This window comes from Nonomuraea candida (genome assembly GCF_000725485.1).
Classification (GTDB): Bacteria; Actinomycetota; Actinomycetes; order Streptosporangiales; family Streptosporangiaceae; genus Nonomuraea; species Nonomuraea candida.
Genome location: NZ_KL647031.1, coordinates 1 through 55,666, shown reverse-complemented (window position 1 = coordinate 55,666; position 55,666 = coordinate 1). Strand labels below are relative to the sequence as shown.

General features: G+C 73.2%; 55 protein-coding genes (1 of these 55 cut by a window edge). 33 read left to right on the top strand and 22 right to left on the bottom strand.

Features of this window, described 5'->3' with window-relative positions; genetic code table 11:
- A protein-coding gene (locus IO39_RS44165) for a type 1 glutamine amidotransferase (RefSeq protein ID WP_043638251.1) crosses the window boundary here: on the bottom strand, positions 1–536 show its 5' portion. It extends 145 nt beyond the left edge of the window; 536 of the gene's 681 nt are visible here — the first part of the coding sequence; it begins with the start codon at positions 534–536; its stop codon lies beyond the left edge, outside the window.
- A 55-nt stretch (positions 537–591) separates the two neighbouring features.
- Between IO39_RS44165 and IO39_RS44160 the strand changes: the two genes are divergently transcribed.
- Complete coding sequence (locus IO39_RS44160) at positions 592–1,452, top strand: alpha/beta fold hydrolase (RefSeq protein ID WP_043638249.1); 861 nt, start codon at positions 592–594, stop codon at positions 1,450–1,452.
- 164 nt (positions 1,453–1,616) lie between these two features.
- Here IO39_RS44160 and IO39_RS44155 read toward each other — a convergent pair whose 3' ends face one another.
- Positions 1,617–2,330, bottom strand: coding sequence for a hotdog fold domain-containing protein (locus tag IO39_RS44155; RefSeq protein ID WP_043638248.1), 714 nt, complete (start codon positions 2,328–2,330; stop codon positions 1,617–1,619).
- A 554-nt stretch (positions 2,331–2,884) separates the two neighbouring features.
- Between IO39_RS44155 and IO39_RS44150 the strand changes: the two genes are divergently transcribed.
- Entirely contained in the window at positions 2,885–3,484 is a 600-nt protein-coding gene (locus IO39_RS44150) for an AAA family ATPase (protein WP_245642613.1), read from the top strand.
- A 23-nt stretch (positions 3,485–3,507) separates the two neighbouring features.
- Positions 3,508–3,852 carry a YciI family protein gene (locus IO39_RS44145; RefSeq protein WP_043638243.1) on the top strand — a complete coding sequence of 115 codons (345 nt, stop codon included), beginning with the start codon at positions 3,508–3,510 and terminating at the stop codon, positions 3,850–3,852.
- A gap of 117 nt (positions 3,853–3,969) precedes the next feature.
- Here IO39_RS44145 and IO39_RS44140 read toward each other — a convergent pair whose 3' ends face one another.
- Complete coding sequence (locus IO39_RS44140) at positions 3,970–5,331, bottom strand: glutamine synthetase family protein (protein ID WP_043638242.1); 1,362 nt, start codon at positions 5,329–5,331, stop codon at positions 3,970–3,972.
- 195 nt (positions 5,332–5,526) lie between these two features.
- On the opposite strand from IO39_RS44140, the gene IO39_RS44135 reads away from it, so the two are divergent.
- Positions 5,527–6,072, top strand: coding sequence for an EF-hand domain-containing protein (locus tag IO39_RS44135; protein WP_043638241.1), 546 nt, complete (start codon positions 5,527–5,529; stop codon positions 6,070–6,072).
- Between the two features lie 80 nt (positions 6,073–6,152).
- The gene (locus tag IO39_RS44130) at positions 6,153–7,184 is read left to right on the top strand and encodes a terpene synthase family protein (protein ID WP_043638240.1); all 1,032 of its coding nucleotides are present in this window, start codon (positions 6,153–6,155) and stop codon (positions 7,182–7,184) included.
- A gap of 48 nt (positions 7,185–7,232) precedes the next feature.
- Here IO39_RS44130 and IO39_RS44125 read toward each other — a convergent pair whose 3' ends face one another.
- Positions 7,233–8,201: a DUF5937 family protein gene (locus IO39_RS44125; protein WP_052424164.1), complete on the bottom strand. Its 969-nt coding sequence runs from the start codon at positions 8,199–8,201 to the stop codon at positions 7,233–7,235.
- A gap of 60 nt (positions 8,202–8,261) precedes the next feature.
- Here IO39_RS44125 and IO39_RS44120 point away from each other — a divergent pair, with 60 nt between their 5' ends.
- The 4 genes from IO39_RS44120 to IO39_RS44105 all read left to right on the top strand — a co-directional run bounded on the left by IO39_RS44120 (position 8,262) and on the right by IO39_RS44105 (position 15,020).
- A complete protein-coding gene (locus IO39_RS44120) occupies positions 8,262–9,455 on the top strand; it encodes an MDR family MFS transporter (protein ID WP_043638239.1) in 1,194 nt (397 codons plus the stop codon).
- 116 nt (positions 9,456–9,571) lie between these two features.
- On the top strand, positions 9,572–11,425 hold the full coding sequence (locus IO39_RS44115) for a sensor histidine kinase (RefSeq protein WP_043638236.1): 1,854 nt from the start codon (positions 9,572–9,574) through the stop codon (positions 11,423–11,425).
- Between the two features lie 230 nt (positions 11,426–11,655).
- Positions 11,656–13,191, top strand: coding sequence for a BTAD domain-containing putative transcriptional regulator (locus tag IO39_RS59535; RefSeq protein WP_043638232.1), 1,536 nt, complete (start codon positions 11,656–11,658; stop codon positions 13,189–13,191).
- Between the two features lie 53 nt (positions 13,192–13,244).
- Positions 13,245–15,020: an NAD+ synthase gene (locus IO39_RS44105; RefSeq protein WP_043639575.1), complete on the top strand. Its 1,776-nt coding sequence runs from the start codon at positions 13,245–13,247 to the stop codon at positions 15,018–15,020.
- A gap of 88 nt (positions 15,021–15,108) precedes the next feature.
- Here the strand turns inward: IO39_RS44105 and IO39_RS44100 are convergent, their stop codons facing one another.
- A complete protein-coding gene (locus tag IO39_RS44100) occupies positions 15,109–15,834 on the bottom strand; it encodes an HAD family hydrolase (RefSeq protein WP_211267402.1) in 726 nt (241 codons plus the stop codon).
- Positions 15,835–15,905: 71 nt separating this feature from the next.
- Here IO39_RS44100 and IO39_RS44095 point away from each other — a divergent pair, with 71 nt between their 5' ends.
- The 4 genes from IO39_RS44095 (at position 15,906) to IO39_RS44080 (ending at position 17,948) form a co-directional block, all read left to right on the top strand.
- Positions 15,906–16,376: an RrF2 family transcriptional regulator gene (locus IO39_RS44095; protein ID WP_211267401.1), complete on the top strand. Its 471-nt coding sequence runs from the start codon at positions 15,906–15,908 to the stop codon at positions 16,374–16,376.
- Positions 16,377–16,548: 172 nt separating this feature from the next.
- On the top strand, positions 16,549–17,004 hold the full coding sequence (locus IO39_RS44090) for a carboxymuconolactone decarboxylase family protein (RefSeq protein WP_043638229.1): 456 nt from the start codon (positions 16,549–16,551) through the stop codon (positions 17,002–17,004).
- A gap of 69 nt (positions 17,005–17,073) precedes the next feature.
- Positions 17,074–17,448, top strand: coding sequence for a metalloregulator ArsR/SmtB family transcription factor (locus IO39_RS44085; RefSeq protein ID WP_043638226.1), 375 nt, complete (start codon positions 17,074–17,076; stop codon positions 17,446–17,448).
- Positions 17,445–17,948 carry an SRPBCC family protein gene (locus tag IO39_RS44080; RefSeq protein WP_043638223.1) on the top strand — a complete coding sequence of 168 codons (504 nt, stop codon included), beginning with the start codon at positions 17,445–17,447 and terminating at the stop codon, positions 17,946–17,948. Before IO39_RS44085 ends, IO39_RS44080 begins: the two co-directional genes overlap by 4 nt.
- A gap of 71 nt (positions 17,949–18,019) precedes the next feature.
- Here IO39_RS44080 and IO39_RS44075 read toward each other — a convergent pair whose 3' ends face one another.
- Complete coding sequence (locus IO39_RS44075; protein WP_043638217.1) at positions 18,020–18,700, bottom strand: TetR/AcrR family transcriptional regulator; 681 nt, start codon at positions 18,698–18,700, stop codon at positions 18,020–18,022.
- An 84-nt stretch (positions 18,701–18,784) separates the two neighbouring features.
- Between IO39_RS44075 and IO39_RS44070 the strand changes: the two genes are divergently transcribed.
- On the top strand, positions 18,785–19,957 hold the full coding sequence (locus IO39_RS44070) for a hypothetical protein (protein WP_043638214.1): 1,173 nt from the start codon (positions 18,785–18,787) through the stop codon (positions 19,955–19,957).
- Positions 19,958–20,038: 81 nt separating this feature from the next.
- Here the strand turns inward: IO39_RS44070 and IO39_RS44065 are convergent, their stop codons facing one another.
- Positions 20,039–20,803 carry a TetR/AcrR family transcriptional regulator gene (locus tag IO39_RS44065; protein WP_043638211.1) on the bottom strand — a complete coding sequence of 255 codons (765 nt, stop codon included), beginning with the start codon at positions 20,801–20,803 and terminating at the stop codon, positions 20,039–20,041.
- A gap of 49 nt (positions 20,804–20,852) precedes the next feature.
- On the opposite strand from IO39_RS44065, the gene IO39_RS44060 reads away from it, so the two are divergent.
- Positions 20,853–21,797 (top strand): daunorubicin resistance protein DrrA family ABC transporter ATP-binding protein, encoded by a 945-nt coding sequence (locus tag IO39_RS44060; protein WP_043638208.1) that lies wholly within the window; start codon positions 20,853–20,855, stop codon positions 21,795–21,797.
- 32 nt (positions 21,798–21,829) lie between these two features.
- Positions 21,830–22,630, top strand: a complete 801-nt coding sequence (locus IO39_RS44055; protein ID WP_245642612.1) for an ABC transporter permease — start codon at positions 21,830–21,832, stop codon at positions 22,628–22,630.
- 3 nt (positions 22,631–22,633) lie between these two features.
- Here IO39_RS44055 and IO39_RS44050 read toward each other — a convergent pair whose 3' ends face one another.
- The 3 genes from IO39_RS44050 to IO39_RS44040 all read right to left on the bottom strand — a co-directional run bounded on the left by IO39_RS44050 (position 22,634) and on the right by IO39_RS44040 (position 25,299).
- Positions 22,634–22,903, bottom strand: a complete 270-nt coding sequence (locus tag IO39_RS44050; RefSeq protein WP_157549845.1) for a hypothetical protein — start codon at positions 22,901–22,903, stop codon at positions 22,634–22,636.
- A gap of 209 nt (positions 22,904–23,112) precedes the next feature.
- Entirely contained in the window at positions 23,113–23,715 is a 603-nt protein-coding gene (locus tag IO39_RS44045) for a TetR/AcrR family transcriptional regulator (RefSeq protein ID WP_043638203.1), read from the bottom strand.
- A 21-nt stretch (positions 23,716–23,736) separates the two neighbouring features.
- Positions 23,737–25,299 (bottom strand): MFS transporter, encoded by a 1,563-nt coding sequence (locus tag IO39_RS44040; protein ID WP_043638200.1) that lies wholly within the window; start codon positions 25,297–25,299, stop codon positions 23,737–23,739.
- Between the two features lie 139 nt (positions 25,300–25,438).
- Between IO39_RS44040 and IO39_RS44035 the strand changes: the two genes are divergently transcribed.
- Complete coding sequence (locus tag IO39_RS44035; protein WP_052424163.1) at positions 25,439–25,798, top strand: ArsR/SmtB family transcription factor; 360 nt, start codon at positions 25,439–25,441, stop codon at positions 25,796–25,798.
- A gap of 112 nt (positions 25,799–25,910) precedes the next feature.
- The gene (locus IO39_RS44030) at positions 25,911–26,375 is read left to right on the top strand and encodes a hypothetical protein (protein ID WP_043638197.1); all 465 of its coding nucleotides are present in this window, start codon (positions 25,911–25,913) and stop codon (positions 26,373–26,375) included.
- Positions 26,376–26,427: 52 nt separating this feature from the next.
- On the opposite strand, the gene IO39_RS44025 is transcribed toward IO39_RS44030, so the two are convergent.
- On the bottom strand, positions 26,428–27,672 hold the full coding sequence (locus IO39_RS44025) for an MFS transporter (RefSeq protein ID WP_245642657.1): 1,245 nt from the start codon (positions 27,670–27,672) through the stop codon (positions 26,428–26,430).
- A 215-nt stretch (positions 27,673–27,887) separates the two neighbouring features.
- On the opposite strand from IO39_RS44025, the gene panB reads away from it, so the two are divergent.
- On the top strand, positions 27,888–28,718 hold the full coding sequence (gene panB, locus IO39_RS44020) for a 3-methyl-2-oxobutanoate hydroxymethyltransferase (protein ID WP_043638195.1): 831 nt from the start codon (positions 27,888–27,890) through the stop codon (positions 28,716–28,718).
- A 66-nt stretch (positions 28,719–28,784) separates the two neighbouring features.
- On the opposite strand, the gene IO39_RS44015 is transcribed toward panB, so the two are convergent.
- Positions 28,785–29,729 (bottom strand): serine/threonine dehydratase, encoded by a 945-nt coding sequence (locus IO39_RS44015; protein ID WP_043638192.1) that lies wholly within the window; start codon positions 29,727–29,729, stop codon positions 28,785–28,787.
- A gap of 25 nt (positions 29,730–29,754) precedes the next feature.
- Positions 29,755–30,939 carry a trans-sulfuration enzyme family protein gene (locus IO39_RS44010; protein WP_043638188.1) on the bottom strand — a complete coding sequence of 395 codons (1,185 nt, stop codon included), beginning with the start codon at positions 30,937–30,939 and terminating at the stop codon, positions 29,755–29,757.
- A 59-nt stretch (positions 30,940–30,998) separates the two neighbouring features.
- Between IO39_RS44010 and IO39_RS44005 the strand changes: the two genes are divergently transcribed.
- From IO39_RS44005 to IO39_RS43980, 6 genes are read left to right on the top strand one after another with little or no spacing between them, the layout of a single operon-like run.
- Positions 30,999–32,423: an aminotransferase-like domain-containing protein gene (locus IO39_RS44005; protein ID WP_043638186.1), complete on the top strand. Its 1,425-nt coding sequence runs from the start codon at positions 30,999–31,001 to the stop codon at positions 32,421–32,423.
- 26 nt (positions 32,424–32,449) lie between these two features.
- Entirely contained in the window at positions 32,450–33,145 is a 696-nt protein-coding gene (locus tag IO39_RS44000) for an alpha/beta fold hydrolase (RefSeq protein ID WP_043638183.1), read from the top strand.
- Between the two features lie 45 nt (positions 33,146–33,190).
- A complete protein-coding gene (locus IO39_RS43995) occupies positions 33,191–34,081 on the top strand; it encodes an ABC transporter ATP-binding protein (RefSeq protein ID WP_043638180.1) in 891 nt (296 codons plus the stop codon).
- Positions 34,078–34,797: an ABC transporter permease gene (locus tag IO39_RS43990; protein ID WP_043638177.1), complete on the top strand. Its 720-nt coding sequence runs from the start codon at positions 34,078–34,080 to the stop codon at positions 34,795–34,797. The genes IO39_RS43995 and IO39_RS43990 overlap by 4 nt, the downstream gene beginning before the upstream one ends.
- A 7-nt stretch (positions 34,798–34,804) precedes the next feature.
- A complete protein-coding gene (locus IO39_RS59320) occupies positions 34,805–35,890 on the top strand; it encodes a sensor histidine kinase (protein WP_052424162.1) in 1,086 nt (361 codons plus the stop codon).
- A complete protein-coding gene (locus IO39_RS43980) occupies positions 35,887–36,492 on the top strand; it encodes a response regulator transcription factor (protein WP_043638174.1) in 606 nt (201 codons plus the stop codon). Before IO39_RS59320 ends, IO39_RS43980 begins: the two co-directional genes overlap by 4 nt.
- A gap of 66 nt (positions 36,493–36,558) precedes the next feature.
- Here IO39_RS43980 and npdG read toward each other — a convergent pair whose 3' ends face one another.
- Positions 36,559–37,212 carry an NADPH-dependent F420 reductase gene (gene npdG / locus IO39_RS43975; protein ID WP_043638171.1) on the bottom strand — a complete coding sequence of 218 codons (654 nt, stop codon included), beginning with the start codon at positions 37,210–37,212 and terminating at the stop codon, positions 36,559–36,561.
- 55 nt (positions 37,213–37,267) lie between these two features.
- Complete coding sequence (locus IO39_RS43970; RefSeq protein ID WP_043638168.1) at positions 37,268–38,410, bottom strand: lipase family protein; 1,143 nt, start codon at positions 38,408–38,410, stop codon at positions 37,268–37,270.
- A 171-nt stretch (positions 38,411–38,581) separates the two neighbouring features.
- On the opposite strand from IO39_RS43970, the gene IO39_RS43965 reads away from it, so the two are divergent.
- Positions 38,582–39,160, top strand: a complete 579-nt coding sequence (locus IO39_RS43965) for a hypothetical protein (RefSeq protein WP_043638165.1) — start codon at positions 38,582–38,584, stop codon at positions 39,158–39,160.
- Between the two features lie 18 nt (positions 39,161–39,178).
- Here IO39_RS43965 and IO39_RS43960 read toward each other — a convergent pair whose 3' ends face one another.
- Positions 39,179–40,126, bottom strand: coding sequence for a LysR family transcriptional regulator (locus IO39_RS43960; RefSeq protein WP_043638162.1), 948 nt, complete (start codon positions 40,124–40,126; stop codon positions 39,179–39,181).
- A gap of 74 nt (positions 40,127–40,200) precedes the next feature.
- Here IO39_RS43960 and IO39_RS43955 point away from each other — a divergent pair, with 74 nt between their 5' ends.
- Positions 40,201–40,455 carry a CBU_0592 family membrane protein gene (locus IO39_RS43955; protein WP_052424267.1) on the top strand — a complete coding sequence of 85 codons (255 nt, stop codon included), beginning with the start codon at positions 40,201–40,203 and terminating at the stop codon, positions 40,453–40,455.
- A 64-nt stretch (positions 40,456–40,519) separates the two neighbouring features.
- Here the strand turns inward: IO39_RS43955 and IO39_RS43950 are convergent, their stop codons facing one another.
- The gene (locus tag IO39_RS43950) at positions 40,520–40,723 is read right to left on the bottom strand and encodes a hypothetical protein (RefSeq protein ID WP_043638157.1); all 204 of its coding nucleotides are present in this window, start codon (positions 40,721–40,723) and stop codon (positions 40,520–40,522) included.
- A 5-nt stretch (positions 40,724–40,728) separates the two neighbouring features.
- Here IO39_RS43950 and map point away from each other — a divergent pair, with 5 nt between their 5' ends.
- Positions 40,729–41,577: a type I methionyl aminopeptidase gene (gene map / locus IO39_RS43945; RefSeq protein WP_043638153.1), complete on the top strand. Its 849-nt coding sequence runs from the start codon at positions 40,729–40,731 to the stop codon at positions 41,575–41,577.
- 158 nt (positions 41,578–41,735) lie between these two features.
- Here map and IO39_RS43940 read toward each other — a convergent pair whose 3' ends face one another.
- The 4 genes from IO39_RS43940 to IO39_RS43925 all read right to left on the bottom strand — a co-directional run bounded on the left by IO39_RS43940 (position 41,736) and on the right by IO39_RS43925 (position 46,667).
- Positions 41,736–42,125 carry a sensor histidine kinase gene (locus IO39_RS43940; protein WP_052424161.1) on the bottom strand — a complete coding sequence of 130 codons (390 nt, stop codon included), beginning with the start codon at positions 42,123–42,125 and terminating at the stop codon, positions 41,736–41,738.
- 239 nt (positions 42,126–42,364) lie between these two features.
- A complete protein-coding gene (locus IO39_RS43935) occupies positions 42,365–44,341 on the bottom strand; it encodes a bifunctional copper resistance protein CopD/cytochrome c oxidase assembly protein (protein WP_043638150.1) in 1,977 nt (658 codons plus the stop codon).
- Entirely contained in the window at positions 44,338–45,009 is a 672-nt protein-coding gene (locus IO39_RS43930) for a copper resistance CopC family protein (protein ID WP_052424160.1), read from the bottom strand. Before IO39_RS43930 ends, IO39_RS43935 begins: the two co-directional genes overlap by 4 nt.
- Before the next feature lie 374 nt (positions 45,010–45,383).
- On the bottom strand, positions 45,384–46,667 hold the full coding sequence (locus tag IO39_RS43925) for a tetratricopeptide repeat protein (protein WP_043638146.1): 1,284 nt from the start codon (positions 46,665–46,667) through the stop codon (positions 45,384–45,386).
- A 63-nt stretch (positions 46,668–46,730) separates the two neighbouring features.
- On the opposite strand from IO39_RS43925, the gene IO39_RS59315 reads away from it, so the two are divergent.
- The gene (locus IO39_RS59315) at positions 46,731–46,865 is read left to right on the top strand and encodes a hypothetical protein (protein ID WP_281200374.1); all 135 of its coding nucleotides are present in this window, start codon (positions 46,731–46,733) and stop codon (positions 46,863–46,865) included.
- 298 nt (positions 46,866–47,163) lie between these two features.
- Complete coding sequence (locus IO39_RS43920) at positions 47,164–50,031, top strand: AfsR/SARP family transcriptional regulator (protein WP_169789235.1); 2,868 nt, start codon at positions 47,164–47,166, stop codon at positions 50,029–50,031.
- A gap of 66 nt (positions 50,032–50,097) precedes the next feature.
- On the opposite strand, the gene IO39_RS43915 is transcribed toward IO39_RS43920, so the two are convergent.
- Positions 50,098–51,591 carry a PucR family transcriptional regulator gene (locus tag IO39_RS43915; protein ID WP_043638143.1) on the bottom strand — a complete coding sequence of 498 codons (1,494 nt, stop codon included), beginning with the start codon at positions 51,589–51,591 and terminating at the stop codon, positions 50,098–50,100.
- Between the two features lie 95 nt (positions 51,592–51,686).
- On the opposite strand from IO39_RS43915, the gene IO39_RS43910 reads away from it, so the two are divergent.
- The 3 genes from IO39_RS43910 to IO39_RS43900 are packed head-to-tail and all read left to right on the top strand — an operon-like array spanning position 51,687 to position 55,575.
- Positions 51,687–53,885, top strand: coding sequence for a xanthine dehydrogenase family protein molybdopterin-binding subunit (locus IO39_RS43910; RefSeq protein WP_052424158.1), 2,199 nt, complete (start codon positions 51,687–51,689; stop codon positions 53,883–53,885).
- A gap of 16 nt (positions 53,886–53,901) precedes the next feature.
- Complete coding sequence (locus IO39_RS43905) at positions 53,902–54,135, top strand: EF-hand domain-containing protein (RefSeq protein WP_043638140.1); 234 nt, start codon at positions 53,902–53,904, stop codon at positions 54,133–54,135.
- A gap of 54 nt (positions 54,136–54,189) precedes the next feature.
- The gene (locus tag IO39_RS43900; protein WP_043638137.1) at positions 54,190–55,575 is read left to right on the top strand and encodes an NCS2 family permease; all 1,386 of its coding nucleotides are present in this window, start codon (positions 54,190–54,192) and stop codon (positions 55,573–55,575) included.
- Positions 55,576–55,666 lie beyond the last annotated feature (91 nt).

The following is a 55,666-nucleotide window of genomic DNA, read 5'->3' as shown; positions in this document are numbered from 1 at the left end:
ATCTCGGGCGTGGCCTCCGGGTGGAACTGGACCGCCCAGGCGGCCTCCCCCAGGCGGTAGGCCTGGTTCGGGTACTGGGCGCCGGTCATCAGCGGCACCGCCCCGTCGGGCAGGCGCGTCATGGCGTCCTGGTGGTACTGCACGGCCACGGACGTGCCGACGCCGGACAGCAGCGGGTCGGAGGCGGCGGCGGGCAGCGCGACCACCGCGCGGGCGCCCACTTCCAGGCCGTTCGCGCCGCGCTCGACCGTGCCGCCGCACGCCATGGTCAGCAGTTGCGCGCCCAGGCAGATCGCCAGCGTGGGCGTGGCCTCGTCGACGGCCCTGCGCAGCAGGTCGCGGGTGGCGGGCTGCCAGGGGCTGCGCTCGTCCTCCCAGGCGGCCGCCGCGCCGCCGAGCACGATGAGCCCGTCCGCCGCCCGCCGGGGGATCTCCTCCCCCAGGTACGGTCGCACGACCTCGCAGGCCAGCCCCAGCCACCCGGCGAGATAGCCGAGACCGGCCTCGGCCTCGTGTTCGATGACGGTGATCCGCATATGGTCAAGTATCCGGCATAAGGACATAAAGGTTGTTTGTCCCTATGCTCCCGCCATGAAGGTCGAATTCGATGAGGTCGGCGGTCAGCGGATCGCCACGTTCGGGACCGGGCCCCGCAAGATCATCGCCGTGCACGGGATCACGGCCTCCCTGATGGCGTGGGGCGCGGTGGGGCGGCGGCTGCCGGACGGCTGGTCGCTGGTCGCGATGGACCTGCGCGGGCGCGGGCACAGCGCCGGCCTGCCGGGCCCGTACGGGCTGCCGAGGCATGCCGAGGACGTGCTGCGCGTGGCCGGCCACGTCGGCGCGGACGGGGAGGCGGTGCTGACGGGGCATTCGATGGGCGCGTACGTGGCGGTGCTGGCGGCGGCGCGCCGCGACTTCGCCCGGGTCGTGCTGGTGGACGGCGGGCTGCCGCTGGCGCCGATCCCCGAGGGCGCGGACCCGGACGCGGCGCTGGAGGCCCTGCTCGGCCCCGCGCTGGCACGGCTGCGGCAGACGTACCCCTCGGCGGAGGCGTACGTGGACTTCTTCAAGGCGCACCCCGCCTTCGCGGGCCGCTGGAACGCCGACGTGGAGGCGTACGTGCGCTACGACCTGACCGGGCCCGAGGGCGCGCTGCGGTCGCGGGCCATGGGCGCGGCGGTGCTGGAGGACGGGCGGTGGCTGCACCTGGAGCACGAGCCCCTCACCCGCGCGCTGACCGCGATCACCGCGCCGCTGCGCCTGCTGCGGGCCCCGCGCGGCCTGCTCGACCAGGAGACCGGGCTGCTGCCCGACGAGCTGACCCGGCCCTGGAAGGAGCGGCTGCCGGGGCTGCGCGACGAGGTGGTGCCGGACTGCAACCACTACACGATCCTGTTCGACGAGCGCTGCGTGGCCACCGTGGTGGACCGCCTCACCTCCCCGGACTGACCGGCGAAGGCTTCCGGCCGGGCCGGAGGGCGCCGGACGAACGCCTCCGGTCACCCGCCAGGCGCACGTCTCCGGTCACCCGTCAGACGCAGATCTCCGGCCGGGCCCGGGAAGGCGAAGGCCCCCGGCTCGATCAGGAGCTCGGGGGCCTTGTCACGCGGGTCTCAGCGTGGAGCGATCCACGTGGCGCGGGCGGCGGCGACCAGGGTGCCGTCGACCTCGTAGATGCCGCTCTGGCCGTACATCTTGCGGCCGTCGCGGCCGGTCGGGCGGGCCACCACCGAGTAGCGGCCGCCGGGCAGCACCGGGCGGTTGATCTGCAGGACCAGGCGGCCGAGCAGCGCGCTCTCCCCCGGGCCGAAGTGCGCCCAGCCGGTGATGCAGTCGAGCACGGCGCCCACGATCGAGGCCGGCACGCCGTCCTCGCCGCTCACCGTGAACGGCACCCGCCAGCCGGCCGCCACCAGCTCCGTGCCCTCCACCGGGCCGGGGAAGATGCGCAGGCCGTCACCGGGCTCGCGCAGGCCGCAGGCGAAGCACTCGGCGAACGGGTGCGCCTTCAGCCCGGCGAACCCGGCCTCGGCGCGGGCCGCGTCGTTGAACGGCACGAACCCGGGGCCGTCGAGCTCCTCGGCCACCGGGATGGCCTCGACCAGCGGCTTGTCGCCGTGGGAGAGGGAGACCGAGTTGGCGACGTGTTCGAGGCGCAGCTCGGTCGCCAGCGGGGTCGGGGCGTGCAGCGTGACCTCGACGGCTGATCGACCGCCGTTCAGCGCCTCTGCCATGGTGCCCGCGATCCAGCCGCCGTTGGCGACGTCAACGGGACCGCGGAAGCGCTCGGGAACGGTCAACACGGTCTGCAGGGCAGCCGTCGTCATGCCACACCCTCCCTATATCGCCGCACAGGGCGATCAGTCCGGAAATATCATAAAGAGCAGGCCGATTTTACTGGACTCCCGGTTTACCTAGGATGCTGGGGGTCCGGTGGCTGCTCGGTATCACTCCATAACGCCCCGAATGAGCCGAAAACTTCCCCCACCCGGGCACGGAAACGTTACGTCTCTCACATCACGCGGACGTGGCTCGGGGGGCAGAAGCAACGAAAATCGGCCTCACTCGGAAGTGCTCCGGGAGTGAGGCCGATCAAGGCGTTGGGCAGTACCTTAACGGTGTTTCCCGCCTCCCGCGACCAATCCGCCGATTCCCGCCCGCACCACCGCCATGCCCGTACCACCGCCACGCCCGCGCACCACCACCACGCCCGCACCCCTGCCACGCCCGCCGCCCCGCGCCCGCATCCACCCCCTTCCGGCCGTGCCGATGTGCGCGCTTTCGCACAACCTCGTAGAGGCTGGTACCACGCGGCCTATGCTGGCGCAGGCAGGGAATGACGGGCGAGCTCGCGGGGGTGTTGGCTGTGGAGGGGGCGCGGTTGCGGTATCCGTCCGGGTCTCTGGTCATCCTGACCGGACTGCCCGGCGCGGGCAAGACGACGCTGCTGCGGCGCCTGTACGGCCTCGACGGCGCCGAGAGCGTGCCGGTCACGGCCGGGACCGCCGTGGTGATCGACTCGTCGCAGTCCCGGCGGCACTGGGACGGCCGGCTCACCTGGGCGCCCTATCCGGTGCGCCGGGCCGTGGTGTTCGCCACCCATGTGAGCCGCATCGGGCGGGCGCTGCACCAGGGCCACTCGGTGGTCGCGCACAACCGGGGCTGCGGCCCGTACGTGCTGCGGGGCTTCGCCTGGCTGGCGCGCAGGCACGGCGCGGACTTCCACCTGCTCCTGCTCGACGCGCCGGCCGAGGCGGCGCTGGCGGGGCAGCGCGACCGGGGCCGGGTGGTGGCGCCCCGGACGTTCGCGCGCCACCGGCGCAGGTGGGAGAGCCTGCTGACGCGCGTCAAGGGCGGCGATCCGGCGCCGGCGACCGGGGCGCGCATCGTGGACCGCGCGGAGGCGGGGCTGCTCGAAGAAATCGTGTTCGATTCCGCCCGGGGTGTCGATCCGGGCCGCCGCCGTTCGTTTCGAGGGTGAGAGCACGAACGGAAGGAACGGCTATGAAGCAGTACGTGCTGACCATGTACCAGCCCGACGGCGACCCGCCCGGGCCCGAGGTCCTCGGCCCGGTCATGCGGGACCTGAACGCCCTGGAGGAGGAGATGAAGGCCGCGGGGGCGTGGGTCTTCTCGGGCGCGCTGCGGCCGGCCGAGCGGGCGGCCGTGGTGCGGCTGCGCGACGGTGAGGTGCTGGCCACCGACGGGCCGTACACCGAGGGCAAGGAGCACATCGGCGGTTTCACCATCATCCGGGCGGCCGACATGGAGGCCGCGCTGGAGTGGGCCCGCAGGATGGCCAGGGCGGTGGCCCTGCTCCCGATCGAGGTGCGGGAGTTCCAGGGCTGAGGCGAGGGCCGCGGGCCGCGCCGCACCCGGCGGCGGGGCCCGCGCCCGGCACGTCAGAGGACGGCCGGGTCAGAGGACGGGCACGTCAGAGGACGGGCGGGTCAGAGGACGAGCGGGTCAGAGGACGGGCAGGTAACGGCCCAGCTCGAACTCGGTGACGTGGCGCCGGTATTCGCGCCACTCGCTGCGCTTGTTGCGCAGGAAGAAGTCGAAGACGTGCTCGCCCAGCGTCTCGGCCACCAGCTCGCTGCGCTCCATGACCTCGATCGCGTCGTTGAGCGAGCCGGGCAGCGGCTGGATGCCCAGGGCGCGCCGCTCGGCGCTGGTCAGGGTCCAGACGTTGTCCTCGGCGGCGGCGGGCAGCTCGTAGCTCTCCTCGATGCCCTTGAGCCCGGCGGCCAGGATCAGCGCGAAGGCCAGGTAGGGGTTGCAGGCGGAGTCGAGCGAGCGGAACTCGATGCGCGTGGAGCCGCCCTTGTGCGGTTTGTACATCGGCACCCGGACCAGGGCCGAGCGGTTGTTGTGGCCCCAGCACACGTAGGAGGGGGCCTCGCCGCCCTGCCCGGCGATGGCCTCGGCGCCGCCCCACAGCCGCTTGTAGGAGTTGACCCACTGGTTGGTGATGGCGGTGATCTCGGCGGCGTGCCTGAGCAGCCCCGCGATGAACGAGCGCCCGATCTTGGACAGCCGGTAGTCGGTGCCGGCCTCGTAGAAGGCGTTCCTGTCGCCCTCGAACAGCGACATGTGCGTGTGCATGCCGGAGCCGGGGTGCTCGGTGAACGGCTTGGGCATGAACGAGGCCCAGATGCCCTGCTCCAGCGCGACCTCCTTCATGACCAGGCGGAAGGTCATGATGTTGTCGGCCGTGGTGAGCGCGTCGGCGTAGCGCAGGTCGATCTCCTGCTGGCCGGGGGCGCCCTCGTGGTGGCTGAACTCGACCGAGATGCCCATCGACTCGAGCATCATGATCGCCTGGCGCCGGAAGTCGTGGCCCGAGCTGTGGGGCGTGTGGTCGAAGTAGCCGCCGGAGTCGATCGGCTCGGGCCGCTGGCCGGGCTCGGGCCGGTTCTTCAGCAGGAAGAACTCGATCTCGGGGTGGGTGTAGAAGGTGAAGCCCATGTCGGCGCACTTGGCGAGCGTGCGCTTGAGCACCCAGCGCGGGTCGGCGTGGGAGGGCGAGCCGTCGGGCATGAGGATGTCGCAGAAGATGCGCGCCGCGCCCGGCGTCTCGCTGCGCCAGGGCAGGATCTGGAACGTGGCGGGGTCGGGCTTGGCCAGCATGTCGGACTCGTAGACGCGGGCGAAGCCCTCGATGGCGGAGCCGTCGAACCCGATGCCCTCGGCGAAGGCCCCCTCCAGCTCGGCCGGCGCGATGGCCACGGACTTGAGGAAGCCGAGCACGTCAGTGAACCACAGCCGGATGAACCGGATGTCGCGTTCCTCGAGCGTGCGGAGCACGAACTCCTGCTGGCGGTCCACAGCATCCCCTCGTTGGTAGACGAACCCTCGTTGACGCACGGTACAGGGTTACGCACCAGCATGCCGTGTCCGTGTTTCGCACACGTTACGGGGGGTGCCGGTGCGAGCCTCGCTGACAAGCCGGTGCGAGCCTCGCTGACAAAGGGCCCGCCCCGACTTACTGTGATCACGCAGTCAGTCTCGGGGGAGGCATTGGTGGCTATCGACCTGCTCAATCACAAGCTCGATCGGGCGTTCGACCACATCGACGCGAGCGGCAACGGCGTCGTCGAGCGTGAGGACCTGCTCGGGCTGGGCGCGCGCATCCTGGTGGGCTTCGGCGAGTCCCCCACCTCGGTCACCGGGGCGAGCCTCGTGGACGGCTTCGACCGCATCTGGTCCACCCTGTCGCAGGCGCTCGACCGAGACGGCGACTCCGGCATCACGCGCCCGGACTTCCTGCGGGGCATGAGGGCGGCGTTCGTCACGGGCGAGCACTACGACCCGGTCTTCAGGCCGGCCACGATGGCGGTGGCGGAGCTGTGCGACGGGGACGGCGACGGGGAGATCGGGCCGGGCGAGTTCCGGACGATGCTGTGCGCGTTCGGGGTGGCCTACGACGACGTGGACGAGGCGTTCGACCGGCTGGACCGGTCGGGCAGGGGCGCGCTCACCGTGGACGAGCTGGTCGTGGCCGCGGCCGACTACTACCGCGGCGAAGACCCCAACGCCGCGGGCAACTGGCTTTTCGGGCCCCTGTGAAGGCTCCGGTGAAGAGCCAGATGGAGAGCCCCGTGGAAAGCCCAGTGAAGAGTTCCGCGAACAGTTCCGCGAACAGTCCCGTGAAGAGCACGGCCAAGAGCCCGGCCGGGAGCACGGCCAAGAGCCCGGCGAGCCCGGGCCCCGCCACGGTGTTCGGCACGGTGCGCACCGCCCTGCGCTCGGCGCTGACGTCCCTGCTGCCGCTGCCGCGCAGGGGCGGCTCGGCCGCGCTGGCGCTGCTGCCCCTCACCGAGCGGGTGCCGGCGATGGCGCAGCCGTGCCGGATGCACCCGGCCGTGTACGCCATCGAGGCCGCGGTCATCGACTGGGCCAGGCGGACCGGCCTGCGCGCCGATCCCGGCGTCGGTTACCACCGGATGGCGGGCCGGGCGTTCGCCGAGTTCGACGCGGCGGCGGCGGCGCTGTTCGCGCAGTGGCTGACGTGGCTGTTCCACCTGGACGACGAGCTGGACGAGCGGTCGGGCCCGCTGGAGATCTTCCACGGCATGCTCAAGGGCGCCTCGCGCCATCCGCTGGAGGCGGCCTTCGCCGACCTGTGGCGGGTGACGAGCGTGCGGATGAGCGACCGGTGGCGGGCCAGGTTCGCGGTGGGGCTGCAACGCCAGTACGACGCCTGCCGCACCGAGGCCGAGAACCGCGCGGCCGGGCGGATGCCGACGCTGGAGGAGTACCCGGCGCTGCGCAGGGGCACGGTGGGCCCCTACCTGTACGACCTGGTGGAGCCGTGCCTGCGGGTGGAGGTGCCGGCCTGGGTGCACGAGTCCGACCCGTGGCAGCAGCTCGTGAGCTCCTGCAGCGACGTGACGGCGTGGTGCAACGACGTGGCCTCGCGGCCGAAGGAGCGCGGCGACGCGCACAACTTCGTGGTGCTGGCGATGCGGCAGCTCGGGCTGGGCGACCGGGAGGCGACGGCCTGGGTGCTCGACCGGATCGCCGGGCGCTGCCAGGACATGCGCAAGGCCGCCAGGCGGCTGCCGCTGGACGACCTGGAGCCGAAGACGGCCAGAGACGTCAGCAAGGTCGCGTGCGCGTACCTGGCGGCGCCGCGCGCCCACCTGGACTGGCTGCTGGAGTCCAAGCGCTACGCGTAGCGGCGGCCCGGCCGCCGGACGCCTTCACCGGCTCCGGCGGGTGGCGGGTCAGACGTCGCGGCCGCCGGCGAGCATGTCGCCGGCGAGGGTGCGGCGGTAGACGACCTGTTTGCCGATCCGCATCCCCACGGCCAGCCCGCCGCCGCTGAGCACGCCGAGGTGCTGGCTGACCGCGCCCGGCGTGAGCGACATGCGGGCGGCCAGCGCCGAGGTGGTGGCGGGCTCGGCGAGCGCGAGCAGGATGCGCGCGCGGCTCCTGCCGATCAGCGCGGCCAGCGCGCCGGGCGCGGGCGGCGGTCCCTGCTCCCACAGCGTGCCGACGCCGTGCACGGGGTAGACGAGCATCGACTGGTACGGCGCCGTCATCACCGCCACGGCCGGCCAGTAGAACGCGCTGGGCAGGAGCACGAGCCCGTCACCGTGCAGCCCCCCGGTCGCGCACCAGGGCCGGTCGATGAGCAGCCGCTCCCCCGTCCACACCACCGACGGGCCGAGCCCGGCGAACAGCTCGCTGGCCCCGCCCTGGGCGAGCTGCCGCGACCGGCGCAGCACGTCGCGCTCCAGCAGGGCGTACACCCGGGGCCAGAACTCGGCGAAGCACGCCTCCCAGTACGCCTCCAGCGCGTCCGCCACCCTGGCCACGCCCGCCTCCGGGTCGGCCATGAACCGCTCGATCACGGCCCGGTCGGTGCCGCGCACGTTGGCGGCCTCCTCGCGGGCCCGCTCGGGGGCGGTGCGCCTGACCCGGTCGAGCTCGGCGGCGAAGTCGGGCATGGGCGTGTCGGGCGGCGGGGTGATGAAGTCGGCGAGGTATCCGCCCGGCGGCACGAGCGCGAACAGCTCGGTCAGGTCGAGCCCGGCCAGGCGGGGCCGCACGGCCTTGATCCAGGGCAGGTGGATGGACTGCCTGGCGGGCTGCTGGAGGGTGCGCAGGCTGGCCACGAGCTCCCACATCGGGGAGAAGGCGAAGCGGATGCGCGCCACGTCCTCCGGCCGCATCACCCAGGTGATGGACATCCTTTTAGTGTGGGCTAAATCGTTCGCGCCACCAATGGGGGAAATCTCACTCTTTGACGCGTGTCGAGCGCAACTGTGGAGAAACCCTCCTTCCTGAGGTCGAAGATCGGCGGGCTGCCCCGCCCGTTCTGGGCGCTGTGGGGCGGCACGCTGGTGAACCGCCTGGGCACCATGGTGATGCCCTTCACCGGCGTCTACCTGACCCAGAGCCGGGGGCTGTCGGTGGCGGCGGCGGGCCTGGTGATGGGCGTGTTCGGCGCGGGCTCGCTGCTGTCGCAGCTGCTGGCGGGCGTGCTGACCGACCGGATCGGCCGCCGGGCCACGCTGGCGGGCGGCATGCTGGCCACGGCGGTGTTCATGCTGGCGCTGGGCTACAGCACCTCGCTGCCGGCGATCCTGGCCTCGATGTTCGCCCTCGGCCTGGTGATCGACGTCTACCGGCCCGCCTCCAACGCCCTGGTCGCCGACCTGGTCTCGCCGGAGGAGCGGCCACGGGCGTACGGGCTGCTGTTCTGGGGGATCAACCTGGGCTACTCGGTCGGCATGACGGCCGGCGGGTGGCTGGCCGAGCTGGGGTTCACCTGGCTGTTCTGGATCGACGCGGTGTCGTGCGTGGTCTTCGCCGTGCTGGTGTGGCGGGCGGTGCCCGAGACCCGGCCGCGCGAGCGGCACGAGACGGGCGGCTTCGGGCTGGTGCTGCGCGACCGGGTCATGGTCGGGTTCACGCTGGTCATGCTGGGCCACGCGCTGGTCTACTCGCAGACGATGACCATGCTGCCGGTGGCGATGACCGACGTCGTGAAGCTGTCGCCCAGGGAGTTCGGGGTGGCCATGGCGCTCAACGGGGTGCTGATCGTCGTGGTGCAGCCGCTGGTGTCCGGCTGGCTGGGGCGCAGGGACCCGGCGCGCACGCTGGCGCTGGGGATCGCCGTGATGGGGGCCGGGTTCGCGCTGACCGCGTTCGTCACCAGCACGCTCGGCCTGGCGGCGACGATCGCGATCTGGACGGTGGGCGAGATCATCACGGCGGGCATCCCCGGGGCGGTCGTGGCCGCGCTGGCGCCGCCGGAGCTGCGCGGGCGGTACTCGGGGCTGTTCGGGTTCGCCTGGTCGCTGGCGGCCGTGCTGGCGCCGCTGCTCGGCGGCCCGCTGCTGGAGATCGGGCCGGGCGCGTTGTGGTTCACGATCGGCGGGGTCGGCGCGGTGGCGGCGATCGGCATGCTGCTGCTCGGCCCGGCGATCAGGCGGCGCTGACCGGGCCCCGGGCCCCTGTCCCGCGGGTCCCGGGGGCCGTTGAGAAAATTTTGATCGGACGTTGGCAGCCGCCCGATAATTTTCACCCCCGATCACGGGGTGAAAGGGCGGGTGACATGCGCCGCGCGAATCTGGCGCGAGGCGTGGCGATCGGCATGGCCACGCTCGCCGTGGTGTTCGAGCTCACCGACATCTGGGTGACGGCGCAGCTGCCGCAGCCCTCCTACACGCCGCTGCCCTTCGCGCCCGAGGACATGGCGGGCACGGCCTTCCCCGTCTTCGGCGCGATCCTCGTGCACAGCAGGCCCCGGCTGGTGATCGGCTGGCTGCTGTGCGCGGGCGGGCTGAGCGCGGCGGCCAACATCCTGTCCGCCAACCTGTTCCAGCTCCTGGCCGGCCACGCCTCGGCGGGCCGGCCGATCGTCAACCTCACCTGGCACGTCCTGCAGCTCACGCTCGGCGTGCTGCTGCCCCTGCTCTACCCGGTGGGCCGGCTGCTGTCGCGGCGCTGGCGCTGGGTGGTGGTGCTGGCCGTGGCCGGCATGGCGCTCGACTGGGCGGGCGTGCTGGGCGGGCAGAAGGCGTTCCGGGAGCCGGCGCACTGGATGGTGTCGGCGGCCATGGCGCTGGCGTTCGTCTCGCTGGTGGTGCGGTTCGCGCGCGGCGACGCGATCGAGCGCCGGCAGCTGCTCTGGCTGCTGGTGACGCTGCCCGGGCTGCTGGTGCCGTGGATGCTGGGCGACCCGTTCTGGTGGCTGGCGACGCTGTTCATCCCGCTGATCCCGGCGGCGATCGCGGTGGCGGTGCTGCGTTACCGGCTGTTCGGCATCGACACGCTGATCAGCAGGACGCTGGTCGGCACCGGCCTGATCATCGTGATCACCGGCGTGTACGTCGCGGCGAGCGCCGCCTCCAGCCTCTTCCTCGCCGAGGTGGACCGGGCGGCCGGGATCGCGGCGGCGGTGTTCGCCGGGGCCGCCTTCCAGCCGATGCGGCGCGCCATGCAGCGCGCCGTGGACCGGCTGCTGTACGGCAGCACCGGCGTGCCCGCCGCCCTGGCCAGGCGGCTGCGGCACCGGCTGCAGCACACCGACCCGGCGCACGGGCTGCTGGCGACACTGGACGTGCTGCGCGAGGGCCTGTCGGTGACCGGCGTGGCCGTCGAGCTGGACGGCACGACCACGACCTCGGGCGCCATCGGCGCCCCCGCGCGGGTGATCGCGCTGGTCTGGCACGGCGAGCCGGTCGGGCTGCTGCTGATCGGGCCGACGGACCGGCGCAGATTCCCCGCGGCGCACGACGAGCGGGTGATCGCGACGCTGACCCCGTACATCGCCGACGCGGCGCACGCGGTGCGGCTGACGGCGGCGTTGCAGCGCTCGCGCGAGCGCATCCTGACCGCGCGCGAGGAGGAGCGGCGGCGGCTGCGGCGCGACCTGCACGACGGGCTCGGCCAGTCGCTGACGGGCATGGCCATGTCGATCAACGCCGCGCGGGTGACGATGCGCAGCTCCCCGGAGCGGGCGGACCTGCTGCTGGCCGAGCTGCGGGCGGGCATGGACGCGGTGAGCGGCGACATCAGGCAGCTCGTGTACGGCCTGCGCCCGCCCGCCCTCGACGAGCTGGGCCTGGCGGGGGCCGTGGCGGAGCTGGCGGGCGCGCCGGTGGAGGTGTGCGGGGACCTGGACGGGCTGCCGGCGGCGGTGGAGGTGGCCGCGTACCGGATCGTGCAGGAGGCGCTGACCAACGCGCGCAAGCACGCCGGGGCCACCCGGATCGTGGTCGCGCTGCGGCGCGGGGACCGCCTGCGGGTGACGGTCACCGACGACGGGCGTGGGCTGCCGCCGGACGCGCGGCCGGGGGTCGGGCTGCGGTCGATGCGGGAGCGGGCGGCGGAACTGGGAGGCACCTGCGCCGTGCGCGAGGCGGAGGGAGGGGGCACCGTTGTCGAGGCCGAGCTTCCCCTGTGAACCGCGCCGTCCCCAGGTCCTCCGCGCCGGGTTTGGCGCGCACCATGGCCACGGGCCGCACCCTCCCGCGCGGCCCGCGCCCCCGGGCTTGGGCGAACCACGGCCACGGGCCGCACCCCCGCGGCGCACCCCACCGTCTCGATGGCCCGCACCACACCATGTCAGGCGGCATGTCACGTGGAATTTCGCCATATACCCGGACTCGTTCTCCCTCTACAGTTACGGCTGACATGCTGACCTTCACCGCTCTGGGACCGTTCCAGGCCTGGGCCGACGGCGCCCCTCTCGACCTCGGCGGGCAGCGGCAGCGGGCGGTGCTCGCGCGCCTGCTCGTCGCCGGCGGCCGCGCCGTGCCCGTGAACACGCTCATCGACGAGCTCTGGCCGGGCAGCCCGCCGGCGCAGGCCCTGTCCACGATCCAGGGCTACGTCTCCAGGCTGCGCCGCGCCCTCGAACCCGGCCGCGCGCCCCGCGAGGAGGCCGGGGTGCTGGTGTCCGCGCCGCCGGGGTACGCGCTGCGCGCCCGTACCGAGCAGGTGGACGCCTGGCACTTCGAGAGCCTGGTGAAGTCCGGCGTGAAGCCCGACGTGAAGTCCGACGGCGCGCCCGCGCGGGTGTGGGCGGCCATGGACACCGCGCTGGGATTGTGGCGGGGGCCGGCGCTGGCCGAGTTCGCGGAGCTGAGCTGGGCCGCGACCGAGGCGGGGCGGCTGGAGGAGCTGCGGCTCATCGCGCTGGAGCGGCGGGCCGACGCCGGGCTCGCGCTGGGCCGGGCCACGGCGCTGGTGGCCGACCTGGAGGCGCACGCGTCGGCGTACCCGCTGCGGGAGGAGGCGTGGCGGCTGCTGGCCGTGGCGCTGTACCGGATGGGGCGCCAGGGCGACGCGCTGGCGGCGCTGCGCAGGGCGCGCGCGGTGTGGCGGGAGGAGCTGGGGCTGGATCTGACGGCGGGGCTCAAGCGCCTGGAGGCCGACATGCTGGCCCAGCGGCTGGAGGAGCCGCCCGCTCCCCGGGCCGCCGCTCCCGGCCTTCCCGGCGCCGGCACCGTCCCCGGTGACGCCGCGCCCGGGGACACCGCACCCGTGTCCGGCGAGCCCGCGGCCGGCGCGCCGGTGCTGCGGGTGCTGGTGGCCGACGACCAGGCGCTGGTGCGGGCCGGACTCAAGGCGGTGCTGGACGCCGAGCCGGGGGTGGCGCCGGCGGGCGAGGCCGCCAACGGCGAGGAGGCGATCGCGGGCGTGCGCGCGACGCGGCCGGACGTGGTGCTGCTGGACATCCAGATGCCGCGCCTGGACGGCCTGGCGGCCGCGCGCCGCATCCTGGCCGGAGAGCGCCCGCCGAAGGTCGTGATGATGACCACGTTCGGCAGCGACGAGAACCTGTACGCGGCGCTGCGGGCCGGGGTGAGCGGCTTCCTGCTGAAGACCTCGCCCCCCGAGCAGATCCTGGCCGCGATCAGGGCGGCGGCGGCCGGGGACGCGCTCATCGACCCGGCGGTGACCACGCGGCTGATCTCGGCGTTCGCCGGGCGCGTGGACCCCGACTCTCCCCCGGCGCTGGCCGGGCTGCCCGACGACCGGCTCGACGTGCTCAAGCTCGTCGCCCGCGGGCTGACCAACCGGCAGATCGGGCAGACGCTGTCGCTGCCGGAGGAGGAGGTGAGCCTGTCGGTCAAGGCGCTGCTGGAGCATCTGGGGCTGTTCGACCGGGCTCAGCTGGTCATGGCGGCGTACGAGTCGGGGCTGGTCACCCCGGGGGCGAAATGAGCCGCTTATCGTCGCTTTGACGATAAAAATCGGGGCGTACTAGGCTGTTGCACGTGGCACAACTGCGCATCGCCCTGGCACAGACGAACCCGACCGTCGGCGACCTGAGCGGCAACGCCGACCGGCTGCTCGCGTGGACCCGCGACGCGGCCGAGCGCGGCGCTCACCTCGTCGTCTTCACCGAGATGTTCCTCACCGGCTACCCGGTCGAGGACCTCGTCCTGCGCACGTCCTTCGTGGACGCCAGCGTCAGGACCCTGGAGGAGGTGGCGCGCAGGCTGGACCGTGAGGGCCTGGGCGACCTGCCGGTGGTGGTCGGCTACGTGGACCGCGCCGGGCTGGCCCCCCGCGTGGGGCAGCCGAAGGGCGCCCCGCTCGACGCCGCCGCGGTGCTGCACCAGGGCCGGGTGGTCGCCCGCACGGCCAAGCACCACCTGCCCAACTACGGGGTGTTCGACGAATACCGCTACTTCGTGCGCGGCGACCGGCTGCCGATCTTCCGGCTGCACGGCGTGGACGTGGCGATCGCGGTGTGCGAGGACCTGTGGCAGGAGGGCGGCCCTGTGTCCGTGGCGGGGCAGGCGGGGGCCGGGCTGCTGGTCGCGCCGAACGCCTCGCCGTACGAGAAGGAGAAGGACGACGTACGGCTGGAGCTGTGCGCCCGCAGGGCCCGCGAGGCCGGGTGCGCGCTCGTCTACGTCAACCAGGTCGGCGGGCAGGACGAGCTGGTCTTCGACGGCGACTCCATCGTGGTGGACGGGTCGGGCGAGCTGGTCGCGCGGGCCGGGCAGTTCAAGGAGGAGCTGCTGGTCGTCGACCTGGACGGCCTGCCGGTGTCGGACGCCGAGCCGGGCAGGTATCCGTACGACGCGGGCGACGGCAGCACGATCACCGTCGAGCGGCTGGTGCTGTCACAGGAGCCCGTCGCGCCCTACGCGCCCGAGCCGGCCCGGGTCGCCGCGCGGCTGGACCCGTACGCGGAGGTCTACTCCGCGCTGGTGCTGGCGGTGCGCGACTACGTGGCCAAGAACGGCTTCCAGTCGGTCATCCTGGGCCTGTCGGGGGGCATCGACTCGGCGCTGACCGCCACCATCGCCTCCGACGCCATCGGCCCCTCGCGCGTCAACGTGGTGCTCATGCCCTCGCGCTACTCCTCCGAGCACTCGCTGGCCGACGCCGAGGACCTGGTGCGCCGGCAGGGCGTCAACGCCCAGGTGGTGCCGATCTCCGAGATCGTCAACTCCTTCGAGAAGGAGATCGAGCTGTCGGGCCTGGCCGCCGAGAACCTCCAGGCCAGGGTGCGCGGCATGATCCTGATGGGCCTGTCCAACGAGCACGGCCACCTGGTGCTCACCACGGGCAACAAGAGCGAGCTGGCCACGGGCTACTCCACCCTCTACGGCGATTCGGCGGGCGGCTTCGCGCCGATCAAGGACGTGCCGAAGACGATGGTGTGGGAGCTGGCGAAGTGGCGCAACGCCCACTCCGGGCCCGGTTTCCTGCTCGACGCCGAGCGGCCGATCCCGGAGAACTCGATCACCAAGGAGCCCAGCGCCGAGCTGCGGCCCGACCAGCGCGACACCGACTCGCTGCCGCCGTACGAGGTGCTGGACCGGCTGCTCGACGACTACGTCGAGAAGGACATGGGCTCGCAGGAGCTCATCGCGGCCGGGCACGATCCGGCGCTGGTGACGCGGGTGATCCGGCTGGTGGACCTGGCGGAGTACAAGCGGCGGCAGTATCCACCGGGGCCGAAGATCACGCCGAAGAACTTCGGCCGCGATCGGCGCCTGCCCATCACCAACCGGTGGCGGGAGACCACGGGCTGACCTCTCGGGGCGGGCTCGTCAGGGCGGGCCTGTCGGCGCGGGCCTGTCGGGGCGGACCTGTCGGGGCGGGCCTGTCGGGGCGGGCCTGTCAGTGTGGGGTCACTCCGGCACCGCCCCCGGAGGCTCCGGCCCGGCTCTCGACCGGCTCGGGGGTCGTGCCCTCCAGGCGGGCCACGGTGGTGGTCAGCTCGGGGAAGGCGTCGATGAAGGCGTCGACCCGGTGCGCCCCGAAGTCGGCGCGCCGCCGCACGCCGCTCTGCATGCAGGCGACGAAGCGCAGGCCCGCGCCGTTGGCGGCCTGCGCGTCGCCCGGGGAGTCGCCCACGTACAGGCACTGCCGGGGCTCCAGGCCGGTGGCGGCCAGCAGCTCGTCGAAGGCGCGCGCGTCGGGCTTGCGGAAGCGCATGTTGCCCGCGTGGTAGACGGCGGCGAGCCGGTCGGCGAGCGCGTGATCGGGTGCCATGAGGTGGGCCATCTCCGTCTCGGTGCGCGAGGTCAGCAGCATGAGGCTGCGGCCGGCGGCGGCGAGCTCGTCGAGCGTGCGCAGGTTCTCCGGCGCGATCACGTCGAGCAGCCCGGCCGTGACGTATTCCCGCAGCACGACCCGGTAGGCGGACTCGAAGGCGGCGAGGTCGAGGCCGGGCGAGCGCCGCGGCATCGCTTCGAGCAGGGGCTCGCCCCAGGTGGACAGGTGCACGGCGCGGGACATCGGCGCGCGGCCGATCCGCGCCAGGACCTCGTTCTCCAGCTCGAAACAGACCGCCTCGGTGAGGCAGAGCGTGTCGTCCACATCGATCACCACGGCGCGAATCACATGGCCCAAGATAGGCCCTTCACGCGCCCCGGCTTGCCGGCCGGGATTCTGGATGTGTAGTGTCCAGGAATATGCAGATGGGCGAAGGCGTCGAGTGGGCGCTGCACAGTTGCCTCAACCTGGCGTGGGCGGAGCCGGGCGAGGCGGTCACGGCGACCCGGCTGGCGGCCTTCTTCGATCTGCCCGCGGCCTACCTGAACAAGCAGTTGCAGGCGCTCGCGCGGGCCGGGATCGTCACCTCGACCTCGGGGCCGCGCGGCGGGTTCAGGCTGGCGCGGAGCCCGCGGGAGATCACGCTGCTGGACGTGGTGACCGCGATCGAGGGGCCGCAGGACGCGTTCCGGTGCCGGCAGATCCTGCGGCGCGCGCCCACCGGCTCCGAGACCGTCGACTACCGCAAGGCGTGCCTGGTCTCGCAGGCGATGCGGCGGGCCGAGCTCGCCTGGCGGCGCGAGCTGGCGGAGCAGACGCTCGCCGACATCATGGCGGCGGTGGAGAGCCGCTCTCCACGCACGCCGGAGCGCACCCGCGCGAACCTGTGACAGCGCGACTCTTGTGACGGCACGGTTCTTGTGACGGCACGGTTCTGGTGACCGCGCGCCGGCCCCCTGCTGCCGGTGACGCGTGTTCCACGCCTGTTCGGGCGTGCACGCTTCACACCCCGCCCTGATTCTGGATATTCACCATCTCGAATGACCTGAAAGAGGAGTCACAATGGAAGCACGTATGGCCGACGTCTACAAGCTCGCCTCCGGCGGCCACCGGGCCCTGGAGGCGATGGAGAGCTGGCTGGCGAGCACGGAGGTGCCGCAGCCGCTGCTGGAGCTGGTGCGGGTGCGCGCCAGCCAGATCAACGGCTGCGGCCTGTGCGTCGACTACCACTCGCACCGCGCCGACCGGGCCGGCGAGCGGGCCGAGCGGCTGTGGTCGGTGGCGGCGTGGCGGGAGGCCCCGTACTACACCGCGCAGGAGCGGGCCGCGCTCGCCCTCACCGAGGCGATGACCCGGCTGGCGGACTCCTCCGACGGCGTGCCCGACCACGTCTGGGAGGAGGTCGCCGGGCAGTTCTCGCGGGAGGCGCTGGCCGCGCTCGTGATGGCCATCGCCTCGGTCAACGCCTGGAACCGCGTGAACGTCGCCACCCGGCAGCTCGCCGGCTGGTACCGCTGAGGACGCCGCACCTCCTTCACCGGCGCCGGGCCCTTCCGTAACGCGTAACCAGTAGGTTACGCTTTACGAGTGGACGACGTGGCAGGGGCGATCGCCGACCCGGTGCGGAGAGAGATCCTCGTCCTGCTGAGGGACGGGCGGCTCTCGGCGGGCGAGGTCGCCGAGCATTTCGCGATCAGCCGGCCCGCCGTGAGCCGCCACCTCCGGGTGCTCAGGCAGAGCGGGCTGGTGCGCGCCGAGCTCGCCGGCAGGCAGCGCTTCTACACGCTCGACCCGGAGCCGTTCGGCGAGCTGGTCGGGTGGCTGGCGCAGTTCGCCCGGCCCGCCGGGTGGGAGCACCGGCTCGACGCGCTGGAGACCGAGGTCTACCGGACCCGCCGCGAACGCCGCCCGTCCCCGGACGTCAAAGCCCCGCAGGACATCGGAGAGGAGAACACGGCATGAGCCCCATCCCGACCGGCCGGCTGTTCAGGACCGGCGAGGGCAGCGACCTCGTGCTCACCCGCACCTTCCGCGCGTCCGCCGAGGACGTGTGGGCCAGCGTCACCGAGCCGGAGCGCACGGCACGCTGGTTCGGCCCGTGGGAGGGCGACGCGGCGCCCGGCAACACCGTCAAGGTGCAGCTGCGGTTCGAGGAGCAGCAGCCCTGGTACGACCTGCGCATCGACGCCTGCGAGCCGCCGCGCCGGCTGGCGGTCTCGTCGCTGGACGAGTTCGGGGCCTGGCGCCTCGAACTCCTGCTGTCGGAGTCGGCGGGGGTGACCGAGCTGCGCTTCGTCCAGCACCTCGACACCGAGGACGGGATCGGGGAGGTCGGCCCGGGCTGGGAGTACTACCTGGACCTGCTCGTGGCCTCCCGCGACGGCTCGCCGACGCCGGACTTCGGCGACTACTACCCGGCGATGAAGGCGTACTTCACCGGGCTCACCAGCGCGGCACCCTGAGAGGTCAGGGGTGGGTGTCGTCCGGCAGCGCCACCAGCGTGCGCACCCCGGCCTTGCCGAGGAAGAGCGGGTCAGGAGGTCTCGGGGGGCAGGCGGGCCGCGATGCCGTCGAGGATGAGGTCGAGGCCCAGCAGGAACTGGCCGTCGAAGTCCCCGTTGTCCACCTGGGCAAGCCGGGCGAGGTCGGCCATCCGCTCGTTCAGGTGTCCGGCCACGGCCCCGCGCAGCTCGGCGTCGGCGGCCGGGGTGCGGATGCGTGCCCACCAGATGTTCTCGGCGGCGACGAACCCGTTGACGTAGGAGGTCAGCGTGCCGACGGCGGCGGTGAGCGCGGGCCCGGCCAGCCCGGCCGACGCCAGCGCCGCATAGAACGGCCGGGAGCGGGCCAGCGCGTTCGGCCCGAGCAGGGGGCGGGTGGCGGTGAGCGCGGGCACCCAGGGGTGGCGGCGCATGACGGCCCTGCTCTGCGTGAGCTGGCGGACCAGGTAGTCCCGCCAGGGCCCGGGCTCGGGCGGCTCCTCGATCTCGCCGATCACCTCGTCGAGGGCCAGGTCGAGGACGTCCTCCTTGCTCCGGACGTACTCGTAGAGCGACATCGTCCCGGCCCGCAGCCGGGCGGCGAGGGCGCGCATGGACAAGCCCGCCGCCCCTTCGGCGTCGAGCAGGGCGACGGCGGCCTCGACGATGCGCTCGCGCGAGAGCCGGGGCCTGCGCGGGCGGTCGTCGTCACGCAACCAGATCGACTCCGGCATCCTCCGCCCTCCCGTCTTCCGTGCACTGTACGGAAAACCGTACGGCTAGCTTGGGCGACCCGCGAAACGGACGAAGGAGGAGCCATGACCGAGCGGCAGTGGCAGCGGGACTACGCGATGCTGGCGTTGCGGATCGACCGGCTGATCACCGGCACCGCGCTCATCTACCGGGGCCCGGCGCAGTGGCGCGCGGCGGTCGCCGCCGAGCCGCCCGCCGCGCCCGGCGCGCTGGCGGAGGAGGCGGAGCGGCTGCTGGAGTCCGCCCCCTCCGCCTACCTCCGCGCCCACGTACGGGCGATGCGCGCCGTGGCCCGGCGCCTGGCCGGCGAGCGGCTGCCGCTGGCCGAGTACGGGCGGCGGTGCCTGGGCCTGGAGCCGCGCCGGGTGCCGGAGGAGGTGTTCGAGCAGGCCCACGCCGAGCTGGACGCGGCCCTGCCGAGGACCCCGGGCCCGCTGGCCGACCGGCTGCGGGCGTGGCGGGCCGCGCACACGCTCCGGGACGTCGGGCGGCTGCCCGAGCTGGTCGGCCGGGCGGTGGCCGAGGCCAGGGCCAGGACGTCGAAGGCCATCGTCCCGCTGCCCGAGGGCGAGGTCGTGGGATGCGCGCTGGTGACGGGCGTGGCCTTCCACGGGGCGGGCGACTACGAGGGCGGGCTGAGGTCCACGATCCACATCAACAAGGAGATCCCGTTCAACCTGGCGGACCTGCTGTATCTGGTGACCCACGAGGGGCATCCGGGGCACATCGCCGAGTCGATGCTCAAGGAGCTGCGGCTCGGGCCGGAGCAGGGGGTGCGGTTCATGGTGTCGCCGTCGTTCGTGCTGAGCGAGGGGCTGGGGCTGCTGGCGGAGGAGCTGGTCTTCCCCGGGGACGAGGCGCAGGAGTGGCTGAACGCCAACGTCTTCCCCGAGCTGGGGATCCGGCCGGACGGGAGCGACTTCGCGGCCGTGCACCGCGCGCGGAACGTGTTGTGGGGTGTGTGGGGGAACGCGGCGTTCCTGGCCGACGAGGGGCGGGGCGAGGCGGAGCTGGGGGCGTACCTGCGGCGGTGGGCGCTCTATGACGACGGCGAGGTGGCGGCGGTGCTCGGGCTGCTCGCGCCGTCGCCGATGAGTCCGTACATCTTTGGATATTTCCATGGATGGGAGCTGGTGCGGCGCTGGGTGACCGGCCCCGACCGCGCCCGGCGGCTGCTCACCGAGCAGCTCCTGCCCGCCGACGTGACCTCACAGGACCACACCGGCGCGGGCCTTTGAGGCCCGCTCACCGCGCGGCCGCTCACCGCGCGGCCGCTCACCGCGCGACCGCTCACCGCGCGACCGCAAACCGCGGGGCCGCTATCCTCCGAACCGGCCCTTCGAGGTGCGGCGGGCGATGAGCTGTTCGACGCCGTCGAGCATCAGGTCGAGGCCGAAGCGGAAGTCCGCGTCGTCCGCCCAGCCCTCGGCGCCGCGGAAGACGCCCCCGTGCACGGCGGCCGACAGGGCCGGGTAGCGCTCCGGGTCGAGCACCTCGGCCAGCAGCTCGCCGTAGTCGGCGGCCCCTTCGAGCCCGGCCCCCGCGTGCTCCTCGAACCCCATGCCGGCCGCGTGCGCGAGCGCGGCGTCGGTCAGCGCGTAGCCCGTGAGGGTGCTGGCCACGTTGATCTTCTCGCCGTCGTCGAGGCCGGTGCCGGCGAGCGCGGCCAGCAGCCGGTCCAGCCAGAGCAGCCGCCGCGGGCCCAGCGGCGGGGCGTATTTGGTGACCTCCAGCACCCAGGGGTGCGCCAGCACGAGGTCACGCTGGGCCCGCGTCCACAGGGCGGCGTAGTCGCGCCAGGGCATGCCGCCGGGCTCGGGCGGGTCGAGGGCCACGGCGTCGGCCATGGAGGTGAGCAGGTCCTCCTTGCTGCCGACATAGCGGTAGAGCGCCGTGGCCGCCACCCCCACCCGCGAGGCCACGCCGCCCATCGAGACGCCGGCCAGCCCTTCGGCGTCGGCGATCTCGATGGCGGCGGCGGTGATGGTGGCCAGGTCGAGCCGGGGCCGCGGCCCCCGTCGCGGCGCGCGCTCACGCCCCCACATCCGCTCCAGCATGGGGGGCAGTGGTCGCTCGGGCGCCATCGACGTTCCTCCTTGACTCGCTCCTAGGATTCTGCATTACCTTAAAACTATGAACGCCATACACAGTAGGCCATTCACAGATGCCATTCGCGCCCGGGGGCTGACCAAGTCGTTCGGCGCGAACCGCGTGCTGGCCGGGGTCGACCTGACCGTGCCCACCGGTTCGCTGCTGGCGCTGCTCGGGCCCAACGGCTCGGGCAAGACGACGACCGTGCGCATCCTGACCACCCTGCTCGCCCCCGACGGCGGCACCGCCACGGTGGGCGGGCACGACGTGACGCGCGACGGCGTGGCCGTGCGCCGGATGATCGGGCTGACCTCGCAGCAGGCCACGGTGGACGACCTGCTGACCGGGCGGGAGAACCTGGAGCTGTTCGCCGGCCTCTACCATCTGGGCCGCCGCCGGGCGCGGCGGCGGGCGGACGAGCTGCTGGAGCGCTTCGGCCTGACCGCCGCCGCCGGCCGCCGGGCCGGCACCTACTCCGGCGGCATGCGCCGCCGCCTCGACCTGGCGGCCAGCATGGTCTCGGAGCCGCCGATCCTCTTCCTGGACGAGCCCACGACCGGGCTCGACCCGCGCAGCCGGGCCGAGCTGTGGTCGGTGATCCGCGAGCTGCTCGCCTCCGGCACCACCATCCTGCTCACCACGCAGTACCTGGAGGAGGCCGACCAGCTCGCCGACCGCGTCGTGGTGATCAACGGGGGCCGCGTGGTCGCCGACGACTCCCCCGCCGCGCTCAAGCGGCAGGTCGGCGCGGAACGGCTGGCGCTGCGCCCGGCCGAGCCGGCGGACCTGGCCCGCGCGGGCGCCGCGCTGCCCGGCGCCCACCCGGACGCCGAGGCCGGTGAGCTCACGCTCGCCCTCCAGGACCCCGACCACCTGCGCCGCGCGCTGGATCAGCTGCACCGGGCGGGCATCCCGGTCGGGCACGTGGAACTGCGCACGCCGACCCTGGACGACGTGTTCTTCGAGCTCACGGCGGCCGCGGCGTGAGCGCCCCCGTCACCGCCGCCGATGGCCGCGGCGTGAGCGCTCCCCTCACCGCCACGGGTGGCGGCATGAGCGCCGCCGGCGACCTGCGCCGCCTGGTCGTCCGCGACCTGCGCCGCGACATGCGCGTCCTCGACGGGCTCATCGTCAACACCGCGCTACCGGTGATGATCATGGTCCTGTTCGTGTACGTGTTCGGCGGCGCGATCTCGACCGGCTCCAGCGGGCTGGACTACGTCGACTTCGTGGTGCCCGCCGTCCTGCTCATGTCCGGCGGGTACGGCGCCGCGCTGACCGCCGTGACCATCTCCGACGACATGACCGGCGGCATGATCGACCGCTTCCGCACCCTGCCGATCAGCGGCTGGGTGGTGCCCGCCGGGCACGTCGTGGCCTCGGTGATCCGCAACCTGGCCTCCTCGGCCATCGCGCTGGCCGCCGCGCTCCTGCTCGGCTTCCGCCCCGACGCCTCGCTCACCGACTGGGCGCTGGTGCTGGCCCTGGTGACGGGGTACGTGCTGGCGATGTCGGCGCTGGCGGCCGTCTGGGGGCTGCTGGTCAGCTCCTCGCAGGCGGCCGGGGCGTTCAGCTTCGTGGTGCTCTTCCTGCCGTACGTGTCGGACGGGATCGTCCCCGCCGAGACCATGCCGGGCGTGCTGCGCGGCTTCGCCGACCACCAGCCGCTGACGCCGATCATCGACACCATGCGGGCGCTCCTGCTCGACCTGCCCATGGGCTCGTCCGGGGCGGCGGCCACGGCCTGGCTGGCGGGCATCGTGGCGATCTGCGTGCCGCTCGCGGCGCTGCTGTTCCGCCGCCGGACCTCCGCCCGCTAGCGATCAGGTAGCCGACGGCGATCGGCAGCAGCGAGTGGGCGAAGCGGCGGCGTACAGGGCGAAGAAGGCCAGCAGGGTGAGGGGCGCGGCGGGCTCGGGGGCGGCCGGCTCCATCCAGGTGAAGGCGAGCAGGCCCGCGGCGGCGGGCCGGTAGCCCAGCCCCGGCGGGTACGGGCGGCGCGGCCGGTCCGGCAGCAGCCGGAACGGGTTCAGCGTCCGCCACACCGGGCCGAACACCAGCGACGCGGGCACCAGGCCCACCCAGAAGAGCACGTACACCAGGTACGGGCCGGCGTTCTCCTCCGCCGGGCCGAGGACCAGCCAGCCGAGGGTGTAGACGGCGGCCAGGAGGGTCAGGAGCCGACGAACGCGAATTTTCGCATGGGGGGCATGGCCGCGAGACTAGAACAAGGCTCACGTTCTGCTTAGGGCATCACCCGGCCGGAACGTCCGGGACGGTCCGGCCGGGCGGAACGCAAAACTCACGGGGCCATTCCCCGCAGCACCGCGTCCACCACCCGCTCGGCGAGGTCGGGCGGGAGATCCCCGGCGGGAGCCCACTTGGAGTGCCACATCATGGTGCCGGTGATCATCGCCATGCCCATGTCGAGGTCGAGGTCGGCGCGCAGCTCGCCGGAGGCGACGCCGCGCTCGATCACGGCGCGCATCGCCTGCCTGCGGGGCTCGACGGAGCGCTTGAGGAAGCGCTCCATGAGCTGCGGATGGCGGTCGGCCTCGTTCAGCGCGATGTTCATCACACACCGGGTGCGGGCCCCGCCGGACTCCTGGCGCATGGCGTCGACCAGGCTGATCAGGTCGTCGCGCACCGAGGCGCCGGCCAGCGGCGGCAGCGGCGCCTTGAGCGTGGCCAGGGCGTCGACGACCAGGTCTTCCTTGTTGGACCAGCGCCGGTAGATCGTCGTCTTGCCCACGCCCGCTCTCGACGCGATCGCCTCGATGGTCAGCTCGGACACTCCCATGCCCTCGGCGATCAGATCGAGCGTCGCCTCGATGATCGCCTTCTCGGCCTTCTCGCTGCGCGGACGGCCCGCTGGGCGGGCAGTCCCGGTTTCCTGGATCGACATCGCGGCCTCACCTTACATCTCTCACCCGCGCGGAGAGGTCAGCGCCGGTTCCTTGTGCTCGGCGTGCCTGGCGGGGCGGGTCTTGCCCGGCATCCACAGGGCCACGACGACGATGCCCAGCAGCCCGATCGCCGCCGCGACCAGCGCCGTGACGTGCATGCCGTTCACGAACGCGGTGAACGCCGGCTTGATCAGCGCCTGCCCCTTCTCCCCCAGCTCCTGCGCGACGGTCATGGTGCCCATGATCGACTCGCCGGCGCCGTGCCGCACCTCCTCGGGCAGCCCGGCCAGCGCGGGCGCCATCTCGCCGCGGTAGCTGGACGAGAGCACCGAGCCGAGCACGGCCACGCCGAGCGCGCCGGCCACCTGGCGGACGGTGTTGCTCATGGCCGAGCCGACGCCGGCCTTCTCCCTGGGCAGCGACTCCATGATCGCGGTGGTGGCGGGCGGCATGATGTTGGCCATCGCGGCGCCCTGGATGAAGAAGACGACCTCGATCAGCAGGATCGGCGTGTTCTGGTCCATCAGCGCGTAGCTGCCCAGCGCCAGCGTCACCACCACCAGGCTGACGGTGGCCGACAGCTTGGCGCCGAAGCGCTCGTTCACCCGCTGGCTGAGCGGGGCGAAGATGAGCTGCGCGGCGGCGAACGGGATCATCAGCGCGCCCGCCTGCACCGGCGAGAACCCCAGCACGATCTGCAGGTAGAACGTGAGGAAGAACATCCCGCCCATCATCGCGAAGAAGACGATGCCCATCATGCCGATGGCCGAGCTGAAGCGCACGTTGCCGAAGCTGCGCACGTCGAAGACGGGGTGGTCGACGCGCCGCTCCCACCACACGAACACCCCCAGCACCACCGCGCCGAACAGGGTCGGGACCAGCACCTCCGCGCTGGCCACGGTGCCCAGCTCGCCGCCGCGGATGATGCCGTACACGACGGCCACCAGACCGATGATCGACAGCACCACGCCCACCGGGTCCAGCCGGGACGGCTTGGGGTCGCGCGACTCGGGCACGATGGTCGCGATGAGGATCATGCTGATCACCACGATCGGCACGTTGATCAGGAAGACCGAGCCCCACCAGAAGTGCTCGATCAGCAGCCCTCCCGTGATGGGGCCGATCGCCACCGCCAGGCCCACGCCACCGGACCACACCCCGATCGCCTTGCCGCGCTCGCCGGGCGGGAACACGTTGGAGATGATCGCCAGCGTGGCCGGCATGATCGCCGCCCCGCCGATGCCCATCGCCGCCCTGGCCAGGATGAGCTGCATCGGGTCCTGGGCGTAGGCGCTGGCGAGCGAGGCCAGGCCGAACAACGTCATTCCGATGAACAACATGCGCTTGCGACCGGTCCGGTCACCGATCACGCCGAACGTGAACAACAGTCCGGCGAACACGAGCGTGTAGGAGTTGATCGCCCACTCCAGCTCGCTCTGCGTGGCGCCGAGGCCGACCGTCTCGTCGGCGATCGTCTTCATCGCCACGTTGAGGATCGTGTTGTCGAGCACCACGGCCAGCAGACTGAACACGAGCACGCCGAGGATGCCCCAGCGGCGCGGATGTCCTGCGTTCGGGTCCATGGAGAACTTCCTTAATTTCGATACGTCTAAGTTTCGCAACGACAACGTATCGCAAGACATTCCGATACGCAACGGTCTCGTTTCGTAAACCTACGCCGGCGACCTGGATATCCGGCTCGGCGGGCGCGGCCTGCGGCTCGTGCCGTCCCACTTCTGCCAGGGCACGCCGGTGGCCATCGCCGATCCGGCGCTACCTCCGGTCCTCGTCTATCCGATCCACCGCGGCGACCACGAGACCTCCTTCGTCCCCGACCGGGAGGCCCCGCTGGCCCGCCTGCTGGGTCACAGCCGGGCGCTGATCCTGCGCGCCACCGCGACCGGCATGACCACCGGCGAGCTGGCCCGCCTGGCGGCGGTGTCGCCGGCCACCGCGAGCCACCACCTCGCCGTCCTGCGCGACAGCGGCCTGATCAGCACCGTCCGCGGCGCCGGCCGGACGCTGCACACGCTCACCCCGGCCGGCGCGGCCCTCCTCGCGTCGGCCGGACACCGAGTCTGACCTGCTCTTTTAGAGCCAGCTCTAACGGCGTCGCGACGCGACGGCGGTGGATGCGAAGGTCGGACGCGGCAGGACGGAAAGCCCCCATCACCTCTCCCGAAGGAGACTCCCCTTGCTGCCCAAGCTGTCCGAGCGCGCGCTTCCGCTGCTCCTCGCCCTCACGGGCACGCTCCTCACCACCGTGCCCGCCCACGCGACCGCCCACGCGACCGCCGCCACCGCCGCGCCCTGCTTCGCTCCCTCCGGCTATCTCGCCTACTGCTATGACGTGATCTCGCCGGTGAAGCATCGCCTGTACATGTACCGGGGAAACACCTACATCGGCTTCGCCGAGCTCACCAAGGAGGCCAACTACCACCTCATGGTGTGCCACATCCCCAACGCATTGAGCTCAATCATCACCGTGGCCGCCGGTCTCGATCTGGAGGGCACCACCAACCGCGTCCACGCCGACCCGGACGCTGGCGGCACGTGCCTGCACGCCTACGCCGGATGGCCCATCAAGCGCTGGAAAGGCTCGTCGTCCACCGCCGAGAACACGGTGGACACGCCCTGGTTCGAGCCGCCGCGCGGCTGAACCCCCGCTCAGCCGCTGACGACCGCTGAGGGCCGCCACGCGGCGGCCGCGCTCAGTCCCTGGCGACCCCCGCCGGCGCCGCGGGCGGCTCTGCGGGCGGCTCTGCGGCCGGTCCTGCGATCGGCTCCACGGCCGACTCCACGGCCGGCTGCGTGACCGGCCGGGGCGGGGTGGCGGGGCCCGAGGGGGTGGACGGCGGGCGGCGGCGCCAGAACGGCAGGGCGGCCAGCACCATGGCCACCCCCACGCCGCCGGCCAGCACGAACGCCCACGGCGGCCCCGCCCCGTCGATGACGGCGCCGGCGACGGGCGCGGCCGCGGCGCCGCCGAGCTGCAGCGCAGTGCCGTGGAAGCCCATCGCCTCGCCCCGGGCCGCGCTCGGCACCCAGCGGGACAGGACGTCGACCGTGGACGACAACGACGGCGCGCAGAGCAGGCCGGCGGGCAGGAGCGCCAGGACCAGCCAGTGCCAGCCGCCGCCGACCAGCGCCACCGGGATGGTCAGCAGGCCCATCCCGGCGATCAGCACCAGGGGCGACAGGCCGCGCGACAGCCCGCCGTACACGAAGCCGCCGATGAGCGAGAAGGCGCACCAGATGGCCACCGCGAGCCCGACCCAGGCGGTGTGGCCGGCCTGGTTCATGGTGGCGACCAGGGACAGCTCGGTCGCGGTGAGCACGAACGTGGCCGCCGCGGTCGTGCCGAGCAGCGCCACGAACGCCGGGGTGAGCCAGCGGCGCCTGGGCACCTTCACCGACTGTTCCTCGATCTCCTCGGCCGAGCGGGTGGGCGGGTTGAGCACGATCAGGCCGAGGCCGGCCAGCGTCATGCCGGCCCCGATGACCGTGAGCGTCACGACGCCGCCGAACGTGGTGATGCCCGCCACGGCGAGCGCCGGCCCCATCATGTAGGACAGCTCGACCAGCATCGAGTCGAGCGCGAACCCGGTGCGCCGCTGGGCGATCGGCACCAGCGCCGCCAGGCACTGCCTGGTCACGCTGAACACCGGCAGCCCCAGCAGCCCCGCCAGCCCCGCGGCCACGGCCAGGACGGGATAGGGCAGCGCCCACGCCGAGCCCCAGAAGAGCGCCTGCGCCACGGTGGTGACGGCGAGCACGGGACGCAGGCCGTATTTGTCGACGAACCTTCCCGACAGCGGGGATCCGACCGCCATGCCGATGGTGGTGGCCGCGGTGATCAGCCCGGCCCGGGTGTAGCCCAGGTGCATCACCTCCGCCACGTACAGCGTCAGTGCCATGACCGTGGCGGTGGACGGGACCCTGGCGAGCAGCCCCACCAGCAGCAACGTGAGGACACCCGGAAGTTTGAAGAGTTGTCGGTAAGGATCGAGAGCCATTGTGCGTGTTACCTCCGCAGTGATTCTGTCAAGCCGCACCGACGGTTTCGCCACTGGATTTCCGCGTATGACAGCGCATGAGGGGCCGTGCCATCATCGAAGTGAGTCCGGGGACGCCACTGGGGCGCCTCGAGACGGTCCTTGGAGGGTTACCTATGTCCTCTTCAACCACCCTGTACGGCGGCGCGTCCGGGCGCCGGGTCACCGTGCGTGACCTCATGGCCGCGAAGGAGCGCGGGGAGCGGTGGCCGATGGTCACCGCCTACGACGCGATGACGGCCAGAGTCTTCGACCAGGCGGGCATCCCGGTCCTGCTGGTGGGCGACTCGGCGGCGATGGTCGTCTACGGCTACGACTCCACCCTGCCGGTCACGGTCGACGACCTCCTGCCGCTGACGGCGGCCGTGGTGCGCGGCTCGTCGCGCGCCCTGGTGGTCGCCGACCTGCCGTTCGGCTCCTACCAGGCCTCCCCGGAGCAGGCGCTGGAGTCGGCGGCCAGGTTCATGAAGGAGTCGGGCGCCCACGCGGTCAAGCTGGAGGGCGGCCGGCGGGTCCTGCCGCAGGTGGAGGCGCTGGTCTCGGCCGGCGTGCCGGTCATGGCCCACCTCGGGCTGACCCCGCAGTCGGTCAACGTCATGGGCGGTTACCGGGTGCAGGGGCGGGGGCAGGCCGGTGACGAGCTCATGGCCGACGCCAAGGACCTGGAGCGGGCAGGGGCGTTCTCGGTGGTGCTGGAGTGCGTGCCGGCCGACCTGGCGCAGCGGGTGACGACCTCGCTGGCGATCCCGACGATCGGCATCGGCGCGGGGCCCGCGACGGACGCGCAGGTCCTGGTCTGGCAGGACCTCATGGGGCTGACGCCGCGTCCTGCCCGGTTCGTCAAGAGGTACGCCGACCTCGCCGACGAGATGGACCGCGCCGTGCGCGCCTTCGCGGACGAGGTGACGACGGGGGCGTTCCCGGCCCCGGAGCACACCTACAGCTGACCCGCCGCCGAGGCAGGCCGGTGGCCCCCCGTCCCGGGCGGGCCACCGGCGTGCCCGGCGGGGTGGTCAGCCGGTGGTGAGGGTGGCGGGGTCGGTGTTGGAGCCGCATACCACGACGGCCACCCGCTCCCCCGGGGCCGGCCGGTAGGCGCCCGACAGCAGCGCCGCGTAGGCCGCCGCGCCCGCGTGCTCGGCCGCCAGCCGGTGCCGCTCCCACAGCGTGCGCCGGGCCGAGACGATCGCGGCGTCGGGCACGAGCACGCTCTCCACCCGGGGCCCCGACAGGATCTCGTAGGCCAGGCCGCCCAGCCTGCTCGCGCCGAGCGCGTCGGCGCCCACGCCGCCGACCTGCACCTGCACCGGCTCCCCCGCCTTCAGCGCCGCGTTCAGCGTCGGGATGCGCTCCGGCTCGACGGCCACGATCCGCGGCCCGCCCGGCGAGCCCGGCGTGCTCGTGGCGGTGCCGAGGGTGATGCCGGCCGCGAAGCCGCCGCCCCCGACGGCCACCAGGACGGTGTCCACCCCGCCCGTCTGCTCCATCAGCTCCAGCCCCGTGGTGCCCTGCCCCGCGATCACCTCGGCCTGGTCGTAGGCGTGCACGCTCAGGGCCCCGCTCTCGGCGGCCCGCTTGGCGGCGGCGTCGGCCGCGTCGGCGTAGATGGCGCCCGTCTGCGTGACGTGCGCGCCCAGCGCCGAAAGCCCCGCCACCTTCACGGGGCTGGTCACCTCGGGCACGAAGATCTCCGCCCGCACCCCCAGCGCCCGCGCGGCGTGGGCCACCGCCAGCCCGTGGTTTCCGCCACTGGCCGCGATCACCCCGCTGCCGGGCGGCTCCCCGGCGGACAGGATGCGGTTGAACGCCCCGCGCACCTTGAACGAGCCCGAGTGCTGCAGCAGCTCCAGCTTCAGCCACAACCCGGGCGAGATCTCCAGCACGGGCGTGCGCAGCACCTGCCCGGCGATCCGGCCGGCGGCGGACAGCACGTCTTCGCGGGTAACGGTGGTCAACATCTCCCCCTCGATCGTCGCACCCAGGCTACGACAGAGCCTGGGACACGTCGGCCCAGAGGTCCTCGGGGTGCTCGATGCCGACGGCGATCCGTACCGTGCCCTCGCCGATGCCGCTGCGGCGCAGCTCGTCGGCGCTGAGCGCGCGGTGGGAGGTGGTGGCGGGGTGCAGGACGAGCGTCTCGACGCCGCCGAGCGAGGGGGCCAGCAGCGCCAGGCGTACGGCGCTCATGAACCGCTCCCCCGCCGGCCGCCCGCCGGCCAGGTCGAACGCGAGCACCCCGCCGCAGCCGGACAGCAGCTTGCCCGCCAGCTCGTGCGAGGGGTGCGAGGCCAGCCCCGGCCAGTGCACGGCGGTGACGGCGGGGTGCGCGGCGAGCCGGGTGGCCAGGTAGTGGGCGTTGGAGCAGTGGCGTTCCATGCGCAGCGCGAGCGTCTGCAGCCCGCGCAGCGTCAGCCAGGCCGCGAACGGGTCGGCCGAGGCGCCCAGCTCGATCGCGAAGTGCCACACCTTCTCGTGCAGCCCAGGGTCGGCGAAGACCGCGAGGCCGCCGACCACGTCGGTGTGCCCGGACAGGTATTTGGTGGTGGAGTGCACCACGATGTCGGCGCCGTGCTCCAGCGGGCGGCAGAGCATGGGGGTGGCGAAGGTGTTGTCCACCACGGACAGCAGGCCCAGCTCGCGGGCCGCCGCGCACATCGCGGGCAGGTCGGCGACCAGCGTCATCGGGTTGCTGATCGTCTCCAGGTAGACGAGCCTGGTCCGCGGCCGGACGGCGGCGCGCAGGGCGGCGGGGTCGTTTTCGGGCACGTACGTGACCTCGATGCCGAACCTGCCCACCAGCTCGTTGATCATGGCGGCGGTCCCGCCGTACAGGGAGCGCTGGGCCACCAGGTGGTCGCCGGGGCTCAGCAGGCCGAGCAGGACGGTGTTGATCGCGCCCATGCCCGACCCGGTGGCGATGGCGGCCGTGCCGCCCTCCAGCCCGGCCACGGCCAGCTCCAGCGAGCGCACGGTCGGGTTGGTGTAGCGCCCGTACACGAACGCCCCGTCGGGACGGGACATGGCGTCGGCCATCACGGCGGGGTCGTCGAAGACGAAGCCGGAGGTCTGGTAGATCGGCACGCTGATCGGCCGGCTGCCCTCGATGGCGGGCTGGGGCACGTGCACGGCGCGCGTCTCGGGTCGCAGATCGGGGCGGGAATCGTTCATGGGTCAAGGATCTCTCGTGGCGGGGCCCGGGGTGAGAGCCAATCCGGCAGAATTGGTCCATGAACGGGGCCAATCTCGACGATCTGGTCGATCTGCTGGGCCGGTGGGCGTCCGGCCGGGGGCCGCTGTACCTGCTGCTCGCCGCCCGCCTGCGGGGGCTGATCGACGACGGCGTGCTGGCCGCCGGCCAGCCGCTGCCGCCCGACCGGGTGCTGGCGGGCCGGCTGGCGGTGGCGCGGGGCACGGTGGTGGCGGCGTACGACCTGTTGCAGCAGGAGGGCCGGGTGGTCCGCAGGCAGGGCAGCGGCACCCGGGTGGCGCCGATGGAGCTGCCCGCCACGCGCACGGCCGACGGCGTGCCGGCCAACCCGCTGCTGCAGCACATCCTGCACCCGCCGGACGACGTCCAGCTCCTGACGTGCGCCGCGCCGCACGACCCGCCGGAGGCCCTGACGGAGGCGTACACCGAGGCCGCCAGGCGGCTGGCGGGCGGGCACGGCCTCGGCTACGAGCCCGCGGGCAATCCGGAGCTGCGGGCCGAGCTGGCCGCGTACTACACGGCGCGGGGCGTGCCGACGACGCCGGAGGAGGTCATCGTGACGACGGGCGCCCAGCAGGCGCTCACGCTGCTCACCGCGCTGCTGGTGGCGCCGGGCGACACGGTGATGACCGAGCCGACGACCTACCCGGGGGCGCTGGAGGCGTTCCGGCACGCGGCGGCGGTCGTCAGGCCCGTCACCGGCGTCGAGACCCTGCGCGAGCGCCCGGCGCTCGGCTACTTCACCCCCACGCTGCGCAACCCCGACGGCGCCGTGATGGACGTCCCGGCCCGCAGGCGGCTGGCCGCGCTGGCCGCCGGGCACGACGTGCCGCTGATCGACGACGAGGTGCGCGCCGAGCTGTGCTTCTCGGGCGAGCGCCCGCCGCCGCTGGCCGCCTTCGGGCGGCCCGGGGAGCACGTGATCACGATCGGCTCGATGAGCAAGCTGGTCTGGGGCGGGCTGCGGGTGGGCTGGGTGCGCGCCGCGGCCCCGCTGATCTCGCGGCTGGCGCGGCTGCGGGCCGTGCACGACCTCGGCGGCGAGGTCGTCAGCCAGCTCGCCGCCGCCGCGCTGCTGCGCCGCCTGGACGAGGTGCGCGCCGCCCGGCTCGGCGTCTGGCGCCGGCGCCACGACCACCTGTGCGAGCGGCTGCGCCTGCGGCTGCCGTCCTGGTCGTTCGAGCCCGCCCTCGGCGGCCACACCCTCTGGGTACGCCTGCCGCGCGGCGACGTCGACTCCTTCGCCCAGGTGGCGCTGCGGCACGGCGTCGCGGTGCCGCCGGGCAGGTCGTTCGACCCGCTGGGCGGGCACGCCGACCACATGCGGCTGCACTTCCTGTTCCCCGAGGAGGAGCTGTCGCGGGCCGTGGACAGCCTGGCCGCGGCCTGGGCCGCCTACGACGGGGGCCGCCGCCCGATCTCCCGTCACCCCCTGGTCGTCTGACAGGGCGGCCTGACAGGGTGGGGTACATGCAGACAACATTCGTACTCGTGCACAGCCCCTCCGTCGGCCCCTCGACGTGGGCGCCGGTGGCCGCGGCGCTGGAGCGCCGGGGGCACGCCGCCGTGGTGCCCGATCTGACCGGCGTGTCGGCGGGCGAGGCGCCGTACTGGCCGGAGGTGGTGCGGGCGGTGCGCGAGGCCGCCCCCGGCACCCCCGGCACCCCCGTCGTGCTGGTCGCGCACAGCAACGCCGGATTCTTCCTGCCGGTGATCAAGGAAGGGCTGGGCGGGCAGGTGGCGGCCTGCGTGTTCGCCGACGCGCACATCCCGCCGCCCGAAGGGCCGGTCAGGACGGCCGAGGAGGAGTTCCTGCCGTTCCTGCACGATCTGGCGGGCCCCGACGGTGTGCTGCCGCGCTGGACCGACTGGTGGGACGAGGAGGACGTGGTGGCCATGCTGCCCGACCCCGCCGTGCGGATCAGGGTGGCGGCCGAGCAGCCGCGGCTCCCGCTCGACTACTACACCCAGGAGATCCCGGTGCCGGCGGGCTGGGACGACGTCAGGTGCTCGTGCCTGTGGTTCAGCCCGGCGTACGAGCAGGCGGCCGAGGCGGCGGCGGGCCAGGGCTGGCCGGTGACCCGGGTGCCCGGCCTGCACCTGCACCAGCTCGTCGATCCCGAGGGCGTGACGGACGCGCTGCTGAAGTTGTCGGGCAAGTCATGAATTCTTCACTGTCCCCGGCGGGCGCGCCCGGCGACAGTGGAGCGCATGACAGCGATCGACGTACGCGGGCTGCGCAAGAGCCACCAGGAGTTCGAGGCGGTGCGGGGCATCTCGTTCGAGGTGCCCGAAGGAGAGGTCTTCGCCCTGCTGGGCAGGAACGGCGCGGGCAAGACCACCACCGTCGAGGTGCTGGCCGGCCTGCAGCGGGCCGACGGCGGCACGGTGCGGGTGCTCGGCCTCGACCCGTACGCCGACCGCGCCGCCGTACGCCGGCGCACGGGCATCATGCTCCAGGAGGCCGGTTTCTTCCCCGACCTGACCGTCGCCCAGACCGTCGACACCTGGCGTGACTTCACCGCCGCGCCCCGCCCCCGCGAGGAGGCGCTGGAGCTGGCCGGGCTGACGGGCCGGTCGGGCACGAAGGTGCGCCAGCTCTCCGGCGGCGAGAAGCGCAGGCTCGACCTGGCGCTGGCCCTGCTGGGCCGCCCCGACGTGCTGTTCCTGGACGAGCCGACCACCGGCATGGACCCGCAGGCGCGCGCCGCCACCTGGGAGGTCATCCGCGACCTGGCCGGGCGGGGCACCACGGTCCTGCTGACCACGCACTACCTGGAGGAGGCGCAGCGGCTGGCCGGCTCGATGGCGATCATGGACGAGGGCCGGATCGTCGCCGCCGGCGGGATGGCCGAGACGCTGGCGGCCCGCAGCGGGCGGGTGGCCTTCCGGCTGCCCCCGGCCACCGACCCGGCCGCGCTGCCGCTGCCGGTCACCGTGGAGAACGGGCTGGCCGTGTGCCGCGCCGAGGACCCCGACCTGGCCGCGCAGCGGCTGCTGACCTGGGCCGCCGAGCGCGGGCTGCGCCTGGAGGGCCTGGAGGTCCGCACGGCCACCCTGGAGGACCTGTTCCTGGACACCTCGCCGAAGGTGGCCCGATGAGCCTGGCCGCCACCTACCGTCTGGGCACCCGCCTGTTCTGGCGGGACAGGTCCATGGTGTTCGCCTCGGTGGTCACGCCCGTCGGCCTGGCCGTCGGGCTGCCCGCCCTCATGCGGCACGTCACCTCCGGCGGCGTCGCCGGGGCGACCGCGCTCGCCCAGAGCGCGATCGCGATCCTGCTGGCGATCACCGCGTTCATGAACATCACCGTGGCCCTGACCGGCCGCCGCGACCAGCTCGTGCTCAAGCGGCTGCGCACCACCCGGCTGACGGACGGGCAGCTCCTGCTGGGCCAGATCGCGAGCACGGCCACGCAGACCGTGGTGCTGATCGTGGCCTGCGCGGTGGCCGTGCGGTTCGCGGCCGGGGTGCCGCTCCCGGCGGACCCGCTGGTCTTCGCCGCCGCGACGATCGCGGGCTCGGTCGTGCTGTCCCTGCTCGGGGCCGCGTACACGGCCGCGGTGCCGCGGGCGGAGCTGGCCGCCGCGTACACCATGCCGGTCTTCCTGCTGTGCGGGGTGTCGGCCGGGGCGATGGGGCCGATCCCGCTGCCCGGCTGGCTCCAGACCGCCCTGGACCTGCTGCCCACCTCGGCCGTGGTGCACGCGGTCAGGACCGGGGACCTGGCCGTGCCGCTCCTCGTGCTGGCCGTCTGGGGGGCCGCCGGGCTGGTCGCGCTGAGGCTGTGGTTCCGGTGGGAACCCCGGCGTTCATAATCGTCGCGTGAACTCCTCCTCCGCCCGCCGGTTCGCCGGCGGGCTCATCACGGCCGTGTCGTGCGCGTACATGGTGATCGCGCTGTTCTACTTCGCCTGGGGCGCGTTCTACGGCCTGCTGGCCGCGCTGGCGCTGCTCGCCGTGATCGTCACCCATTGGGTGAACATGCGGGCCGGGCTGCGCGGCGTGCGCCCGGCCGGCTTCCCCGCGACGCTGGTGCTGCAGGCGGTGGCCACCTACCTGCCCGACGTGCTGCTGCCCGCCGGCATGTCGGCGCTGGCCACCCCGCTGCTGGCCGGGACGCTGCTGGTGTACCTGCCGCTGGGCCGGGCCGGGCTGCTCATCGCGGCGATGATGGCGTACGAGGGCTACATGATCGATTACGGCCTGACCTTCGCCGTGATCACCCTCTTCTACATGATCACCATACCGGCGACGGGCGGGATGATCTGGGCGCTCGTCCGGTTCGTCCGCGTGACGGCCGAGCTGGAGCAGGCCAGGGCCGAGCTGGCCGAGGCGGCGGTGCTCAAGGAGCGGCTGCGGATCTCCCGCGACCTGCACGACGGCCTGGGCCGCAGCCTCACCGCGATCGCGCTCAAGGGCGACCTGGCCGCCCGCCTCGTCGACCGCGACCCCGGCGCGGCCCGCGCCGAGGTGGGCGAGCTGGTGCAGGTGGCCAGGGAGGCGGCCCAGGACGTGCGCAAGGTGGCCAGGGGCTACCGGGAGATGTCGCTGGCGGGCGAGGTGGACCGGGCGGTGGCGCTGCTGGAGTCGTCGGGAGTGCGCGCCCAGGCGCACCTGGCGGACGTGAAGCTGCCCGAGCGTTCCGAGCAGGCGCTGGCCTGGGCCGTCCGCGAGGGGATCACCAACGTGCTGCGCCACAGCAGGGCCACGACGTGCACGATCACCACGTCCGTACGCGACGGCGCGGTGCGGCTGGAGGTGGCCAACGACGGCGCGCCCGCGACGCCGGGAGCGGCGAACGGCGGGCTCACCAGCCTGGCCGAACGGGCGGCGCAGGCGGGCGGCTCCTGCACCACGGAGCCGACCGGCCAGGGCGGCTTCCTGCTGGCGGTCGAGGTCGCCGCGTGATCCGGGTGCTGCTCGCCGAGGACATGCACATGATCCGCGCCGCGCTCACCGCCCTGCTGCGGCTGGAGTCCGACATCGAGGTGGTCGCGGAGGTCACCCGCGGCGACGAGATCGTCCCCGAGGCGCTGCGGGTGCGGCCGGACGTCGCGGTCGTGGACATCGACCTGCCGGTGATCGACGGCATCACCGCCGCCGCCACGCTGCGCGAGCGGCTGCCCTCCTGCCGGATCCTGGTGCTGACGGCCATGGGCCAGCCGGGCCACGTGCGCAGGGCGCTGGCCGCGGGCATCGAGGCGTTCCTGGTCAAGGACTCCCCCGGCGACCGGCTGGCGGAGTCGATCAGGCGTACGGCGGCCGGGCTGCGGGTGCTGGACGCCGAGCTGGTCTCCTCCGCCATGGAGTACGGCGAGAGCCCCCTGACGCCCAGGGAGGCGACCGTGCTCAAGGAGGCCGCCAGGGGCGCGTCGGCCGAGGAGACCGCCGCCCGCCTCCACCTGTCCCCCGGCACGGTGCGCAACTACCTGACCGGGGCGATCACGAAGACGGGCGCGCGCAACAAGATCGACGCCATCCGCATCGCCGAGGACGCCGGCTGGCTGTGAGCCCGGCTCGGACCCCGGCGACGCGCCACCGGGGCCGCCCGGGAGGAGGCGCGGCCCCCCGGCGGCTCAGATGTCGGTGATGCGCAGGCCGGCGTGGGCCTTGTAGCGGCGGTTCACGGAGATCAGGTTGGCGGTGAAGGCCTCGATCTGGCGGGCGTTGCGGAGCCGGCCGCCGTACACGCCGCGCACGCCCGGGATCACCTCGGCCAGCGCCTGCACGAGGTCGGTGGCCTCGCGGTCGTCGCCCAGCACCAGCACGTCCAGGTCCACCTTGTCGACCGCCGGGTCCATCAGCAGCACGGCGGAGACGTGGTGGAAGGCGGCCACCACGCGGCTGTCCGGCAGCACGGCCGCGGCCTGCTGGGCGGCGCTGCCCTCCTCGACCGGCAGCGCGTAGGCGCCCTGCTTGTCGAAGCCGAGCGGGTTGACGCAGTCCACCACGATCTTGCCGGCCAGCTCGCCCCGCAGGGACTCCAGCAGCGCCTTGTGCCCGTCGTACGGCACCGCCACGATCACGATGTCCGCCCGCGCGGCCACGGCGGCGTTCTCGTCACCGGTCACGCCGGCCCCGATCGACTCCGCCGCCTCCTGGGCGCGCTGGGCGCTGCGCGAGCCGACGAGCACCTGGTGCCCCGCCAGCGCGAACCGCCGCGCCAGCCCTTTGCCCTGGTCACCGGTGCCGCCGAGGATGGCGATGGAAAGTCCGTTCACATCTGTCATAACCAGATCATGTCAGGCCCACCCGGCCCGTCGGCAGGGTGGGCCGGTGCAGCGCCTAGCAGTTCCCGGAGGCGGGCAGGCCCAGGATGCGCAGGGCCAGCCACTCGATGGCGAGCGGGCCGCCCTCGATGGCGCCCGTCACGTGGTCGGGCGCGGGCATGACGGCCCAGCGCACGGTGCCCCCGGCGCGGCAGTACTCGGTGCGCAGCGTGGACCCTACCGCGAGCGGGATGATCTCGTCGCCGCGCCCGTGGTAGAGGAAGATCGGCACGCGCGGCGGCGTGGCGCCGAGCCGGTTCTCGGCCAGGCGGGCCAGCCACTTCGGCTGGTTGAGCAGGTCCACCGGGCTCAGGTCGGCGAAGCGCAGCCCGGCGAGCTTGCCCAGGTCGCCCACGCAGTCGTCGGCGGCGTCGGCGAGCAGCGCGCGGCCCCGGTCGTTGAGGTCGGCCTCCAGGTCCAGCTCGGGGTAGGCGGCGTCGAGGCCCACCCCGGCCGCGGCCGCCAGGCCGAAGTCCGGCCCGCCGTCCAGGTGGGAGGCGACGGCGTGCAGGTCGGCCGGCACCCCGCCGGCCGCGACGCCGCGCAGCCGCAGCTCGGGCGCGTACGAGGGCTGGAGCTGCGCGGCCCACCCGGCGGAGGCGCCGCCCTGCGAGTAGCCCATGATGCCGACGGGCGCGCCGGCCGACAGCCCGGCGCCGGGCACGCGGGTGGCGGCCCTGATCGCGTCGAGCACGGCGTGCCCCTGCGAGATCCCCGCCATGTACGTGTGCGTCCCCGGCGTGCCGAGGCCCTCGTAGTCGGTCATCGCGACCGCGTACCCCTTGAGCAGGAACAGGCTGACCAGCACCAGCTCGGCCTCGCGGCCCTGGCTCATGCTGACCGAGGGGGCGCACTGGTCGCCGAGGCCGTGGGTGCCGAAGGCGTAGCCGATGATCGGCCGCGCGCCGAGCGGGTAGCGGGCCTTGGGCACGAGCAGGGTGCCGGAGACGGTGTTCGGGGCTCCGGTGGCGGAGGTGGAGGTGTAGCGCAGGTGCCAGGCGTCGACCGGGACCTCCAGCAGCTTGCCCGGCAGCAGGTAGACCGTGGTGGGCTGGGCGGAGACGACGTCTCCGGGGGCCGCGGCGCGGGCCGGGACCGCGACGAGCGACATGATCGATAACAGGATCAAGGACATGCTGACGCGCACACGTACATTCATGTGCCGCCCCTCTCCGTGACGATCAGCTGTTGGGACGGCGGCGCCGCGAGCCGATCGTTACCCGAGGGTAACTCCATGTCAAGGCCCGAAATGACGGGGAAACACACCTCGTGTCAACACATCACTCACGAAACAGCCACCCCGGGCGGCCCCGTCGGGCACCATGGGGGTATGGACTCGGGATCGGTGGGCCTCCTGCGCGAACTCCTCGACGGGACCGGCTGGCTCGAACGGACGCGCGAGCTGGCCCTGGCCCTGCGCGCCACCCGCTCGCCCGGCGGCCTGCTGGTGGTGGGCACCCCCGACGACGAGCCCTGGCACGTGACCGCGCACCTGGCCGACGAGGCCGAGTTCGCCGGCCTGCCCCAGCTCACCCCCACCCTGGTGCGCTGGGCCCCGCCTCCGGGCGCGCCGCCCCACCTGCGCGTCGGCCTCGACCGGCTGGAGCGCACGGGCCGGGGGGAGACGCTGTTCGTGCTCTCCGAGCGACACGCGCCGGTGCCGCTGCTCGAACGCGTCGACGACGCCCGGCGTACGGGGGCGACGATCCTGGCCATCGAGGGCGGCGACCCCGAGCTGGCCGGGTTGGCCCATGACGCGATCGCGGTGCCGCGCGAGGGGCCCGTGACGTTCGACGGCGCCCAGCACCTGGTCAGCGCGGCGGCCGGCGAGACCGGGCGGCGGCCCGGCCTGCGCGACCGCCTGGCCCGCCTCCTCGACAAGGTCAGCGGCCCCCAGGTCACCGACTGAGCCCGGCCGGGCCGGCGGTCAGGCGACCTCCTGGGTCAGGCGCGTGCGCAGGGAGTCCTCCAGGGCCGCGGTGGCCTCCTCGATGGCCTCGATCACCACGGCCTGCACCGGGTCGGGCTCCCCCGACGGCGTGCCGCCCACCCGGGTGACGGCGTCCAGCCGGCGCGCCCCGACGTCGCGGATGTCGCTCACCCGCACCTCGCCCTCGGGCACGTCCAGCAGCGCCAGCTCGGGCACAATCGCCACCCCGTGCCCGGCCGCCACCAGCGCCAGCGTCGGCCCGAACTCCGTGATGACGTGCACCTTGCGCGGCTCGACGCCGTGCAGCCCGGCCAGCCGCTCCAGCGCCTGCCCGCACGCCTGGTTCGGGTCGCCCGCCACCCAGGGCCGCCGCAGCACCTCGTCCACCGTGGACGGCGGGTCGGACCAGCCGGGCGGCAGCACGATGCGGTATTCGTCCACGTACAGCAGCCGGGTGCGCAGCGACGGCTGCGACAGCACGGGCAGGCCCATGTCCTGCTCGGTGATGAGCACGTCCACCGCGCCCAGCCGCAGCTCCTGCAGCGCCGGCCGCCCGTAGATCTCGTGGATGGTCGGCGTGATGCTGGGATGGCGCACGGCCAGCTCGCGCATGGCGGGCACGAGCACGTGAGTGATCACGGTGGGGAAGGCGGCGATGCGCACCGGCCCGGCCAGCCGCTCGGTGAACCGGGTCAGCTCCCGCTTGGCCTCGGCCAGCTCCTCCTCCACCCGCTCGGCGTAGCCGGCCAGCACCCGGCCCGCCGGGGTGAGCGAGACGCTGCGCTGGGAGCGGTCGATGAGGGCCAGGCCGACCTCACGCTCCAGCTGCGCGAGCTGCTGGGAGACGGCGGAGGGCGTCAGGAACAGCGCCTCGGCGGCCCGCATCACGCCGCCGCGCCGGGCTACCTCACGTAAGACGCGCAGCCGCCGAGGATCAAGGTCCATGCAGATCAGCTTACGCCCGCCGTTAAGGTTTCTTTATTTGTGCTTCAGAGCGCGGGGTCCGGACAATGGCGGCCATGGATCTTCTGCTCGCCGTGATCGGCTGGGCCGGCGCCGCCCTGCTGCTGGCCGGTTACGCCCTCGTCTCGTCGTCCCGCCTGTCGGGGGACGGCGTGGCCTACCAGCTCATCAACCTGGCGGGCTCGATCGGCCTGATGGTCAACAGCGCCTACAGCGCCGCCTGGCCCTCGGCGGGGCTCAACCTGGTGTGGGCCGCCATCGGCGTCGTGGCGCTGGTCAAGCTCGCGCGGGTCGGCGCGCCGGCCAGGTGACCGCCGGCGTCAGCCGTTCAGCCGCCGGTCGGCGCCGGTCGGCGCCGGTCGGCGCCGGTCGCCCTCAGTCGTCGTCCTGGTCCGCCTCGTCCCACGACTTGTTGCGGTCGGCGGCGCGCTGCAGCGCTCCCGCCGCTTCCTCCTGCGTCGCGTAGGGCCCCATCCGGTCCTTGTTGGGGCAGCCCTCGTCGGGCTCGACGCGCATGTGCTTGAGACAGAACCACCATTGGCCTTCGCTCACGACGTCAATTCTGCCCCGTAGACTCATGTTTCATGACGACACTGCTCCAGCCCGGGCGAGTTTCGCCCATGCGAAAGGTTCCCGCCCACATCGAGCGGCCGGAGTACGTCGGAAAGAAGCGCCCCAGGACCGGCGAGTCCGATGTGAAGACCCCCGAGATCATCGAGCGCATGAGGGTGGCGGGCCGGATCGCCGCCCAGGCTCTGGAGGAGGTCGGCAAGCACGTCCGGCCGGGCGTCACCACCGACGAGCTCGACAGGATCGGCCACGAGTTCCTCCTCGACCACGGCGCCTACCCCAGCACCCTGGGCTACAAGGGCTATCCGAAGTCGCTCTGCACCTCGATCAACGAGGTCATCTGCCACGGCATCCCCGACGACACCGTGCTGAACGAGGGCGACATCGTCAACGTCGACATCACCGCCTACATCGGCGGCGTCCATGGTGACACCGACGCCACGTTCCTGGTGGGCGAGGTCGACGACGAGTCGCGGCTGCTGGTGGAGCGCACGCGCGAGGCGATGATGCGGGCCATCAGGGCGGTCGCGCCCGGCCGCCAGCTCAACGTGGTCGGCCGCGTCATCGAGGCGTACGCCAAGCGCTTCGGCTACGGCGTCGTGCGCGACTTCACCGGCCACGGCATCGGCACGAGCTTCCACTCCGGGCTCATGGTGCCCCACTACGACGATCCGTCGCTGCGGGTGGAGCTGGTGCCGGGCATGACGTTCACGATCGAGCCGATGCTGACGCTGGGCACGATCGAATACGAGATCTGGCCCGACAAGTGGACGGCGGTGACCAAGGACCGCAAGCGCACCGCCCAGTTCGAGCACACGATCGTGGTCACCGACTCGGGCAGCGAGATCCTCACCCTCCCCTGAGCGAGCCCCCCGGCCCCCGGAACCCGCGGGCCGGGAAGCCACGAACCAGGAGAACCCCGGCCTCGGAAAGCCGCGAACCCGGAGAACCGCGGGCCGGGGAAGCCCCGGACCCGGAGACCACCGTCCGGAACGTCGCCGCCCGGGCGGTCGCCGGCGGGTCAGCGGCGCCGGGGCAGCACCCCGGTCACCGTGGTGCCCTCGCCGGGCACGCTGTTGACCGACAGGTCGCCCCCCAGCTCCGCGAAGGCCGCCCGCATCCTGGCGATCCCCCGCCCCGCCCGCGCGGGCGGGAACCCCTGGCCGTCGTCACTGACGGTCAGGCGCAGCCCGCTCTCGCCGGCCGTCACGGCGATCGAGACAGTCCGGGCCCTGCTGTGCAGCTCGACGTTGGACAGCGCCTCGCGCATGGTGGCCATGACGCCCTCCGTGACGCGCGCCGGCACGTCGGTCGCGGGCAGGGCCCACGTCTCGACCGTGATGCCCGTGCGCTCCGACCACTCGGCCAGACAGCTCTCCAGCGCCTGGGCCAGGCTCTGCCCCCCGCGCATCCGCGTCTCTTTCGACAATTGGCTCTCGCCTTCCTCGGCACCCCGGGCGCCGCGCCGCTCCCCACTCCGGCGCTCCCTACCGCGTGGTGCGCATCCCCCCTCAAAGGACATCGCACCTGGCGGATGGGGTCATGCCCGCCTCCCCTGGGAGAAAGGCTACCTGTCGGTTGAGAGACTTGTAGACGGAAGGTATGAGGGCATGTCCGTACGGCTACGCGCCCGCGCCCGGCCGCCCGCGCCTATTCCCCTTTGTCGGCGCGGTTGAGGCGCGCGAGGTAGTCGTTGTAGGAGTCGAGCTCGGGGTCGCCGGCGCCCGTGCGCTCGGCCTTGCGGTCGGCGCGTCGTGCCTGCCGGTCGTCGTCCTTGTACCATTGCGCGGCGATGGCCAGCAGGACGATGAGCGTCGGGATCTCGCCGAAGCCCCAGGCGATGGCGCCGCCGTCGCGCTGGGTCTGGATCAGCGTGTCGCCCCAGGTGCGGCCGAGCTGCTCATACCAGCCGGAGGCGATCACCCCGCTCATCATCATCAGCGCGATCCCGAAGAAGGCGTGGAACGGCATGGTGACGAAGAGCATCAGCAGCCGCCACACGTACGGGAGCCGGTTGGGCGCCGGGTCGACCCCGATGATCACCCAGAAGAACAGGCAGCCGCTGATCAGGAAGTGCAGGGTCATCCAGATGTGGCCGAGGTGCTCGTTCATCGCCGACTCGAACAGCGGCGTGAAGTAGAGCGCGTACGTCGAGGCGACGAAGATCGCGGTGGCGACCACGGGATGCGTGACGACCTTGGTGAACCGGCTGTGCAGGATCGTGGTGATCCACTCGCGCGGCCCCCTGTCACCCCTCCTGGCGGCGGGCTTGAGCGCGCGCAGGGCCAGGGTGACGGGCCCGCCGAGGACGAGGAAGATCGGCACCACCATAGACAGCGTCATGTGCTCGATCATGTGGATGTCGAACATGACCTGGGCGTATCTGGCCAGGCCGCTCTGCGTGGCGAAGACCAGCAGCGCGACGCCGATGTACCACGAGGCCGTGCGGCCCCACGACCAGCGGTCGCCCCGGCTGAGCAGGCGGCGCACGCCGAGGCCGTACAGGCCGGCCAGCACGGCCGCCACCACGGCGAAGAACAGGTCGAACCACCACATCGAAAAGATGTTGCCCAGGGTGATCGGGGGCGGCACCGGGAAGCCGAGCAGCTCGAACGCCCGGTCGGCGGGCAGGACGAACTCGGGAGGCTCCGTGCGCGACAGGGCCACGCCCACGCCCATGGTGGCGGACATGAGCAGCAGCTCGCCGCCGGCCAGCCGGACGAACGCCTTCGGCCGGCCCGCCTCCAGGTCGACGAGCGTGCGCTGCCGGTGCCAGTAGCCCACGTAGCCGAGCAGCACGAACGCCACGAGCTTGGCCACGGCGAGCAGGCCGTACTCGGTGGTCCACAGGTCGGAGATCGAGCCCAGCCGCGCGACCAGGGCGAACACCCCGGACAGGCCCACCCCGACGAAGCACCACAGGGCCATCCGGGAGAAGCGCGCCGCCGCGACCTCGAGCTGCGGCTGCTTGCGCAGCGCGTGCAGGGCCAGCACGCCGAGCCCGCCCACCCACAGGGCCAGCGCGAGCACGTGCAGCGAGACCGACGACGTGGCCAGGTCGTGGTTGGGCGATGAGGAGGAGTGTCCGGTGAGCGGCGCGGGCAGCAGCGTCACCATCGCGAACACCAGCAGCCCGGCCGCCGCGCCCGCCGTGATGGCGCCGCGCGAGAACAGGGCGATGGCCACCCCGAACAGCACCACGAGCGTCAGCGCGACGCCCTGCGTGGTCTGGGTGGCGTAGCTGGTCAGGATGGTGCGGTCGAGGACCTGGGGCACGGTCCTGCCGATGGACTCGGCGACGCCGAACACGATGGACAGGAACGCCGCGCCGGCCCACGCCAGCGCGGCCCACGAGGCGGCCTTGACGTAGTCGAGCGCGCTCTTGCCGAGCACGCCCTTGTCGTTGGGCAGCAACGTGGCGGCCATCAGCAGCAGGCCCACGGTGACCACGCCGGCGGCGTCCATGAGCAGCTTGGACAGCGGCAGGCCCCAGCGGACGACCACGCCGGCGTCGGGCAGGCCGGGGATGATCCTGGGGAACGCCGTGCCACCGGCGATCATGCCGACGACCAGGGCGGCGATCGCCGCCGCGGCGGCCGCGAGCGCGAGGCGCGCCGCCCTGCTCACGGCTGCTTCTTCCGTGCGCTGAGCAGGAACCCGATGCCGATGCCGACGAGCGCGCCGACGACGATGATCAGCCAGACGGGGAACGTCCCGCCCTCCTCGGCGGCCGACGCCTGATCGGTCTCCAGCGCGGCCGAGCCGGGCTGGCCGGCCGGGGCGGAGGCCGCGGGAGAGCCGGATGCGGCCGCGCTCGGCGCCGCGGTGCCGCTCGCGCCCTCGCTCGGCGCGGCGGCCGGGCTCTCCCCGACGGCGGCGCTGCTCTCGCTGGGGGCGGCGCTGCCGCTCGGGCTGGGTGACGGCGTCTCCGCCCCCTCCACCCGGAACGGGATCTCCCCCTCGATCGGGTGCCCGTCGGAGGACACGACGCGGTAGGCGATCGTGTATTTCCCGTCGGGCAGCGGCCCGCCGACGGCCTGGGTCACCACCGCGCCGTCCAGCTCCGGCTTGCCGCTCTCGTAGCGCGTGTCTCCTTCGCCGCGCACGATGACGAACGGCATGCGGACCTTGGCGCTGAACTCGAGCCTGATCTCGTCGAGGGACTCGACCTTGGCGTTCTTGGCCGGGGAGCTGCTCTTGAGCGTGTCGTGCGCCAGGGCGGGGGCGGCGGGGCCGAACACGAGCAGGGCGGCGGCGAGGATCGCGGTGAGGGCCGCGAACGGGGTTGTCTTCATGGCAATCCCAAGGCTACCGATGCCACTGCCCGGTTCGGACTTCACTCCACAAACCAGCCTCTACAATCCGGCCCGCACAGCCCGGCCCGCGGAAATCCGACCCCTGAACGCGGAATCCGGCCCCCGAAAATCCGGAGCCCTGCCCCACGGCCCACCCCGAAAAACGGAACCCGACCCCCGAAACGCGGAGCCCGGGCCCACGGCCCACCCCCAGAAATCGGAGCCCGGCCCCCGAAACCCGGAGTCCGTGGCCACGGCCGGACCCTTGAATCAGGAGTGCGACCCCCTAAGACCGGAGCCCGACCCCAGAAATCCGGAGCCCGACCCCAGAAATCCGGAGTGCGACCCCTGAAGTTCGGAGTCCGGTCCGGTTCCTACAGGCCGGCGCAGGCCAGAGCCCGCTGGTAGGCCTCCACCGCCTCGTCGTCGTCGCCGAGGCTCTCCATGGTCTCGGCGGCGGCGTACCACGTGGAGGCCGAGCGGCGGGAGTCGGACAGCGGGGTGAGCCAGTCGCGCACCTCGCCGACGTGCTCGGCGGCCTCGTCGGAGCGGCCGACCGCGCCGTAGACCCGGCCGAGCAGCAGGCTCGCCTCGGCCCCGAGCACGTGCCCGGACTCGGGGATCAGCTCCCTGCCGGTCCGCGCGTGGTGCACGGCCTTGTCGTAGTCGCCCGACATGTATTCGGCGTAGGCCAGCTCGATGTGCACCCGGGCTCGGTCGACGGCGCTGGTCGAGGTCTGCTCGAACTCGGCCACCGCGGCGCGCAGCGCATCGCGCACCGCCAGCGCCTCAGCGGGGCGCACCCGCAGGCGCTTCTGCAGCAGCGCCAGGCGCATCCGGGCGACGCTGCGCGGGTTGCCGTTCTCGATCTGCACGGCCATGGCGCGCTCGGCGAAGGCCAGGGACTCCTCGTCGTGGCCGGTGATGTTGGCGACGCTGGAGGCGTTCCAGTTGGCCGCCACGATCGCGCGCGGCGTGCCGAGCACGTCGGCGGCGTTGAGCAGCTCGGCCGCGAACTGGCGGGCGCGCAGCAGGTCGCCGCGCTGCATGTAGGCCGACAGCAGGGTGGCGGCCAGCTCGACGAGCTGGTCGGTCCAGGGCTGGCGGTCGCTCTTGACCAGGATCTGCTCGCCCACCTCGACGGCCTCGGTCAGCCGCTCGCTCTCGCGGTAGACGCGGCAGAGCACCATGGCGACCTCGGTGCGGCGCTCGCTGGACAGCTCCTCCTCGCGCAGCCGCAGCAGGATGGAGATCGCCTCGTCGAGGTCGCCGCACGCCTCACAGGCCAGCGCCAGGCCGAACTCGGTGTCTTGACGAAGGGCCGTCAGTCCTGTCAGGTTGTTGTTCGCCACCAGCTCGGCGAAGCGGGTGCGGGCCTCCTGAACCTCACCGTTCTCGAGTGCCAGCCGCGCGTAGCCGAGGGCGAGCTCGATGTCCTCCATCTGCTCCGCGGTGACTCCATTGATCAGATAGGACAGGGAGCAGTCCAACTTTTGGGCCAGCAGCTCCAGAACCGCCGGTGTGGGGGTACGCTTGCCACTCTCGATCAGCGAGACGTAACTGTCCGACAACTCGGGGTGCGCCAGCTGGGCCTGTGACAGGCCGCGTTGTCGCCGAACGGTCTTAATACGGAGTCCAACCAGGTCAGATGTGGTCACAGTTGTCGCTCCCTGGGAATATTAGGTCCGAAGCAAACCCCACATAGGCGAGGGAGAACCCCCATGCGCATGCGTATTGCCCTGTCCGCCCTGATCGCCGCGGTCGCTTTCGCGGTGACCATTGGAGGCAATGTTACGGCGGCGAACGCCGACACGTCTTCCCTCCAGACGTTGGTGGACAACAGCGACTGCTGCTGACGCCCGTCCGAAAAGAGGGGGTGCATGCACCAGGCGCCGGTCCGACACCGCACCGGGCCGGCAGACCGGGCCTTCCCAGGATGGAAAGCCGACAACGTTTCGCTCGTGTGCCCCCTCTTTTCACGGCTGAAAGAAGATCTCTGAAAGAGATCGCTGAAACCGCGCCCCGTCCGTTTCAGCGTACTGCGCGCCCTCTAGATTGGATCTACATTCCGTCGCGGCCGTCGCCCGACCGGCGGGTCTCGTTTACGCTTCCTGCTCGGCCCCTCGGGGGAGGAACGTCATCAGGGAGGACGGAGTGAGCGAGGGACTCTTCATCCGCCTTCTTGGCGCGGTGACCGCCGAGTTCCGCCGTGACGGCGCCCCGGAGGCCATCGACCTCGGCCCGGCCAGGCAGCGCGGCGTCCTGGCCGTCCTCGCCACCGCGCCGTCCGAGCCCGTCCCGATGGACCTGCTCGTGGCGCACATCTGGGGCGACGACGCCCCCCGCAACGCCGAGCAGAGCGTCTACACCTACATCGCGGGCCTACGCCGCGCCTTCGAGCCCGGCCGCGGGCGGCGCGAGCCCTCGCGGCTGCTGCTCAACACCTCCGCCGGCTACGTCTTACGCCTGGAGCCCGACCGGGTCGACGCGATCCTGCTGGCCCGCTGGCTCGACGAGGCCCACCGCCACCAGGACGCCGGCGACGATCGCCAGGCCCTGCACCGGCTAGACCAGGCCCTGGCGTTGTGGCGGGGCACCGCGCTGAGCGGCATGCACGGCCCGTTCGCCGACAAGGAGCGGGCCCGCCTGGAGCAGCTCAGGCTGGCGGCGCTGGAGCGGCGCGCGGAGAGCCTGCTGCGGCTGGACCGCCACCGCGAGATCGTGGACGACCTGCGCCATCTGACCCGCCAGCACCCGTTGCGGGAGCGGACCCGCGAGCTGCTCATGAAGGCCCTGCACCGCTCGGGCCTGCCGGCCGAGGCGCTGGAGGTCTACGAGGAGGGCCGGGCGCTGCTCGCCGAGAGGCTGGGGTTGTCGCCCGGCGAGGGCCTGCGCAGGTGTCACGAGATGGTGCTGCGGGCCGACTCCGGCTCCGTCTCGCCGCCCCTCGCCGAGCCGGTGGTGCCGCACCAGTTGCCCCGGCCGCTGACGGGGTTCGTGGGCCGGGCGCGGGAGGTCGTGCGGCTGAAGGAGCGGCTGGCGCCCTGGGACAAGGCGGACCCGCACCCGCTGGTGATCATCACCGGGCCCGCGGGCGTCGGCAAGTCGGCGCTGGCCGCGCAGGTCGCCGACCTGGCGAAGGAGCGGTTCCCCGACGGCCAGCTCTACGTGAACTGCCGCGGCGCCACGCCGGAGGTGCCCGCGCTCACCACGCTCGACGTGCTCGGGCGGTTCCTGCGCGGGCTGGGCGTCGCGCCCGGCTCCGTGCCCGCCGACCTCGACGAGGCCGCCGCGATGTGGCGCAGCCGCCTGCACGGCCGCCGGGTGCTGGCCCTGCTGGACGACGCCGCCGACCTGGCCCAGATCCGGCCGCTGCTGGCCACGCCGCTGGGCAGCGCGCTGCTGGTGACCAGCCGCGAGACCATGGCCTGGGGCGAGGACGCCTTCCAGCTCGAACTCGGCAGGATGTCACACGCGGAGTCGGCCACGATGCTGGCCAGGCTGGCGGGCGCCGGGCGGGTCTCCGCCGACGCCGGACAGACGGCCCGGCTCGTCCGGCTGTGCGAGGGCCTGCCGCTCGCCCTGCGCATCGCGGGGGCGCGCCTGGCCGGCCATCCGGAGTGGAGCGTGGCGGCGCTGGCGGCCCGGCTGAGCGACGAGCAGAGCAGGCTGCACGAGCTGTCGACCGGCGACCTGGCGGTCCGCTCCAGCCTGAGCGCCGGCTTCACGGCGCTGCAGACCGGCTCCCGGCCCGTGGACCGGCTGGCCGCGCGGACCCTGTCGCTGCTGGGCCTGCTGCACGTGCCGGAGGTGACCGCCGAGCCCGTCGGCGCGCTGCTGGGCGTGAGCGTGCGGGAGGCCGAGCGGGCGCTGGAGCGGCTGGCGGACGCCCACCTGCTCGACCGCACCGTACGCGGCCGTTACCAGTTGCACGACCTGGTCCGGCTCTTCGCCGGCGAGCTGCGGCCCGAGGGGGCCCGCGAGGCGCTGGTCCGCGCGTTGTCGTACTACGCCGCCTCGGCCCGGCTGGCCAACCACGTCAGCGACCCGCACCGCCTGGAGCACGCCGCGCCGGTGGACGCCGTCCCGCACGAGGTGACCACCGCCGAGGAGGCCGCCGCCTGGCTGTACCAGGAGGAGGCAGTGCTGACCGCCGCCGCACGGCAGGCGCTCGGCTCGGCGGACCCGGTCGTCGCCCGGCTGGGCATCGGCCTCACCTTCAGCCTGCACAGGCACCAGGAGCGCTCCTACCGCATCATGGAGATGAAGGAGCTGAACACGCTGGTGCTGACCGCGAGCGAGCGCCTCGGCGAGCCGTCCGACGCGGCGGTCGCGCACGGCCACATCTCCAACGCCCTGCGCCTGCTGGGCGACACCGACGGGGCGGTCGCGCACCTGATGGCCGAGCTGGAGCTGACCAGGGGGACGGGCGACGGCGTGGACGAGATGCGCACGCTCGGCAACCTGGCCAACGCCTACAACACCAACGGCCGCTACGAGGAGGCCCTGCCCTGGGCGGAGCGCCAGCTCGTGCTGGCCAGGAGCCTCGGCATCCGCGTGGGCGTGCGCTACGCGCTGCGCGGCGCCGCGCAGGCCCTGCTCGGCATGGGCCGCCCGGAGCAGGCGTTCGAGCTGCTGGAGGAGGCCTACACCGGCGCCAGGCAGGACGGTGACCGGCACAACGAGGGGCAGGCCCTGCTGCTGATGGGCGAGTGCCATCTCGCCCTGGACGACCCGGGCCGGGCCCTGCCCCGCCTGCTGGCGGCCTACGACCACCTCTCGGCGAGCGGTTACCGTTTCGGGATCCTGCGCTGCCTGCTGGAGCTGGCGCGGGCCCACCGGCTGCTGGGCGAGCTCGACCAGGCGGTCTTGCGCGTCACCGAGGCGGTCCTGAGCGGGGGCGGGCTCGGCAACGCCCGCTGGGAGGGCAGGCTGCGCGAGGAGCAGGACGCCCTGCGGCGGGCGCGCGAGGAGCGCGCCCACGGCCGCCGCGGGACGCCGGCCGCCGAGGCACGGGAGTGAGCGGCAGGCGCCCGCCGCCGCGACGCCGCCGAGCGGCCGGGGGAACGACACAGCGTCCCGGAGCGGTCAGCGGGGCGTTCCGGTGTCCCTGAGGGCGAGGAAGAAGTCGACCCGGTCGGCCATCGTGGCCAGGTTCCTGCCGGTCAGCTCCTCGATCCTGCGCACGCGGTAGCGCACGGTGTTGACGTGCACGTGGAGCCGCTCGGCGCAGGCGTGCCACGAGCCGGCGCAGTCGAGGTAGACCCCGAGCGTGCGCACCAGCTCGGACTGGTGCCTGCGGTCGTAGTCGAGCAGCGGCGACAGCAGCCGGTCGGTGAACGAGCGGCGCACGTCGCCCGGCACCGTGGCCAGCAGCAGCGCGTGGGTGTAGATCTCGTCGCTGGTGACGATCCCGCCGGAGCGGGCCTCGGCCAGGCGGCGGGCGTGCCCGGCCTCCTCCACGCCGCCCTTGACGGCGGCCGGGCCGGTCAGCGCGCCGCTGAGCCCGACGCACAGGCGGGTGCCGGGCAGCGCGGACAGCACCTCCGCCCCCGCGCGCAGCCGGTCGGCCAGCTCGGTGGCGGTGCGCCCGCGCAGCGGCACCACGGCGACCGCGCCGTCGGCGCCGGCCGCCGCGACGACCTCGCGGCCGAGCAGCTCCTCCACGACCCGGCCGCCGAGGGTGGCGGGGTCGGGGCCGCGGGTGGCGCCGGGTCTGGGGGCGGTGGCGCTCACCACCGCGTACGGCTCCGCCGCGTCGATCCCGCACGTGCGCAGCCCGGCGCCGATCTCGGCCACGTCGGCCTCGGCCAGCGCGGCCACGACGAGCTGCTCGGCCAGGCGGCGCTCGACCCGGCGGCCCTCCTCCATGCGGCTGCGTTCGAGGCCCACGCAGGCGGCCAGCTCGTGGCCCAGGTCGGCCCGGCCCATCAGGTCGCCGTCGCAGGCCAGCGCCCAGCCCGCGGCGCGGTGGCCGCGCCCGACGGCGAAGATCGTGTGGTCGCCGGCCAGGACGGGCAGCCGCGGCGCGGTCAGGTACGCCCTGGCCAGCCGTACGGGGTCGGCCGCCGCCCCCACGATCACCTCTCCCGAGGCGGACACGACGGCGCCGGTGACGCCCAGCTCCGCGGCGGTCAGCTCGAACAGCTCGCGCAGGCCGGCGCCCTCGGCGACGGCCGCGACCAGCCGGCGGTGGCGGCCCAGCGCGGCGCGCACGTCGCCGGCCAGCCGGGGCCCGGCCAGCTCGGCCAGCGTGCGGAAGGAGACCTCGGTGGGCACCTGCAGCAGCGGCAGGCCGGCGGCCTCGCACGCGGCGACCAGGTCGGCGGGCACGTGGCCGAGCCACGCCTGCCCGGCGCCGAGCGCGGCGACGCCCGCCTCGGACAGCGCGGCCACGAAGCGGGCGGAGTCGCCGGGCTCGTGCCACCACATGAGGCCGGTCAGCACCAGCTCGCCGCCGCCCAGGTAGCGCCCCGGCTCGGGCAGGTCGGTGATGTGCACGGTGCCGAACTCGCGGCCGGGGTCGCCGGTGAGCAGGGTCAGGCGCAGCTCGTCGATGGCCAGCAGGTCGGCGATTCGCACTTGGAGGAATATACAAGCCCGTTAGGGCAAGCGCTGACCGGGATTTCACGCCGGGCGCATAGGACGGGCCGGGGCCGCGGTGCTCTACTCGGAAGATGACGCAGACGGCTGACGCGATCCGGCAGGACGCCGTGCAGGGGGTCGGGGAGAGCGCGCGGCGGCCCGACGCCGCTCTGAAGGTGACCGGAGAGTTCGCCTACGCCTCCGACCTGTGGCTGGAGGGCATGGTGTGGGGCGCCACGCTGCGCAGCCCGCACCCGTCGGCGTGGATCCGCTCCATCGACGTCGGGCCGGCGCTGCGGATCGCGGGCGTGCGGGCGGTGCTGACGCACGAGGACGTGCCGGGCGAGAAATACTACGGCCTGGAGCACCGGGACCAGCCGGTGCTGGCCATCGACCAGGTGCGCCACCAGGGCGAGCCGGTGGCGCTGGTGGCGGCCGACCATCCGGAGACCGCCCGCAGGGCCGTGGCGGCGATCGTCGTCGGCTACGAGCCCCGCCCGGCCGTCACCGACCCCCGCGAGTCGCGCCGCTTCGTGCGCCACCAGCCGGTGCGGCGCGGCGACACGTTCGAGGCCGAGGTCGTCGTCACCGGCGAGTACGAGGTCGGCATGCAGGACCAGGCCTTCCTCGGCCCCGAGTCGGGCCTGGCGGTGCCGGCCGAGGACGGCGGCGTGGACCTGTTCATCGCCACCCAGTGGCTGCACGTGGACCGCGACCAGCTCGCGCCCTGCCTGGGCCTGCCGCCGGAGAAGGTGCGCCTGACGCTGGCGGGCGTCGGCGGCGCGTTCGGCGCGCGGGAGGACCTGTCGATGCAGGTCCACGCCTGCATGCTGGCCCTGCGGCTGAACCGCCCCGTCAAGATCGTGTACGGCCGTGAGGAGTCGTTCTTCGGCCACGTGCACCGCCATCCGGCGCGGATGCGCTACGAGCACGGCGCGACCCGCGACGGCCGGCTGGTCTACGTCAAGGCCGACATCCTGCTGGACGGCGGCGCGTACTGCTCCTCCTCCCCCGCCGTGGTCGGCAACGCGGCGTCGCTGGGCGTGGGGCCGTACGAGGTGCCGAACGTGCGCGTGGACGCCACCGGCGTCTACACCAACAACCCGCCGTGCGGCGCGATGCGCGGATTCGGGGCGGTGCAGGCGTGCTACGCCTACGAGTCGCAGATGGACCGGCTGGCCGAGGCGTGCGGGCTGTCGCCGGTCGAGATCCGGGTGCGCAACGCCGTCTCCCAGGGCTCGCGCCTCATCACGGGGCAGGTGATCGACTCCCCCGCCCCGCTCGCCGAGATGCTGCGCGAGCTGGAGGCGATGCCACTGCCGATGCCGCTGCCGATGCCGCCGGGCACGCGCGAGCGCGACCTGCGGATGCTGCCCGGCGGCGTCTCCCAGACCACCCGCGGGGAGTCGGTGCGCCGGGGCGTCGGCTACGGCGTGGGGATCAAGAACATCTGCTTCTCGGAGGGGTTCGACGACTTCTCGACCGCGCGGGTGCGGGCGGAGCTGGTCAACGGCGAGCCGCACGTCACCGTGCACACGGCGGCGGCCGAGGTGGGGCAGGGGCTGGTGACGGTGCAGGCCCAGATCGCCCGGACCGAGCTGGGCGTGGCGAACGTCACCGTGGCCCCCGCCGACACCTCGGTCGGCTCGGCGGGCTCCTCGTCGGCCTCGCGGCAGTCCTATGTCACCGGGGGCGCGGTCAAGGCCGCCTGCGAGGCCGTGCGCGCACGGTTCAAGGGCCTGCCGCCCAGGGAGGCGCTGGAGCGGTTCGGGCCGATCGAGGAGACGCGCGAGTACCGGCACCGGCCGACGTACCCGCTGGATCCGCGCACCGGGCAGGGCGACTCGCACACGCAGCTCGCGCTGTGCGTGCACCGGGCCGTGGTGGACGTGGACGTGGAGCTGGGGCTGGTGAAGGTGGTCGAGCTGGCGGCCGTGCAGGACGTCGGGCGGATGCTGAACCCGCAGGCGCTGGAGGGCCAGATCCACGGCGGCTCGGCGCAGGGGCTGGGCCTGGCGCTGATGGAGGAGATCCAGGTACGCGAGGGCCGGGTGCGGAACCCGTCGTTCACCGACTACCTGATCCCCACCATCCTCGACATGCCACCCATGAAAACAAAAATCCTGGAAAATCCAGACCCAGCCGCCCCGTACGGCTTGCGCGGCGCCGGCGAGCCTCCCACGCTCTCCTCCACCCCCGCCATCGCCGCCGCGGTCAGAGCGGCCACCGGGCTTCGGTTGACGCGCGTTCCGATCAGGCCGGAAGATATCGCGTTGTTCGATGAAAGCTGAGCAAGGGGGGCACCCGATGGCAACCGCGCGTGAGGCGGCCGAGGCGGAGTTCAGGCGCTTCGACACCGACGGCGACGGCCTGCTGACCGCTGACGAGATCAGGAAGGCCAACGACGCGCTGGGTGGGCAGGGCGCATCCGAGAGCGAGATCGAGGCGTTCATCACCGCGGCCGACAGCGACGGCGACGGCTCGATCAAGCTGGAGGAGTTCGTCGCGCTGGTGGGCCACGGCCGCCACGAGAAGGCGTGATCTCACCTCCGGCTGGGTAGGCACCCGGCATTCCCCCTGATCATCAAGGGGGGAATGCCGGTGCTCGACAGATTCTTCGAGCTGACCGGGCGGGGCAGCACCGTCGGCCGCGAGGTGCGTGGCGGGCTGACCACGTTCATGGCGATGGCCTACATCATCCTGCTCAACCCGATCATCCTGGCCGGCGCCAAAGACGTGACGGGGGCGCGGCTGTCGATCGGCGAGCTGACCACCTCCACCGCGCTGGCCGCGGCGATCTCCACGCTGCTCATGGCCTTCATCGGCAACGCCCCGTTCGGCCTGGCCGCCGGGCTCGGCCTGAACGCGGTGGTCGCCTACCAGGCCGCCCCGTACATGACGTGGGCGCAGGCCATGGGCCTGGTGGTGCTGGAAGGCTTCGTGATCATCGTGCTGGCCGTGACCGGCCTGCGCACGCTGATCATGAACGCGATCCCGCTGGCGCTCAAACACGCGATCAGCGTGGGCATCGGGCTGTTCATCGCGCTGATCGGGCTGGTCGACGCGGGCTTCGTCGCCTCGGGCTCCGGAACCCCCGTGCAGCTCGGCGCGACCGGGCACCTGTCGGGCTGGCCGGTCGCGGTCTTCTGCTTCGGCCTGCTCCTGATGATCCTGCTGTACGTCCGCAGGGTCCCCGCCGCCATCCTCATCAGCATCGCCGTCACCGCGGCCCTGGCCATCCTGGTGAACTCGCTGGCCACCGTCGAGCCGGGCGCCTGGGGCGTGGTGACGCCGCGCATGCCCGAGTCGCTCGTGTCCGCGCCGGACTTCGGGCTGGTCGGCCATGTCGACCTGTTCGGCGGGTTCGCCACGGCGGGGGCGCTGACGGCGACCGTGGTGCTGTTCACGCTGGTGCTGTCGGGCTTCTTCGACGCCATGGGGACGATCATCGGCGTCAGCGACGAGGCCGGGCTCGTGGACCGGCAGGGACGGGTGCCGCGGCTGGGCCGCATCCTGACCGTGGACGGCGTGGCCGGCATGGTGGGCGGCACGGCGAGCGCCTCGGCCAACACCGTCTTCGTGGAGTCGGCCGCCGGTGTCGGCGAGGGGGCGCGCACCGGGCTGGCCAGCGTGGTGACCGGCGCGCTGCTGGGGCTGACGCTGCTGTTCACGCCGCTGGCCGCGGTGGTGCCGGCCGCCGCGGCGGCGCCCGCGCTGGTGCTGGTCGGGGCGCTGATGATGATGCAGAGCAGGAACGTGCCGTGGGACGACCTCGACCTGGCCGTGCCGGCGTTCCTGACGATCGCGCTGATGCCGTTCACGTACTCGATCACGAACGGCGTGGGGGCCGGGGTGATCACGTACACGCTGATCAAGGCGGTCAGGGGGCGCTTCTCGGAGATCCCCTGGCTGCTCTGGGCCGTCTCCCTGGTCTTCTTCGCCTACTTCGCCATCGACGGGCTGCAGGAGCTGTTCGGCTAGCCCCGTTTTCCGCACGTGAGTGATCTTCAGCGGAGGTCTCGTGGGTCGATGTTGAGGAGATCCAGGAGATGGAGTTGGAGGTCGGTGGGTT

Bases quoted from the DNA above. Each gene is read 5' to 3' on its own strand.
- IO39_RS43900 (WP_043638137.1), top strand. From the start codon at position 54,190: ATGCCGGTGCTCGACAGATTCTTCGAGCTGACCGGGCGGGGCAGCACC.
- IO39_RS44000 (WP_043638183.1), top strand. From the start codon at position 32,450: ATGCAGACAACATTCGTACTCGTGCACAGCCCCTCCGTCGGCCCCTCG.
- IO39_RS44115 (WP_043638236.1), top strand. From the start codon at position 9,572: ATGCGCCGCGCGAATCTGGCGCGAGGCGTGGCGATCGGCATGGCCACG.
- IO39_RS44080 (WP_043638223.1), top strand. From the start codon at position 17,445: ATGAGCCCCATCCCGACCGGCCGGCTGTTCAGGACCGGCGAGGGCAGC.
- IO39_RS43940 (WP_052424161.1), bottom strand. From the start codon at position 42,125: ATGCGCGGGGGGCAGAGCCTGGCCCAGGCGCTGGAGAGCTGTCTGGCC.
- IO39_RS43910 (WP_052424158.1), top strand. From the start codon at position 51,687: ATGACGCAGACGGCTGACGCGATCCGGCAGGACGCCGTGCAGGGGGTC.
- IO39_RS43965 (WP_043638165.1), top strand. From the start codon at position 38,582: ATGGACTCGGGATCGGTGGGCCTCCTGCGCGAACTCCTCGACGGGACC.
- IO39_RS44045 (WP_043638203.1), bottom strand. From the start codon at position 23,715: ATGTCGATCCAGGAAACCGGGACTGCCCGCCCAGCGGGCCGTCCGCGC.
- IO39_RS44065 (WP_043638211.1), bottom strand. From the start codon at position 20,803: ATGGCGCCCGAGCGACCACTGCCCCCCATGCTGGAGCGGATGTGGGGG.
- IO39_RS43955 (WP_052424267.1), top strand. From the start codon at position 40,201: ATGGATCTTCTGCTCGCCGTGATCGGCTGGGCCGGCGCCGCCCTGCTG.
- IO39_RS43995 (WP_043638180.1), top strand. From the start codon at position 33,191: ATGACAGCGATCGACGTACGCGGGCTGCGCAAGAGCCACCAGGAGTTC.
- IO39_RS44070 (WP_043638214.1), top strand. From the start codon at position 18,785: ATGACCGAGCGGCAGTGGCAGCGGGACTACGCGATGCTGGCGTTGCGG.
- IO39_RS43930 (WP_052424160.1), bottom strand. From the start codon at position 45,009: ATGAAGACAACCCCGTTCGCGGCCCTCACCGCGATCCTCGCCGCCGCC.
- panB (WP_043638195.1), top strand. From the start codon at position 27,888: ATGTCCTCTTCAACCACCCTGTACGGCGGCGCGTCCGGGCGCCGGGTC.
- npdG (WP_043638171.1), bottom strand. From the start codon at position 37,212: ATGACAGATGTGAACGGACTTTCCATCGCCATCCTCGGCGGCACCGGT.
- IO39_RS44040 (WP_043638200.1), bottom strand. From the start codon at position 25,299: ATGGACCCGAACGCAGGACATCCGCGCCGCTGGGGCATCCTCGGCGTG.
- IO39_RS43970 (WP_043638168.1), bottom strand. From the start codon at position 38,410: ATGAATGTACGTGTGCGCGTCAGCATGTCCTTGATCCTGTTATCGATC.
- IO39_RS44090 (WP_043638229.1), top strand. From the start codon at position 16,549: ATGGAAGCACGTATGGCCGACGTCTACAAGCTCGCCTCCGGCGGCCAC.
- IO39_RS44160 (WP_043638249.1), top strand. From the start codon at position 592: ATGAAGGTCGAATTCGATGAGGTCGGCGGTCAGCGGATCGCCACGTTC.
- IO39_RS59535 (WP_043638232.1), top strand. From the start codon at position 11,656: ATGCTGACCTTCACCGCTCTGGGACCGTTCCAGGCCTGGGCCGACGGC.
- IO39_RS43905 (WP_043638140.1), top strand. From the start codon at position 53,902: ATGGCAACCGCGCGTGAGGCGGCCGAGGCGGAGTTCAGGCGCTTCGAC.
- IO39_RS44145 (WP_043638243.1), top strand. From the start codon at position 3,508: ATGAAGCAGTACGTGCTGACCATGTACCAGCCCGACGGCGACCCGCCC.
- IO39_RS44005 (WP_043638186.1), top strand. From the start codon at position 30,999: ATGAACGGGGCCAATCTCGACGATCTGGTCGATCTGCTGGGCCGGTGG.
- IO39_RS59315 (WP_281200374.1), top strand. From the start codon at position 46,731: ATGCGCATGCGTATTGCCCTGTCCGCCCTGATCGCCGCGGTCGCTTTC.
- IO39_RS44075 (WP_043638217.1), bottom strand. From the start codon at position 18,700: ATGCCGGAGTCGATCTGGTTGCGTGACGACGACCGCCCGCGCAGGCCC.
- IO39_RS43960 (WP_043638162.1), bottom strand. From the start codon at position 40,126: ATGGACCTTGATCCTCGGCGGCTGCGCGTCTTACGTGAGGTAGCCCGG.
- map (WP_043638153.1), top strand. From the start codon at position 40,729: ATGACGACACTGCTCCAGCCCGGGCGAGTTTCGCCCATGCGAAAGGTT.
- IO39_RS44015 (WP_043638192.1), bottom strand. From the start codon at position 29,729: ATGTTGACCACCGTTACCCGCGAAGACGTGCTGTCCGCCGCCGGCCGG.
- IO39_RS43950 (WP_043638157.1), bottom strand. From the start codon at position 40,723: ATGAGTCTACGGGGCAGAATTGACGTCGTGAGCGAAGGCCAATGGTGG.
- IO39_RS44095 (WP_211267401.1), top strand. From the start codon at position 15,906: ATGCAGATGGGCGAAGGCGTCGAGTGGGCGCTGCACAGTTGCCTCAAC.
- IO39_RS44155 (WP_043638248.1), bottom strand. From the start codon at position 2,330: ATGACGACGGCTGCCCTGCAGACCGTGTTGACCGTTCCCGAGCGCTTC.
- IO39_RS44060 (WP_043638208.1), top strand. From the start codon at position 20,853: ATGAACGCCATACACAGTAGGCCATTCACAGATGCCATTCGCGCCCGG.
- IO39_RS44010 (WP_043638188.1), bottom strand. From the start codon at position 30,939: ATGAACGATTCCCGCCCCGATCTGCGACCCGAGACGCGCGCCGTGCAC.
- IO39_RS44125 (WP_052424164.1), bottom strand. From the start codon at position 8,201: ATGTCCATCACCTGGGTGATGCGGCCGGAGGACGTGGCGCGCATCCGC.
- IO39_RS43990 (WP_043638177.1), top strand. From the start codon at position 34,078: ATGAGCCTGGCCGCCACCTACCGTCTGGGCACCCGCCTGTTCTGGCGG.